Source organism: Thermogemmatispora aurantia (genome assembly GCF_008974285.1).
GTDB lineage: Bacteria > Chloroflexota > Ktedonobacteria > Ktedonobacterales > Ktedonobacteraceae > Thermogemmatispora > Thermogemmatispora aurantia.
Genome location: NZ_BKZV01000009.1, coordinates 113,718 through 168,482, shown reverse-complemented (window position 1 = coordinate 168,482; position 54,765 = coordinate 113,718). Strand labels below are relative to the sequence as shown.

Annotated in this window: 42 protein-coding genes and 1 rRNA gene (1 of these 43 cut by a window edge); 28 read left to right on the top strand and 15 right to left on the bottom strand. The window is 62.4% G+C overall.

What is annotated here, in order from left to right:
- A 23S ribosomal RNA gene (locus tag KTAU_RS21825) occupies positions 1-156 on the bottom strand; the annotation flags it as partial.
- Between the two features lie 754 nt (positions 157-910).
- On the opposite strand from KTAU_RS21825, the gene KTAU_RS20655 reads away from it, so the two are divergent.
- The 5 genes from KTAU_RS20655 (at position 911) to pgsA (ending at position 7,466) form a co-directional block, all read left to right on the top strand.
- Positions 911-1,909 carry an LTA synthase family protein gene (locus tag KTAU_RS20655; protein WP_151730125.1) on the top strand — a complete coding sequence of 333 codons (999 nt, stop codon included), beginning with the start codon at positions 911-913 and terminating at the stop codon, positions 1,907-1,909.
- Between the two features lie 249 nt (positions 1,910-2,158).
- Positions 2,159-2,458 (top strand): hypothetical protein, encoded by a 300-nt coding sequence (locus tag KTAU_RS20650; RefSeq protein ID WP_052890537.1) that lies wholly within the window; start codon positions 2,159-2,161, stop codon positions 2,456-2,458.
- A gap of 1,131 nt (positions 2,459-3,589) precedes the next feature.
- Positions 3,590-4,903, top strand: coding sequence for an NYN domain-containing protein (locus KTAU_RS20645; RefSeq protein WP_151730124.1), 1,314 nt, complete (start codon positions 3,590-3,592; stop codon positions 4,901-4,903).
- A gap of 216 nt (positions 4,904-5,119) precedes the next feature.
- Entirely contained in the window at positions 5,120-6,187 is a 1,068-nt protein-coding gene (locus KTAU_RS20640) for a M42 family metallopeptidase (protein WP_170293466.1), read from the top strand.
- A gap of 655 nt (positions 6,188-6,842) precedes the next feature.
- Positions 6,843-7,466 (top strand): CDP-diacylglycerol--glycerol-3-phosphate 3-phosphatidyltransferase, encoded by a 624-nt coding sequence (gene pgsA, locus KTAU_RS20635; RefSeq protein WP_151730122.1) that lies wholly within the window; start codon positions 6,843-6,845, stop codon positions 7,464-7,466.
- A 120-nt stretch (positions 7,467-7,586) separates the two neighbouring features.
- Here pgsA and plsY read toward each other — a convergent pair whose 3' ends face one another.
- Together plsY and KTAU_RS20625 are read right to left on the bottom strand one after the other, a co-directional pair.
- Positions 7,587-8,288, bottom strand: coding sequence for a glycerol-3-phosphate 1-O-acyltransferase PlsY (gene plsY, locus KTAU_RS20630; protein WP_151730121.1), 702 nt, complete (start codon positions 8,286-8,288; stop codon positions 7,587-7,589).
- 438 nt (positions 8,289-8,726) lie between these two features.
- Complete coding sequence (locus tag KTAU_RS20625; RefSeq protein ID WP_170293465.1) at positions 8,727-9,599, bottom strand: 4-phosphopantoate--beta-alanine ligase; 873 nt, start codon at positions 9,597-9,599, stop codon at positions 8,727-8,729.
- A gap of 324 nt (positions 9,600-9,923) precedes the next feature.
- Here KTAU_RS20625 and KTAU_RS20620 point away from each other — a divergent pair, with 324 nt between their 5' ends.
- The gene (locus tag KTAU_RS20620; RefSeq protein ID WP_151730119.1) at positions 9,924-11,177 is read left to right on the top strand and encodes an alpha/beta fold hydrolase; all 1,254 of its coding nucleotides are present in this window, start codon (positions 9,924-9,926) and stop codon (positions 11,175-11,177) included.
- Positions 11,178-12,168: 991 nt separating this feature from the next.
- Entirely contained in the window at positions 12,169-12,690 is a 522-nt protein-coding gene (gene greA / locus KTAU_RS20615) for a transcription elongation factor GreA (RefSeq protein WP_151730118.1), read from the top strand.
- A 225-nt stretch (positions 12,691-12,915) separates the two neighbouring features.
- On the opposite strand, the gene KTAU_RS20610 is transcribed toward greA, so the two are convergent.
- Positions 12,916-14,043: an aminopeptidase gene (locus tag KTAU_RS20610; protein ID WP_151730117.1), complete on the bottom strand. Its 1,128-nt coding sequence runs from the start codon at positions 14,041-14,043 to the stop codon at positions 12,916-12,918.
- Between the two features lie 24 nt (positions 14,044-14,067).
- Entirely contained in the window at positions 14,068-15,426 is a 1,359-nt protein-coding gene (locus KTAU_RS20605; RefSeq protein ID WP_170293464.1) for an MFS transporter, read from the bottom strand.
- Positions 15,427-16,178: 752 nt separating this feature from the next.
- On the opposite strand from KTAU_RS20605, the gene KTAU_RS20600 reads away from it, so the two are divergent.
- Both KTAU_RS20600 and KTAU_RS20595 read left to right on the top strand, forming a co-directional pair.
- On the top strand, positions 16,179-17,198 hold the full coding sequence (locus KTAU_RS20600; protein ID WP_151730115.1) for a ribose-phosphate diphosphokinase: 1,020 nt from the start codon (positions 16,179-16,181) through the stop codon (positions 17,196-17,198).
- A 99-nt stretch (positions 17,199-17,297) separates the two neighbouring features.
- Positions 17,298-18,041 (top strand): hypothetical protein, encoded by a 744-nt coding sequence (locus KTAU_RS20595; RefSeq protein ID WP_151730114.1) that lies wholly within the window; start codon positions 17,298-17,300, stop codon positions 18,039-18,041.
- A gap of 239 nt (positions 18,042-18,280) precedes the next feature.
- Here the strand turns inward: KTAU_RS20595 and KTAU_RS20590 are convergent, their stop codons facing one another.
- The 3 genes from KTAU_RS20590 to KTAU_RS20580 form a co-directional block, all read right to left on the bottom strand.
- Complete coding sequence (locus tag KTAU_RS20590; protein ID WP_151730113.1) at positions 18,281-19,609, bottom strand: magnesium transporter; 1,329 nt, start codon at positions 19,607-19,609, stop codon at positions 18,281-18,283.
- 7 nt (positions 19,610-19,616) lie between these two features.
- Positions 19,617-21,326, bottom strand: a complete 1,710-nt coding sequence (gene pyrG / locus KTAU_RS20585; RefSeq protein WP_151730112.1) for a CTP synthase — start codon at positions 21,324-21,326, stop codon at positions 19,617-19,619.
- 293 nt (positions 21,327-21,619) lie between these two features.
- Entirely contained in the window at positions 21,620-22,315 is a 696-nt protein-coding gene (locus tag KTAU_RS20580) for an MBL fold metallo-hydrolase (RefSeq protein ID WP_228026567.1), read from the bottom strand.
- Positions 22,316-22,843: 528 nt separating this feature from the next.
- Here KTAU_RS20580 and KTAU_RS20575 point away from each other — a divergent pair.
- The 10 genes from KTAU_RS20575 to KTAU_RS20530 all read left to right on the top strand — a co-directional run bounded on the left by KTAU_RS20575 (position 22,844) and on the right by KTAU_RS20530 (position 35,826).
- Positions 22,844-23,416 (top strand): hypothetical protein, encoded by a 573-nt coding sequence (locus tag KTAU_RS20575; RefSeq protein ID WP_151730111.1) that lies wholly within the window; start codon positions 22,844-22,846, stop codon positions 23,414-23,416.
- Between the two features lie 194 nt (positions 23,417-23,610).
- The gene (gene secG, locus KTAU_RS20570; RefSeq protein WP_228026566.1) at positions 23,611-23,856 is read left to right on the top strand and encodes a preprotein translocase subunit SecG; all 246 of its coding nucleotides are present in this window, start codon (positions 23,611-23,613) and stop codon (positions 23,854-23,856) included.
- Positions 23,857-24,299: 443 nt separating this feature from the next.
- Positions 24,300-25,562 carry a serine/threonine-protein kinase gene (locus KTAU_RS20565; RefSeq protein ID WP_151730110.1) on the top strand — a complete coding sequence of 421 codons (1,263 nt, stop codon included), beginning with the start codon at positions 24,300-24,302 and terminating at the stop codon, positions 25,560-25,562.
- Positions 25,563-26,096: 534 nt separating this feature from the next.
- Positions 26,097-27,353: an MFS transporter gene (locus KTAU_RS20560; protein ID WP_151730109.1), complete on the top strand. Its 1,257-nt coding sequence runs from the start codon at positions 26,097-26,099 to the stop codon at positions 27,351-27,353.
- 369 nt (positions 27,354-27,722) lie between these two features.
- Positions 27,723-29,786, top strand: coding sequence for a serine/threonine-protein kinase (locus tag KTAU_RS20555; protein WP_151730108.1), 2,064 nt, complete (start codon positions 27,723-27,725; stop codon positions 29,784-29,786).
- A 490-nt stretch (positions 29,787-30,276) separates the two neighbouring features.
- Positions 30,277-30,558, top strand: coding sequence for a hypothetical protein (locus KTAU_RS20550; protein WP_151730107.1), 282 nt, complete (start codon positions 30,277-30,279; stop codon positions 30,556-30,558).
- 100 nt (positions 30,559-30,658) lie between these two features.
- A complete protein-coding gene (locus KTAU_RS20545; protein ID WP_151730106.1) occupies positions 30,659-32,902 on the top strand; it encodes a serine/threonine-protein kinase in 2,244 nt (747 codons plus the stop codon).
- Positions 32,903-33,051: 149 nt separating this feature from the next.
- Positions 33,052-34,425, top strand: a complete 1,374-nt coding sequence (locus tag KTAU_RS20540; RefSeq protein WP_170293463.1) for a serine/threonine-protein kinase — start codon at positions 33,052-33,054, stop codon at positions 34,423-34,425.
- Between the two features lie 236 nt (positions 34,426-34,661).
- Entirely contained in the window at positions 34,662-35,147 is a 486-nt protein-coding gene (locus KTAU_RS22275; RefSeq protein ID WP_151730104.1) for a winged helix-turn-helix transcriptional regulator, read from the top strand.
- Between the two features lie 175 nt (positions 35,148-35,322).
- A complete protein-coding gene (locus KTAU_RS20530; RefSeq protein WP_151730103.1) occupies positions 35,323-35,826 on the top strand; it encodes an HIT family protein in 504 nt (167 codons plus the stop codon).
- A gap of 65 nt (positions 35,827-35,891) precedes the next feature.
- On the opposite strand, the gene KTAU_RS22245 is transcribed toward KTAU_RS20530, so the two are convergent.
- Both KTAU_RS22245 and KTAU_RS20525 read right to left on the bottom strand, forming a co-directional pair.
- Positions 35,892-36,023, bottom strand: coding sequence for a hypothetical protein (locus tag KTAU_RS22245; protein WP_265576363.1), 132 nt, complete (start codon positions 36,021-36,023; stop codon positions 35,892-35,894).
- A 1-nt stretch (position 36,024) separates the two neighbouring features.
- Positions 36,025-37,776 (bottom strand): WD40 repeat domain-containing serine/threonine protein kinase, encoded by a 1,752-nt coding sequence (locus KTAU_RS20525; RefSeq protein WP_170293462.1) that lies wholly within the window; start codon positions 37,774-37,776, stop codon positions 36,025-36,027.
- Between the two features lie 410 nt (positions 37,777-38,186).
- Here KTAU_RS20525 and KTAU_RS20520 point away from each other — a divergent pair, with 410 nt between their 5' ends.
- On the top strand, positions 38,187-42,209 hold the full coding sequence (locus KTAU_RS20520) for an Eco57I restriction-modification methylase domain-containing protein (protein WP_151730101.1): 4,023 nt from the start codon (positions 38,187-38,189) through the stop codon (positions 42,207-42,209).
- A 29-nt stretch (positions 42,210-42,238) separates the two neighbouring features.
- On the opposite strand, the gene KTAU_RS20515 is transcribed toward KTAU_RS20520, so the two are convergent.
- Positions 42,239-42,475 carry a helix-turn-helix domain-containing protein gene (locus KTAU_RS20515; RefSeq protein ID WP_228026569.1) on the bottom strand — a complete coding sequence of 79 codons (237 nt, stop codon included), beginning with the start codon at positions 42,473-42,475 and terminating at the stop codon, positions 42,239-42,241.
- A 578-nt stretch (positions 42,476-43,053) separates the two neighbouring features.
- Here KTAU_RS20515 and KTAU_RS20510 point away from each other — a divergent pair.
- Positions 43,054-43,791 (top strand): hypothetical protein, encoded by a 738-nt coding sequence (locus tag KTAU_RS20510; protein WP_151730099.1) that lies wholly within the window; start codon positions 43,054-43,056, stop codon positions 43,789-43,791.
- A 419-nt stretch (positions 43,792-44,210) separates the two neighbouring features.
- Here the strand turns inward: KTAU_RS20510 and hemH are convergent, their stop codons facing one another.
- The 4 genes from hemH to KTAU_RS20490 form a co-directional block, all read right to left on the bottom strand.
- Positions 44,211-45,188, bottom strand: a complete 978-nt coding sequence (gene hemH / locus KTAU_RS20505; protein ID WP_151730098.1) for a ferrochelatase — start codon at positions 45,186-45,188, stop codon at positions 44,211-44,213.
- 218 nt (positions 45,189-45,406) lie between these two features.
- Positions 45,407-46,510: a uroporphyrinogen decarboxylase gene (gene hemE, locus KTAU_RS20500; protein ID WP_151730097.1), complete on the bottom strand. Its 1,104-nt coding sequence runs from the start codon at positions 46,508-46,510 to the stop codon at positions 45,407-45,409.
- 180 nt (positions 46,511-46,690) lie between these two features.
- Positions 46,691-47,479, bottom strand: coding sequence for a class I SAM-dependent methyltransferase (locus tag KTAU_RS20495; protein ID WP_170293460.1), 789 nt, complete (start codon positions 47,477-47,479; stop codon positions 46,691-46,693).
- Between the two features lie 31 nt (positions 47,480-47,510).
- Positions 47,511-48,650 (bottom strand): dipeptidase, encoded by a 1,140-nt coding sequence (locus KTAU_RS20490; RefSeq protein ID WP_151730095.1) that lies wholly within the window; start codon positions 48,648-48,650, stop codon positions 47,511-47,513.
- A gap of 417 nt (positions 48,651-49,067) precedes the next feature.
- Here KTAU_RS20490 and KTAU_RS20485 point away from each other — a divergent pair, with 417 nt between their 5' ends.
- The 7 genes from KTAU_RS20485 to KTAU_RS20455 all read left to right on the top strand — a co-directional run.
- Positions 49,068-50,003, top strand: coding sequence for a metal ABC transporter solute-binding protein, Zn/Mn family (locus tag KTAU_RS20485; RefSeq protein ID WP_151730094.1), 936 nt, complete (start codon positions 49,068-49,070; stop codon positions 50,001-50,003).
- 198 nt (positions 50,004-50,201) lie between these two features.
- The gene (locus tag KTAU_RS20480; protein WP_228026565.1) at positions 50,202-51,068 is read left to right on the top strand and encodes a metal ABC transporter ATP-binding protein; all 867 of its coding nucleotides are present in this window, start codon (positions 50,202-50,204) and stop codon (positions 51,066-51,068) included.
- Positions 51,069-51,107: 39 nt separating this feature from the next.
- On the top strand, positions 51,108-51,980 hold the full coding sequence (locus tag KTAU_RS20475; RefSeq protein WP_151730093.1) for a metal ABC transporter permease: 873 nt from the start codon (positions 51,108-51,110) through the stop codon (positions 51,978-51,980).
- 38 nt (positions 51,981-52,018) lie between these two features.
- A complete protein-coding gene (locus tag KTAU_RS20470) occupies positions 52,019-52,909 on the top strand; it encodes a metal ABC transporter permease (RefSeq protein WP_151730092.1) in 891 nt (296 codons plus the stop codon).
- A gap of 85 nt (positions 52,910-52,994) precedes the next feature.
- Complete coding sequence (locus KTAU_RS20465; protein ID WP_151730091.1) at positions 52,995-53,360, top strand: translation initiation factor; 366 nt, start codon at positions 52,995-52,997, stop codon at positions 53,358-53,360.
- A gap of 338 nt (positions 53,361-53,698) precedes the next feature.
- Positions 53,699-54,148 (top strand): hypothetical protein, encoded by a 450-nt coding sequence (locus tag KTAU_RS20460; RefSeq protein ID WP_151730090.1) that lies wholly within the window; start codon positions 53,699-53,701, stop codon positions 54,146-54,148.
- Positions 54,149-54,381: 233 nt separating this feature from the next.
- On the top strand, positions 54,382-54,765 hold the 5' portion of the coding sequence (locus KTAU_RS20455; protein ID WP_151730089.1) for a translin family protein. The gene runs 270 nt beyond the window's last position; the window shows 384 of its 654 coding nt (coding positions 1-384); the start codon lies at positions 54,382-54,384; its stop codon lies off the right edge, out of view.

The window sequence follows — 54,765 nt, the reverse complement described above, 5'->3', positions numbered from 1 at the left end:
CGCCGATCTCCGGCCATCACGCCGGAGGGGTTGCCCCATTCGGATACTCAGGGATCATCGCTTGCCAGCAGCTCCCCCTGAACGTTTCGCCGCTCGCCGCGTCCTTCTTCGGCCTTCAGCGCCTAGGCATCCCCCGCGCACGCTTCTCGCTTGTGCGTCATCCTATGACACCGCAGCACAACGTTCTATGTTAGCTCTGTCGCGTTGCACTCGGCCTGCAGACATGCTGTCTGCTTTTCAGGCTCTCAGCAAAATTGAAGCAAGTATCACTAACGCGATTCAGTTGTCAAGGTGCATCATTAGCGTGGCGCTTGAGCCAGCGCCGCAGTCATCCCGCGTGGGCCGGCGACTTGTCCAGCCTGCTTATAACAGGGCAGGCGAGTGACCGGTCAAGCGAGGGTGACCGCACATCTGAGCGGACACTGCGATCTCAGCTGTCTTCTGCAGAGAGAGCATCCGCTGCCAGCCAGCCGGCTAGTTCCCTGGCTCAACCACTGGGGCCGTGCGGCTGGGCCGCAGTACTTGCGGCGTCTTTAAGTATTCCACACCAGGCGACTCTTGTCAAGAGGGTACTGGGACCAGATCGTCTGACTGGGTCACCGGAAGCGGAAGGGCTATTGTATTGGCTTGCGCATCCGCCCGAATGCCGGACGATGCTTTGATCCCTGATCCTCCCTCATCCAGTCGTCACCAGGCCGACTTGTTGAAGCCGGGCCGCGGTGCGGTGCCTGCATACTATGACACAGGGGGAGGGGGTTTGTCAATACCTCAGCTTTTGAGCTTCGGGGAAGAAATGAAAATTAGCCAGAATCTCCCAGAGAGGATTGACGGATTTCTTTGCGCTGACGTACGCTTTGCTACGTGATAGTACGAGGGGTCACCATATCATTGCGGAAGGGGAGTCTCTTTGATGAAATATTTTTTCTGGATAGCATTCGCCGTATTCCTGGCGGCCTCTATTCCACATGTTGCTTACTTCTTTGCATCGTTTGAGCCATCATCGGGTCCAGAGGGGATCTGGTGGTGGGGTGTAAGCTATGCTATAGCGATCAGCATTGACGTTACCATTTATCTGCTGTCCTGGACGGCCTTTCAGCGTTATCGGCGCTATCGGACCCCTAAGGCAGTCTGGCAGCATTGGCTTCTCATTATTATCTGCACAGGCTTCTCATGGGCGGTAAACTGGGCCTATGCCAAGCAGTTTCACAGCCCACAGATGCTGAGCGCGGCGGAGCACGCAGCGCCCTGGCTGACCAACGTTTTCCCCTTCATGGCCAGTGCCTTCCCGCTGCTGGGCATCGTCTATACTATGATGGCTGAGACCATCAGCGAGACGGAGGCGGAGGAGAAGAAGGCGCGGCAGCAGCAGCTGACGGCGCTCTCCGAGCTTGCCAAACAGGTTCAACTCCCCATGTCAACCCTGCGCCGCGCTCTGACGACCGGCTCGCGGCTGAACCCCGCCAGCCTGCTGCCGATTGTCAATCAGGAGCGCACAACCGAGGTGGCCCCAGTTGCCAGCGCCGCAGGCAATGGGACAGTGCGCGAAAGCAGTCAAGATCTCTCGCGTCCGATCACCGGCCAGATTGTGGCAGTGGGCAACGAAGGCCCCCATGGCGAGCAGAACACCAACCCAGCTATGCTGGCCGCCTCGGCTGAGGGCAACCCCGATAAGCTCCAAATGACGATCGAGGTCTTGAAGTCGAACCCCTCCATCACCGATGAGGCTCTGGCCCAGTACCTCGCCCTGAAACGCCCTGCCAGTGCTCGTTTTTGGCGCCTGAAGGCTCTGGAGATCCTCAATGCCAATGGGAACGGAGCTGGACAGGCCAATCATCTCAAGAACTCAGTCAGCGATACAGGCGTCTGGGCTACACGCGAAGTTGCCAATGGCTCGCTTGGCCGACGTTAGCTCTCCCTGGCTACCGCATAGTCAAAGGAGAGAGCTGCCCGGCTCCCATCCCCTCCCTTGGCTTACCACCAGGCAGCCAGGGAGCCGGGCGCCTCTCCGCTCACTACCTTGACGTCCGTTGCAACGATATGATAGACTAACCAAGAGCAGTGGAGAAACTTTCTGACCTGTCTTGATGTATACAGTGACAGCGCCGTCAATCTGTGCGCTACAGGTTTCCCATATTGCCACTATCTTAGGGAGGGATCAATGCCGACCACTTTCAGCTACGCGCGTATCCTCTACGCCGTAGGCCAGGTGCTGGACCAGATCGGGGTGAAAAGCATCGCTCTCCGCGAGGAGGAGGATGGCCTCTTCGTCGAGGGCTATAATAGCAACGGTCAGCTCCAGGTCCAGCTGCGTTACGATATCCCCGGCCTCTACGAACTGCTAACGCGCGTAGAAGAGCAAGAGAATGGGCGGGAGCTGCCGCAAACAGCAGAGGTGGAGGGGCTGTTGCGCCGCTTCTTGACAGAACATGACCGCGAGTTGGTTGGTATTTCTCGCTAGTATCTGAATAGCGTTCACCGGAGGAACCGGGGAGTGTCCCCGGTTCTTGTGTATCAAGGAAGCTCACCGGCTGGCAGTACTGGCACGCAACGCCCTCGTCGCTCGCGGTTTTCCACGCCCGGGCCTACCCCGGTTAATCTGTCCGGGCGGGTCGGCAGAGCACACAAGAGCCGCCGAGCAGGAGATGCTACGCTGTACCATAGATAGCCGGCCTGGAGCAAATGGCCTGGCTGCCGCCTGTACCCCGCACCTAGCCCGCTCTATCAGGCACAGAGGCTGGTCGAGAAAAGAGGCTGCGGTCAGCTCGCTAAGCGAGAAGAAGGATACCAATCTGCCTCGCCCGCACAGCGGCCTGTAAGCCGCCGAGCTGCCTAGAGCCGAGAGGGGATCTCGACCACAGGGTTAGCGAGCTGGTTTTGTGCACGCTTGTTTTCACCTGACCTCTCGGCTGCTATTATTGATGGGCAGGTCAGCGTCTGCTCGTTTGCCAGCAGCTTGGATACCACCGTGCCAGGCGCAGGCTAAAAGCAGAAGAGACAGAGATTCGGAGTCGGCCAACACGACCGACCGCTTGCTGCTTTCCCATTCCGGTGATGGGCGGAGACGAACAGCACGCGGTTCGCAGGGCAAGCCAAGTCTCTCCCGCCTCGATCAGAGTCTGGGAAGAGCATCCTGTTTTGCCCGCTCCGGCCCTTGACCGCGCTATCAGGCTGGCTCTTAACAGGCAGCCGCTCGCTCAGTGGTGGGGCGGCCCTCAACATCAGCCACCGCCGCTGCTTGATTGCTCTCGCCTGATCCGGTGGAAGTGGCGAGCAGAGCGGCTCTCTAGCAAAGAGGTGCGGCCAACCAACAGGAGCGAGAACACTGACCAACGCAGGTCGATCAGATCGAGGTGATCGCATGCCAACGATGCCTTAGTATTTGCTCTTCACCCTCTGATAAGCTGTCCGGTAGCTATCTTAATGAGAGACTATATCATAAGTAGTTCTGAAAAGTAAAGCGCAGACCACTCGACTTCGCCAATAAAGTATGATATGCTCATAGTTGTAGGATTGCATAGCAGGCAATCCGAGCACCTGAACAATCAGCAATCCTGGTCTGCGCGGTTTCTCCCCATGAGAGGAGAAGATTGTGCCAGAAGAGATCGCTTTATTCATTGACTTTGAGAACATTCGCTACAGTATGCTGAATATCCAGCGGCGAGAGCCTGATCCGCAGGAGCTGATTGCCGTCGCCCGCCGTTATGGAACTGTCATGGTGGCCCGCGCTTATGCGGACTGGTCGCGTCAGCCGGAGCTGTTCAAGGGCAGCCTGACTGCGGCGATGATTGACCGCGTAGATTGCCCGGCCAAGCAGCGTGACCGTATCCGCATTGGGACGATTCATTATCCTCCAGGGAATCCCTCAACAGGCGCGCTCGGAGTGCCAGGCTACGCTTCTGAAGGTCCGTATCAGCGCCAGTGGTCTGCGGGAGGCACTACCCACAGTGGCTATACAGGCCCCTTCCCCGCAGTGCAGCCCAACCAAGAGAACGGCTGGTCCGGCTATCAGCAGGATCAAGGGCCGCGCCAGGATACGGAGATCCGCTCTCCCGGTGAGGAGGATACCGCTTATCAACAGGTACCTCGCCAGGGCCTCCCCTATAGTTACCCCCACGGCCAGCCCCCCAGCGGCCCCCTCTCCCACCATCATGGCGGCTCTGGGTCTGGTCCTCTGGGATATTCCCATCAGCAGCATAGCGGCGGTACTGGCCACTTGCCTGCCATTGGGCCCGGCACCAACGCGATCGTGCAAAGTACGATCGTCCAGAGTACCGTCGATCTGAATATGCTGATGGATATCATCGAGACGGTCTTCGACCGCCCCTCGATCTCTACTTTTGTCCTGATGACGGGCGATAAGGATTTTACCCGCATCTGCGCTCGCCTGAAGTTACGTCTAAATAAAACGGTGATTGTTGTTGGGATACCGGGAACCGTCAGCCGGGATCTGATTAGCAGCGCCAACCAGTTTGTTCCTCTGGTCCCGGGCATCGCTTCGGCCTCGTCGACGAATACTGGCAGTGGCTATGTCCCTGCTGTCTCATCGGGCAGCACGGGTCACATGCCTGCCGTGCACCCGGGGACGAACCCCCACATGCCGGCAGTGAATCCGCAACCGCCGATCGATGTGCTGGACCCGCAATTCTTGCAGTTCCTCGATTACATCGATCGCAACTGGTCCTGGCGCACAGTCATGGGTGTGGCGAATTTCATCGGCGATCCGCTGAATCCGAAGAACCGCTTCCGCGGTCGCCTGACACGCGAATCGGCGCGCGAGTTGCTTCATACCTGCATCCAGCGAGGTATCTTGCTGGTCCAGACCGATGCCAGCGGAGCCGAGGATCTCCGCCTTAACCGCTCCCACCCCGAGGTGGAAGAGGTGCTGAAGCAGTTCGTGCGTTGACATCAAGCAGGGAAGAAAAGGTCAGGGAGGTCCGTGTTGCTGTGCTGAGCGCTGCCCTCTCGCCACTAACCCGCGCCCTCGTCGCGCGGTCTATTCGCTTCGCCCAAGGTCCAGGCGCCTGGTAGCTGTAAAGCGCCAGGCGCTTTCATTTCTGTTCTGTGTGTTCTCTTCTGCTTTTGCCGTTTTTCACTGCTGTTTGCAATGGAGTCTGCTTGTATGGAAGAAGAGTCTCACCTCTCTCTGCTCGAAGAGCTGATTGAGCGTCCCAGTCCCTCGGGTTTTGAACAACCCGTTCAGGAGGTGGTGCGCCGCGAGTGCGCCCGCTATGCTGATCAGGTGACCACCGACGGGCATGGGAATGTGATCGCAGCCTTGCGCCCCGAAGGCCGCCCTCGCCTGATGCTGACGGCCCACTGTGACGAGCTGGGCCTGATGGTGCGTTATATCGATGAGCAGGGCTTTCTGTATTTCGCCCCGATCGGAAGCTTCGATCCAGCAACGCTGCCCGGCGAACGGGTGCTGCTCCATACGGCTTCAGGCCCCGTCCCTGGCGTCATCGGGGTGAAGCCGATTCATCTGCAAGAGGAAGAGGAGCGAGGCAAGGCCCCCTCCCTGAAACAGCTCTGGATCGATATCGGGGCAAGCAGTAAGAAGGAGGCCGAGGAAATCGCCCCTCCTGGGACAGTGGCCACTCGAGCGGCTCGACTCCAACCGCTGCGTGGTCGGCTGGTAACGGCGCGCGGTCTGGACGATAAGGCCGGCCTCTATGCGGTGTTAGAGACACTGCGCCAGGTCTCTGCGCAGCGCGAGCAGCTGCAGGCCGCCCTCTACGTGGTTTCGGCAGTGCAGGAGGAAATTGGCTTCCGCGGCGTACGTACCAGCGCTTACAAAGTGCAGCCGGAGCTGGCTATCGTGGTCGATGTGATGCCAACAGCTGATCATCCCCAGACTTCCAAGCAGGAGATTGGAGATGTCCGGCTCGGAGCCGGTCCAGCGCTGACGATCGGAGCCCACGTGAATCCACGCGTCTATGAGCTATTGGTGCAGGCGGCCCGCGAGGCTGGGCTGCGCTATCAACTCGATCCTACTCCAGGCCGAACGTCGACCGACGTGGATCTGCTCCAGGTGAGCCGTAGCGGGGTAGCAACAGGTCTGGTCAACATTCCTTGTCGCTATCTGCATACAGGCTCCGAGGTCGTCTCTCTGGAGGATGTCGAGGCAACGGCGACCCTGCTGACTCGTTTTGCTCTGGCATTGAATGCCGAGGTCAACCTGATTCCGTAGCGTTCCTGATGTGACGTCCAGTCTGGCTCTCTGTCTAGCGGGCAGATGGAAGCATCAAGCATCCTGGTCAAGCGGGTCAATTGACAAAAGGACGTCCATAGGGGAAGTCAAGGGCAAGGGACACTTCCGCCCTCTCCCTGGCTGGTGGTTGGCTGACAAGCAAGTCAGGTCAGGGCTTGGCTTGGCCTGACGCTTCCTGGTCTAGCCGGGACCAGCCTGGCTGCAGCACCCTTCAGTGTGCGCTTAGCTCATTGGCCAAGGCGCTCGGCTGAGGGCGCACAATATCTCCTAATATAGCTATCTAGCTGCTATGCCCGCACAAAGCTGTTAACGTAGACCCGGGTCAGCACATGCTGCTCGCTCGTCCGGCGGTCTCCTCAAGAGGCGCCTGCTCCTGCTACCTTACCTGGGTACTCGCCTCGCTAGCAGGGAGACGGCGGCGGGGCACACACAAAGGAAGGATGCAGAGGATGGAAGCCAGGCGCCCGGCGAACTGGCCCAGGCTGGCGTTGCTTACCCCTGTGGTCAGGGCCACGGCGACGCCAGCACTCCCCGTTTGCTTGCAAGCAGAGGCAGTCGTGAGCTGCGCTCTACCCAAGCGTCAGCACTTTGCTTATAATGTGAGTACCCAACGCCGTAAGGAGACCGCTGGATTATGCAGCATGTTCCCAATCTACTGAGCCTCAGCCGGATTGCCAGCACTTTGCTCATCTTCATCCTGGTGCTGCTCAATCAGCACTGGGCTTTTTTCGTGGCCACAGTTTTCTTTGTGCTGGCTTCCATCACTGACCTGCTCGACGGTTACCTGGCGCGCCGCTATCATCTGGTCTCATCGCTAGGCGTTTTCCTCGATCTGACAGCTGACAAGGTTTTTGTTTCAAGCATCCTCATCGCCCTGGTGCAGATCGGGCTGGTGCCAGCCTGGATCGTCGTGATCATTGTCGCCCGCGAATTTCTGGTCACAGGTCTGCGCTCCATGGCCGCAGCCCAAGGTACTGTGATCGCTGCAGGACGCTGGGGAAAGCAAAAAACCTTTATCACTTTGCTCGCCATCGGCGGTATCCTCCTGGCCCACGGACTGGGCGATCCTCGCCTGGCGCTCTTTCCCACTCCCGTGTTGACGCTCTCGCCTGTGGCCTGGAGTCCGAGCAGCCTGCTCCATTTGCTGGCAGATATCGCTCTTGTGTTGGCCACCTTCTGGACAATCATGTCAGGAGTAGAGTACGTGCTGCGCGCCTTGCCGCTCCTGCAGGGTAAAAAGGATCACCTGAGCGCCTAGTGCGGAGCCTTCTCTGCGCCGCAGCTCACAGCACAGCATGGACCGAACTGGCTGGGATCGCTGCCAGAGACTCAGGCCTCCGGCCTTCCTTCAGCGTCGCTCGCTGACTTGCCCGTTAGCTCAGCGAGAGGAAGCCGCCCCACCGGGCGAGGCCACCACCTCCTTCTGCCCGAGCTTGCGCTCTTTCCCGGCCAGAAGCCGTTCAATGTTGTCAGAGTGGAAGATGATCACGAGCAGAGGGGCCACAATCATGAAAAGCATGGCCGGCACCGGAAGCCAGCCGAGAAGGCCGAAGACAACGCCACAGATCATGACCGTGACACAGCCCACCAGGGAGCCAAGGGAGACATAGCGGGAGAGAGCAATAGTGCTAATGGTAAAGACCGCCCCGATGCCAAAGATAAGGAAGGAGACAGGGGGAGCAACGAAAAGCAATGAGCCGGCCCCAGTGAGGACGCCTCTGCCACCCTGGAAGCCAATAAAGATGGGGTGGCGATGGCCAATCAGTGCCGCTAATCCAGCCAGCAGGGGCCCCCAGCCCAGCACATAAAAGAAGGGCACATAGACGGCCAACAGCATCGGCAAAATACCTTTGGACAGGTCGAGAATCATGACAATGATGGCCGGCCCCAGTCCGAGGACGCGGTTGACATTGGTCGCCCCCGTCTTGTGGCTGCCATAGTTCCGAATATCAAAGTCACGTCCGCGCAGGATCTTGCCCATCCAGTAGCCTGGCGGCAGCGACCCCCAGAGATAGCCGATGATGGCCACGAGCACTAGCCTGAGCGCGATAAAAATGGGTTGATCAGCGGTAAGCGGCATAGGAGCCTCCTTCGTTGACTCGGTGAAGTCGGAGCTAGCTAGCACCTGTTGACGGCGCGTCGTAGCGCGCCCTTATTATAGGCCACAATGTCCGCCGGATTCCAGCCAGCCCGCTCCGCTAGAAGCCCTTTCTGCTCTCCTCTCGCGCTCTTGCGCGCATCTACTCGCTTACTCCTTTTCTGGGACGTCTCTCGCGGAGAACAAGCCAGCACCACATGGCCAGGCGAGCGCAAGGGTCCCAGGTTCCTACCTCAGGAGATTCCAGGCCCAGACCGGATCGGACCGTAGCCCGGCGGAGCAGACCAGAATCGCTCCTACAGCCCCCCACATGGCGCTCTGGCCTGGACTGGCCTGGATAGGAGGGGCCGGGCCCCGCAGGAGGATGACTTTCTTGATTTCATCCTGGCAAGAGACAGCAGCACAAGACCGCAGTTGACCCTAGCCGGCGGCTGGCCGCTCCTGCGACCAGAGCAGACTATCAAGGAGACGGACGCCGCCGATACGGACCGCAGCCAGAAGGAGCGCTCGGTCCTCAATCCCAGCCAGAGCCGCCAGTGAATCTGGATCGCACAGCGCGACATACTCCAGCGTCGCCAGAGGCTCCGCCTTGATCACCTGCTCCATCGCCTGAGTGACCGCCTCTGGTCGCCGCTCGCCAGCAAGCAACAATCCCAAACCGGTTAATAAGGAGCTGTAGACGACACGAGCAACAAGGCGCTCATCCGCAGTTAACAGAGAATAATTTTCACTATACGCCAGCCCCCCGGCGTCTCGTTGCTCAGGCAGGACAGAGATATTCACGTCGATATTGAGGTCGCGCACCAGGCGACGCATGAGTGCAACCGTATACACCTCGTTGCGCAATACGTAGGCGATATCTGGACGGACGAGCAGCAGCAGCTTGCAAGCAGTGGTGGCCATGGCCTGCAAACGCTGTGGATAGAGCCGAGCCTCGAGGCACTCGGCCAACACCCCAGCAGGAGTAACATAGGTGGCAAAGTCCGCCGGATACATGGCCTCGCGTTCCGGAGCAAAGACCACATCAACCCCCAGCCGCTCCAGCAGCCGCAGCTTATGCTCGCTGCCCCCTTGCTCGTGCGCATGGCGTGCCAGCTCTTCGGGCGAGGTGAACTGGAGAGGATCGGCAAAGAAGCTGACGACACAGATCTCACATTCCCGCCTGGCTGCCTCGATGAGAGCCAGATGCCCCGGGTGCAGACTGCCCTGCGTTGGAACGAGGGCTACGGTTCCTCCAGACAGCCAGCCACGCGCCGTCTCAGTCATCTCCCACAGTTCATGAATCACGCGCATACTTTCTCCCTGGGCTGTGCCCATTTGTATAAAAATGTATCTCTATTATTCATTATGTGCGCGTATTGTAGTTGCTCGGTGGTGCGGCGTCAACTCACCTACCATGCTATACTACTCAGCGAAGAAGGCCGCCTTCACCTTCCACGCATCCTCGGGCCCTGGCGCGCTCTTGGGTTGGCCATCATTGCCCGTCAGCGCCGTAGCCACTCGCTTCGCTATGCAGCCGGTGATGCTCTGACGAGGGTCTCCCGCCGGCGCTCCGTGAAGTAGCGCCTCCTCGTCTCTCATGCTATACTACTCAGCGAGGAGGTCTGCGTCTCACCCATGAAGAACGCTTTGCCCCGCCTGAAATGGCTGCTGCGCCTGAGCGCCTTCGCCAGCCTGCTAGCGGGCCTGGGGGCAGCCCTGACCATTATCTGGCACCGCCTCCTGACACCACAGCTGCTAGAGAGCGCGCTGCCGGGTCAGGCACGGCTCTACCGCTGGCGACACGGCTACATTTTCTACAAGCTGGCCGGTCCCGAGCAAGGGCCGCCGCTAGTGCTCTGGCACGCGCCCGGGCTGGCAGCCTCTGCCTATGAGCTGCGCGAGCTGGCGGCCTTCCTGGGAGAACACTATCGGGTCTACGCTCCTGACCTGCTGGGTTTTGGCCTCTCTGATCGGCCTGCCCTCCCCTATAATGGCCCGCTCTATGTTGAGCTGCTGAGCGATTTCCTGCGCGAGGTAGTCGGGCAGCCAGCGCTACTCATCGCTCAGGGGATCAGCTGCCAGCACGCACTGGACGTGGCCAGGCGCGAGCCTGAGTTGTGCCGCGGCCTGGTCATGCTCTGGCCAGAGCATGAGGCGGAATGCTGGCGGGAACGCTTCCCCTGGCTCAGATCGCTGCTTGCTTTCCTAGCTCGCACTCCGCTGCTGGGGTCGCTCACCTATTGCTTGCTGACGACGCGGCTCGCCTTACGTGCTCTCTCGGCGCCGGGGCAGAGACAGAGCGATCTGGACTATAGCTATGCCACGACCCACCAGTTCGGCGCGGAACACGCCGTACGAGCCTGGCTGGCTGATCGGCTCCGTCTAGAGACGGACAGCGCCCGGCCCCCGGCGAACTCTTTCCCCTGCCCCGTCTTGCTCGTGCAGGCCGACTCGGAGGGGAGCAAGGCCCACGGCTGGCCCGGGCTTCAGGACCCGGTGGCGGTCGAGCAGCTTTGGATCGAGACCCGGGACTGCACAGTCGATCGCCAGGTCGCGGCGTTGATTAGCGCTCGCCTGAGCAGCTGGCCGGCTCTCGCGACGCAGACAGAGGAGGTCCCCACAGCGGCCTCTGACACCGGCGAGGCTCAAGAGGCGTTCCAGACTATCGAGAGCGAGCCGGCGCAGTCCGCACCCGCATCTGTGGTGGCGCAGACCCAGCACCAGTTAGCAGCCGAGTCAGAGCCTGCTCTTGAAGCGTATTGCGTCAGATGCAGGCAGAAAAGTCCGATGCTCGCTGTATCAGAAACAACCCTGAAGAACGGGCGCCCGGCCCTGCAAGGTACCTGTGCGCGCTGCGGCGCACGTATGTATCGCATCGTTCGTCGCTGATCAGCCCAGGCCGCGGAGCGAAGCGCAGACTGGTAGAGGTAGACCGCCCGTCGCCTTTGAAGGAAGAGCCTTCGCCCCGCCGCGGGTGTGCGGAACAGAATCAGCCCTGTTCGTCGTTTTAACCTTAAGAAGGGAGGCCACAGCAGCGAGGGAAGGAAGCCAGGCGAGAAGCCGGATAGCGGTCACCTCATGGGTCATGTGCCGGCCTGGTGCGCTGTTGCGTTGCCTTGGGCTGGAGCGTACCAGGACGAACAGACCCTGGCCTGGCCAGCATAACACCATAGCAAAAATGGCTACCTGATTTGACTTGACGTCCGGTTTTTGAGACCGTATAATCTCTGTCATGTGTTGCGCACCTGGCGTAGCGCCTGCTGCGCGCTGAGCAGCTCTTGAGGGAACCCTGACGGATAACCACGTGGCAGTATTGCCCCAAACTCTGCACGGATGCATGCGCAGTGGATCATGATCGCCGAGTCGCGCCCAAGTAAAGCGTGGCCCAGCGATCACTTGCAACAGAAGCATGCCTGTTCTCTTCCCCGGTTTTAGCAACCCACCGGGGCTGTCTGGTGGGAGGGGCTACGGATTCGCCTTCTGACACTCCCAGCCCCAGGCAGCCATCCACGCCGTGGCACCTGGCAATGGCCAGGGCCAGACAAGGGCAAGAAAAGCAGGCATCCGGGACACCCCGGGCCTCCCGGCCCAAGCACGCTGCGTTGCACCGAGCAACCGGCCATAGTGAGGGGTGAGCCGCCAGGATGCCATTCCATCAAAGGGACCGAAAGGCCGCCCAGTCGCGCCCAGAGCAGGCGAGGCACCCGTCGAGCCGCAGCGGTCCTCAGCCTGACTGTGAGGACCAGCCAGAGAAGCGTTCAAACGGACCGGACCGATGACAAGCTAGAGCTAGCGATCGCGAAGATCTGGGAGAGGCAACCGCGAACGAATCACGCTTCGATCACGAGCCTTAAGACCAGAGAGGAGTAGGAGTCTACATATGAGTATTGGTGGACAGAGCGATGTAACACCCGAGCGCAAGGTCTACTTTCTAACCCCTGAAGGATATCGCAAGAAGAAAGAGCGCCTGGAATACCTGCGCACGGTCAAGCGCCAGGAGGTCGCTGACTTTATTCACGACGCCAAGGAAGCCGGCGACATCAGCGAAAGCGGCGCCTACGAGGAGGCCAAGCGCCAGCAGGCTGCGGTAGAAGGCGAGATTCTGGAGCTGGAGAAGTTGCTGGCCTCTTCCGAGATCATGACTGCCGATATGCACAGCGATCTCCAGGGTCCTCCGGTCGTGCGTATCGGTATGCAGGTAGAGGTTGAGACAGAGAGCGGCGCAACACGCACATTCAAGATCGTAGAGACCTACGAAGCCGATCCCAAGTCCGGTTTGATCTCCGACCAGTCTCCGGTCGGCAAGGCTCTGCTCGGCCATAAGGCGGGCGACGTCGTGAGTGTTTCGACGCCGGGTGGCGTGACAACTTACAAGATTCTATCGGTGCGCCCAATGCTCTGAGCAAGAGGGCGTCAGCAGCCTGGCCGCTGCAGCAGCCCAGGCTTACGCCCTTCTAGCGAACAGGGAGAGCACAGCAGGGTGGCTCCGCCGCCTCGCGCTGCAGGCTCGCACGCGAGAGCCGGCGTCGATTGCCACCCTGCCTGTTTTGTTCGCCCGGCGAGCTCTTCGTCACAGCGTCAGTGGACCCGGAAGGAAGCTGGCCAGGCCGGCTAGCAGCCGTGCCGATTAGACCACAAAGTGGCCATCCTTGTAGAAGAGCAGGCCATCGACACGAATCTCACTCTCCTGGCGCATATCACATACCAGGTCCCAGTGGATAGCCGACTGATTGCCGCCGCCCGTCTCGGGATAGGAGGCCCCCAGCGCCAGGTGGATGGTCCCCCCAAATTTCTCATCAAAGAGCGGATGCTTGGTAATGCGCTGAACGCGGTAGTTATTGCCAATAGCGAATTCTCCCAGCCGGCGCGCCCCCTCATCGATGGCCAGCATGCGATCCAGATACAGCTGACCGTGGGCCGCCTGGGCCTCAACCACGACACCGTTTTCCAGGCGGAGGCGCACATCTTCGACCGACACTCCCTGCGCGCTGCAGGGAAAACGGAAGCGAATCCAACCGTTGGCCGAGGTCTCTAGCGGACTGGTGAAGATCTCCCCGCCGGGCAGATTGTAGCGGCCATCGTCGCTGACAAAGCGTCGTCCCTTATAGGAGAGGGTCAGCTCGACGTCCGGCCCACGCAGCTCCACGTTGGCTTCCTCACGCGTGCTGAGCCACTCCACCAGGCGCTCTTGCTGCTGGTGCAGCTCCGCCCAGCGCGCCACCGGGTCCTCATCATCCAGAAAGCAGGCACTGTAGAGGAAATCCTCGAAATCGCTCAGGGACATGCCCGTGTTCTGAGCATAGGCGGGCGTCGGGAACATGGTCGCAGCCCAACGCAGCGACTGCGGATCATGGCGCTGACCAGGTTGGGTGCGCTTCATCAGGATCTCACGCATTTCTCTGCTAGCTTGCTGTGCGAGCGCCAGACGAGCCGGATCGACGCCGCTCAGCTCCGCGGTGTTTTCCTCTGACTCGATATCGAGGAGGGCTTCATACTCCTCCCAGATCAAACGCAGCAACGGCGACACAAAGGTCAGCTGCTCTTCGCTGGCCTCTTTGAGGATGATTTCAGAGAGACCTGGCAACTGCAAGAGAGGGGAAACATGGGCCCCGGCACGCACCGCTTCCCGCACAACTTCGCGGATGAGAGGCGCCGCCAGGGGAGTGGCGAGAATCGCCAGACGATCTCCCCGGCGCAATTCCAGGGAATGGTGGACGAGAACGCGCGCCATGCGCTGCACACGTGGGTCGGACATAGTCTTCCTTTGCCTCCCTCAACATCAGGCCTGCGCCGGCTGCTCGGGGCCCGCCTCTGTCGAGGCCGGCGAGGCTGCAACAGGCTCGATTCTGGCTGGCAACCCGAACCAGCCGATAAGACCGGCCAGCACCGTCAGCCAGCCTCCCACAATAAACAGAATATACACCGGAATGAATTGAGCAAGATAGCCCCCGAGGGCGATCGAGAGCACACTGGCAATAAACATGCTGGTCTGGATAACAGCCTCGACACGCCCGATGAGCGTGCGCGGCGAGCTGATGAGGACCAGCGCCATATAGCCGACTTCGATGCCGCCCTGGAGCAGGCCCGTGAGGCAGTAGAAGAATAAGGCCAGGGGGAACCAGACCTGAAAGCCGAAGACGACAATGCCCAGGCCCGTCAGAAAGACACTGCCAGTCAGCAAGGAGCGCGGCGAGAGCTTCTTGCTCAAGACCCCCGCGATGAGGGAGCCAATGAGGAGACCAACGCCACTGCCGGTGGCCATCGGCCCATAGAGTTCAGGACTGACATGGAGACGCTGGCTGATGAAGACGATGTCCAGGGCATTGAGGGCACCCACCCCAAACCAGTTGATCACCAGCAGGAGCATCACCACGCCCAGGACCCGTGAGCCGAGGACAAAGCGGAAGCCGTCCACTAGCTCGGTCAGCACCGCGCGCACGGCCCCAGTACGACCCTCGCCAGCCGCCGCCTCGGCCCGACGCTGCGCGCCCGGCTGCAGGGCCTGAGCCGAGACGTGCATGGCCAGGATACAGAGGGCCGAGACCAGAAAGGAAAGGGCATTCAGAATGGTCCCAAGGTAGGGACCAACCAGAAAGTAGAGACCCGCTCCCAGACTCGGACCAGCAACGACGGCGAAGGCAAAGCTGGACTGCAGAATCGAGGCCGCCCGTGGCTGGTCCTGCTCGGCCAGAATGACTTGCATGACCCCCGAGCGGGCCGGGGAGAAGAAGCGGCCCAGGCTGCCAATCAGGAAGACCGCCAGATAGATGGCCGGCAAGCGTAGCGCTGGCGGCACCAACAGGGGCCACAGGGCAATAAAACAGCGCAGCAGGTCGGAAACGATCATGATCCGACGGCGATTCCAGCGATCGACAAAGACGCCGGCAATCGGCCCCACCAGCACATAAGGGAGATATTGCGCTGCCCAGATGCCACTCACCGAGGCAGCATTGGGCACCAGCGTATAGGCCCAGATCTGCAAGGTTGTACTGTAAATGAAATCTCCCAGATAGGAGATGATCTGGCCACCGGTCAAAAAGAGAAAATTACGATTGCGCAGCAGGCCCACGGGAGGAGCCTCTCCCGCCGACTGCGCGGCTGTCCGGGGGGTAGCAGGTTGCTGCGAATCCAACGACATGCAGAACTTCCTTTCTCTGTCGCAGTAAACGGCCAAGTGCATCCAGTGCATCCAGGACAAGCGAAGCCAAACGAAGCGAAACCAGAGCATGACCCACGCCCCAGGCTACTGTTGCCATGCAGCGTCCAGCAGGGCAAGCGAGCAGACGAGCAGGCACATGGATGGTCTACCCTGGCCCAAAAGCTGGGTCTGAGATGAAAGCGAGAACCTGGGAAGGTGGCACCCCAGCCAGGCGGACAGGCAGACAGACAGGCAGACAGCCGCAGACAATGGCATCCCCCAGCCAGGCCAGCTCAGGCTCATGCTGCTGCGCTCCGCTCGGTTTTGCAGCTCTACCAGCCGGCATCCGGTCTTTGCCGAACGGGCCGTCTCAGGAGCAGGCTCATGGCAGCATCTTCCCTGGAGCCTGCTCCTTTTCTTAGCTGAACAACAGCCGCAAAGCGACAATCATGTAGATCTGGCAGAGCCTTTTAGCTATCTACCAGTTGCAATACTCAGGCATTGACCTATTCTTATTGATCGATACCAGCAATCATGCAAAAAGATAATGGACAGATGGCCATGTTGTCAAGGCATTTATCGCAAGATCATCAGCTTGCTGGTCTGGCAAGAATAGTCCACGATCTCTGCAATTCGGGAGGAAAAAGAAGGCTGGCTGATAGCTATCGAGACATGCTACAATAGAGGGGTAACCACTGCGGGGATTGCCAGCCACAGTGGTTCTGTGGCTTCTAAGAGGGGGGAAACCATTCATGACAGAGAGCGCAGCGGCAGCGAGAAGGCCGAATCGGAGCGGCCCGCCGATTGATGTGGACATCTACAGCGGCTCAGCGACCCCGGAGCTGGCGCAAGCGGTGGCAAGCTGTCTGGGGCGCCCCCTGGGGCGGCGGGAGCTGCACCGCTTTGCCGATGGCGAATGTCATGTGCAGATCCAGGAGAGCGTCCGCGGCAGGGACATCTATATCGTGCAATCGACCTGCTACCCAGTCAACGAGCACCTGATGGAACTGCTCGTGATGATTGACGCCTTCCGCCGCGCCTCGGCGGCGCGCGTCACGGCGATCATCCCCTACTATGGCTACGCCCGTCAGGAGAAGAAAACCACGGGGCGCGAGCCGATTACCGCCAAGCTTGTGGCCAACCTGCTATCGACCGCCGGGGCCGATCGCGTTGTATCTGTTGACCTGCACTCGCCAGCCATCCAGGGCTTCTTTGACATTGGCATGGACCATCTCACGGCCATTCCGCTGCTGGGCGAGTACCTGCGCCAGCACATGGACCTGAGCGATGCCGTGGTCGTGACGCCGGACACTGGGCGGGTGAAGGTGGCCGACGTCTACGCCAACATGCTCAATATTCCGCTAGTCGTGATGCACAAGCGACGCGGAGGAAACCATGCCCAGGACGTTGAAGTGCGCGCCATCGTCGGCGAGGTGGCCAACAAGCGACCCATCATTGTGGACGACATCATCTCGACTGGGGGGACCATCGTCACCTGCACCCAGGCCCTGCTGGAGGCCGGAGCCAAACCGGACATCACTGTGGTGGCGACCCATGCCGTCCTGACCCCGCCGGCGGAGGAGCGGCTCTGCATGCCAGAGATCACGCGCGTGGTCACTACCGATACGATCCCCCTGGGCAACAAGACCCTCGGCGGCAAGGTCGTGGTGATCTCCGTCGCCTCCCTGCTGGCGGAAACAATCGAGCGCCTGCACGAGGGACGCTCGATCAGTGCCCTCTTCCGCGACTGGCGTGAGAGCTATCCTGTCTAATATTGACACATCCTATCGGGAACGCTCATAATATAGAGGCATCTTATCATGGGTGCCACGGGCATACTTGCCCCAACCAGGGGCAGCAAGGAGCGTTTCATGCTAACCTTTGAAGATGTGACCGGTTTCTTCCTGAAGGCGGCTGCGGAGGTCGGGCTTACGGCACATCCCGAATACTGGATCAACTCCCGCACCATGGAACGTGAATTTGCCTGCACCTGTCACATCGGAAGCTGCGAGCAGGTCGAAAACTCCAGCATCTGCACCGTCTCCTTTAGCTGGGGTAGTCTGGATACCGCGCTTTCCCTCGAAGGGCCCAGGGGAGTCTGCGATTTCTTCCACGAGCCTCATGCCGATTGTCCGCACCTGCGCACGCGCGAGATTCCTGCGCTGGTGCTGGACCTCTCCTACTCACTCTCCCTCAAAGGCACCACCTTCTCGGAAGAGTCGCTCCTCTCTCTGACCCAGATGCTCAGGCTGCGCGCCAGTGAGCACAGCAGCCGCACGATCGAGACCCGGCCCGGCGTCACGCTGACTCTCCAGGACCATCGTCTCGCCCCGGAGTCACTGACGCTCCAGCAGCGCGTGGAACTCCCGATCTGGCACCCAGAGGGTCTGCGTGGCCTGCACGAGAGTTCTCCTTACCAGTACAGCGGGGGTCAGACACTCAGTCCAGACTGGAGTCATCGCTACAGTTACGAGGAGGAGGAAGAAGGCGAGGCGGAGATTGTGGCCGATGATCCGCATCCCGAAGAATGGCTGCCTCGGGTCATGGTAGATGTCTGCCAGGACATTGTTCATGTGCTTGAAGCCTTAAGCGCGGTCTGCTCTCTTCCCGACTAGGCAAGGGGGAGAGCAGATCGCCTGCTCCATCTCATCTGCCCTCGCGGCCAGGATCGCTCGGGGTTGGTTTCCTCTTTTTCGTTCGTTCCGCCTTCCAATCAGTGGAGGCTTCTTTCCCCTCTCTTCCATCTGGAGAGCTGGCTTATCTGCCGCTGCACTCCCTGACCCTCGTTCCTCCTGTACTCCTTCCTTCCTTCCTTCCTTCCTCAACAAGGCGGCTCAGCTCAATCGAGGTTCAATTAATAGCGGCGCACTGGTCGTCGGCGCCGCTCTGGCGGCAGCAGGACGTCGATAGCATCGTCAATGGTGACAATTCCCTGGAGAGCACCCTCGTCGTTGACCACCGGGACGGCGAAGAGATTGTATTTGGCGATAATCTCGGCTACGTTGAGCGCATCAGCTTCGGGCCGCACCGTGACCAGGTCGCGATGCATTAGCTCTTGCAGCGTCTGCTCCGGCGAGGCCACCAGCAGATTCCAGATCGAGACGACGCCGAGCAGGTGCGGCTCATCGCGCTCCTCGTCATCGACGACGTAGATATAGACGGCGTGGCCGCCCTGGTCCAGAATATGACGACGCAGGGCTTCCAGGGCCTCGGCGCTGCTGCGGCTGCCGCTCAGGGCCAGGTAGTCGGTGGTCATCAGGCCGCCGGCAGAGTTTTCGGCGTACTCTAGCAGCTCACGGACGTCCTCCGATTCCTCGGGCGTCAGCAGGCGCAATAGCTCCTGGGCCCGCTCTTCTGGCAAGCGAGCCAGGAGATCGGCGACTTCGTCCGGCTCCATGGCGCGCAGGATGGCGGCGGCCCGCGCGGCACTGAGCTTCTCCAGGATATAGGTTTGACGTTCGGTGTCTACCTCCTGGAGAATGTCAGCGGCGGTTTCGTCGTCGAGGCCCTCCAGCAAGCGCGCACCCTGGGCTGGCGTGAGCTGGTGAATGATATCGGCGATGTCGGCGGGGCGCAGCTCGGCCAGGGGACCGCTCGGCGGGCGCCTCAGCTCCTCATGCCCTTGCCCTTCCGGCCTGCCTGCTCCCCCCCTTCCTTTCCCTTCCAGGCCCTCCTCTGGGGTCGGCTCCCCCTCGCGCAGCAGCTCCAGCCGTTCCCAGGGAATGAGGCTGCCCGGCGCCTCGCGCCCCCTGGCTCCTAACAGCCAGGCAGGCATCAGGCGCCGCAGCAACCCCCAGGTACTGGTATCGATCCCCACAACGCGCCAGTCCGGCTCTAAACAGACATCGTTGACGCGCACCGGGCGCCGCTGCTCCAGATCAACCGCCTGCTTGTCGAGCACCTCGTGCGCCAGGCTGATCTCGTTCTCGACCGCCGCAGGCGGCGGTAGCTCGGGCAGGGCCATGCGTAGGACCAGCGTGTGATCACGTACCTGGACCGCCAGCGGCGTGACACGCCAGAGGTGCCCATCCTGACCTTCTACCAGCAGAGCACTGGCATAGGTGGGGCCACCTGGCTCTTCGCGCGCCTGCGCGGGAGCCACCAGCACATCGGTGAGTTTTCCAACGCGCGTACCTTGCGCGTCCTCTACAGGTGCCCCGAGTAGATGACTCAAATATAACATCTTGCCTTTATTTCGACATTTCGAGTCGCGAATCCGAAGCGACGCCCTCGGGGGTGCGCGTGATGCCGACGCGGGCCACGCTCTCGCCTGGCTCCGCGCTGCTCGCGCTCATGCCAGCGTGCCGCTTGCAGGCGGCGATGAAGTCGCGGAAGAGCGGATGGGGGCGGTTCGGGCGGCTCTTAAACTCTGGGTGGAACTGTGAAGCGACAAACCAGGGATGATCGGCCAGTTCGATGATTTCGACCAGGCTATTGTCGGCGGAGCGACCGCTGATGACCAGGCCGTGAGCTTCCATGCGCTTGCGGTACTCATTGTTGAACTCGTAGCGGTGGCGATGGCGCTCGAAGACAATGGCCTCACCGTAAGCCTGGTAGGCGCGTGTGCCGGGGATCAGGCAACAGACCCAGTTGCCCAGGCGCATGGTGCCGCCTTTTTCCGAGATATGGCGCTGGGTCGGCATCAGGTCGATGACGGGATGGGGGGAATGCGGATCGAACTCCGAGCTGTTGGCGCCTTCGAGGCCGAGGACGTTGCGCGCGAATTCGATGACGCTGACCTGCATGCCCAGACAGAGGCCCAGGTAGGGTGTATGAGTACGGCGCGCATAGCCGGCGGCCTTGATCTTGCCCTCGACCCCGCGGGGGCCGAAGCCGCCGGGCACGATGATGCCGTGAACATCTTCGAGGGCCTCGGTATAGGCCTCGCCCATCTTTTCCAAGGCCTCCGAATTGATCCACTTGATCTGGACATCGACGTCATGGTACCAGCCGGCATGACGCAGCGCCTCGGCCACCGAGAGATAGGCATCGTGCAGCTCGACGTACTTGCCTACCAGGCCGACGGTGAGAGCCGGGCGCGGCTTCTTGATCTTCTCCACCAGGGCGCGCCACTCCTCCATCCGTGGCGGATGGGCAGGCAGCGAGAGGGCCTGCACCAGGTAGTCGCCGAGGCCAGCCTCTTCCAGGATCAAGGGGATCTCATAGATGGTCTCGACCGTTAACAGGGGGACAACGGCGCGGGTTTCGACGTTGCAGAAGAGGGCAATTTTCTCGCGCAGCTCCTCGCTGACGGGATAGTCCGAACGGCAGAGAATGACATCGGGCTGAATTCCGACGCGCAGCAGCTCCTTGACGCTGTGCTGCGTAGGTTTGGTCTTCAGCTCACGAGTCGCGCCCAGATAGGGCAGCAGGGTCACGTGCAGGTAGAGCACATTGGCTCGCCCCACATCCTTGCGCATCTGGCGGATGGCCTCCAAAAATGGCTCGCCCTCGATATCGCCGACCGTGCCACCCACCTCGACAATGACGACATCGGCGTCCGAGCGGCGCGCTACATTATGGATGCGCTCTTTGATCTCATTGGTAATATGGGGAATCACCTGAATCGTGCCCCCCAGGTACTCGCCACGCCGCTCCTTGCTGATGACGGTGGCGTAGACCTGGCCGGTGGTGACGTTGTTGGCCTGGTAAGCTGGTTCATCGGTAAAGCGTTCATAGTGGCCCAGATCGAGGTCGGTCTCTGCTCCATCGTCTGTGACAAAGACCTCGCCATGCTGATAGGGGGACATGGTGCCGGGGTCAACGTTGATGTAGGGGTCGAGCTTCATGATGGAGACGGAGATGCCCCGATTCTTAAGCAGACGCCCGATGGAGGCAACGCTAATACCCTTGCCCACAGACGATGCCACACCGCCGGTCACAAAGATAAATTTTGACATAAGAACTCCTCCTCGTGTGGAGCCTTCACCATCGCGTATGAGACCGTCTTCATTCGCTCAGTCAGTCAGTCACTTACTCACAGGCCGCCTGGCGCCAGCACGCACTGCTGTCGACGCGCGGCGCGCGCTTTCAACGAAGCACTGCACTGCCTGGCCAGATCAGAGAATACCCGACGCCACGCTCGCCAGCCCGCCACCTCAACCAGCATGCTCGTTCGCTGGCCAGGAGCCATCTCCAGGGAGAGGAGCCGCTCTGCGGCTCTGGGAGCCAGCCTTCACGCAGGCGCTTCCGTTCAGCTCAGACTGCGGCAGGAGAGGATCACGACCTGCGTCTCTGTTGGCAGGTTGCTTTGTGAGATCACGAGCCTGGGCTGGGGATTGATCGTCTCCACGCCCATCTCGCGGCAAAAGGTCACTAGCGCGTCAGGCAGCGACTGCGAGCCGTCGGCTGCCAGAGGATAGTAGTGCATGGGAATGACGATGCGCGGCACCACCTGGCTGATCACTTCAGCCGCCTGCGAGGCGTTGAGGGTGTGCTCGCCACCAATGGGCACCAGCAGGATGTCAGCATCGGCGACCTCCTCAAGCTGCTCTTCCTGCAGGGTATGGCCCAGATCGCCAAGATGACAGACGACGATGCCATCTATGTGAATGACATAGATGGTATTGCGTCCTCGTTCGCGCCCCCGCTGATTGTCATGATAGGAGGCAACGCCAGTGATCAGCACGTCGCTGATCTCGTACTCGCCCGGCCCGCGCACAATACGGGGATTCCCCTGCACAGCGCGGACGTAGTTGTGATTGGGATGCTCGTGACTGATGGTGACAATCGAGGCGCTGACCTTACCCAGGCGCAGAGGCTCCTTCTGCTGCGGGGCGACTTCCGTCTGGGGAGCGAACGGGTCCGTGATGAGCGTGACTTGTTTTCCTCGCAACTGAAAACAGGAGTGGCCGAGCCAGGAAATCTCCATTGCAAAATGTGAGGACACCCGGAGGTGTCCGCTCCCGCGAAATTCAAGAAGAGGGCAGCCGTCAGTCACGCGCTCATGCCTGGCAGACTCCCCTCGTGTTGCCTTACTGGTCGACTGTTCGAAATGGAAAACATAAGTTCGGGCGGGGACTGCAGTCCTCGCCCGGATTACATTGTACCACAGGGATAGGTCTTCTACAAGGGAGCCTCTTACCAACCAGGCTTTTTTGCTTAGTCCGCTCGGGCCTGCGCCGGCCTGCGCCGGCCTGCTCGCTCATTCCTCCGCGGCACTCGCCGCACTCCTGCAGCTGAAGCCTGGCGCTTCAGGGCCGGCTTGCTTGACGGGGCCTGCGCCCGCGGTTTATACTGCTGCGATAAGCACGCTTCTTCCTTCCGCTCAGCTGCTGCTCTGCAAACCTGCTCGTAACGTAAGCTTGCAGCCCAGTATGGCCATATGGCGCAAGACCTGGGCGGCGGCCCCAAAGGCGGCTACGGACAGGCAGAGGTCTGCGCTATGGCTCGTGCGAAGTATGGATGAGATGATCTTATGCGCCTGGAGGAACATGTAGCCTTTTCAACGGCGGCGGCCCTGGTGGCTCTGCCGTGGCTGAAAGAGGAGATCTGGCTGCCCTATGCGGCCAGTATTCTGATCGATGTCGACCACTATCTGGAGTTTGTGGCAGCTCGCCGGCGCCTGAGTCCGCGCGAAGCACTGCGCTATCTGCGCACTCCTCAGCGCCAGCGTGGCCCTCTGCCGAAACCACTGCACCAACCGTGGACGTTGACCGCCCTGGCGGCGCTGGCAGCCCTCACTCGCCAGCGCTGGCTGTGGCTGGTGCTGGCCGGTATGCTCTTCCATGTGGGCCTGGATGCCTGCAATAATCAGCTGGTGCGCCACATTCAGGGACAGCTCCAGCAGGAGGCCGCCGGACGCTGCCCACGCTGCGCTCGCGAGACGACCAGGCTGGAACTGCATGCCCGTCGCCCGCTGCGAACTCTGCTGGCTCGCTACCGACGGGCCAATTATGTGGTGCTGTGCCCGGAGTGCCATCGCCTGGCTCATCAGCGGCAGACACCGATCACGACTTCCAAGACCGCCCGTCTGGCCCCGGCCCGGTAGGGATAAGGGAGGGACCAGGCGGTGCACTGCGGCCAGGCCAGCTCTCATCTCGCCTGGCCTGGGGGCCTGATAGAGAGAGAAGCCGGCTCGCTTCTGCTTCCTGGCCCCCGTCTCGACGGCGCGAGGCTTCTGTGATATAATCGCCTCGAAGGTTTTGGCCAATGGATGGCCTGCGATGAAAGCGAGGGTGGACCTTGAATACGTTGCAAGCCTGGGCCCCGGCTCTCCGGGTGATTCAGATTATTCTGTCTGTGGCTGTGATTCTCTTTATCTTGCTACAGGCGCGTAGCGCCGGCCTGGGCAGCATCTTCGGCGGAACCAGCGCCGGCTCGGTCTTTAAGACACGCCGCGGCGTGGAGCGCCTGATCTTTAATTTGACGGTGGTCTTTGTGGTGCTCTTCGCACTGGTCTCGGTGGTAATGATGCTGCTGCCCGCCTAGATCGGTCGCCTCGGCTAGATAGGGGCGCATGGGGAGGCCGCTCTGCATCCGCGCACGCTCAACAAGGCTGCTCCGCGCCCCGCCCGGTACTCCCGGCTCCAGTCCTGCCTGCCGCTCTACCTACTACACCCACATGGGCCGCAGTCTGGGTTCCCTCAGCTATTTTTTGCGCTCTTCTCACCCCCACTCTGCTGGATTCTCCTCCCCTGGGCTGGGTGGGCTTGCTCCCTCCCCACCTGTAACGCCCAAGCTACGGCTGTGTTTTTCTTGAGCTATAAATAAGCATAAACGAATTTATAGATGTAGCGCTATCCAGAATCTCTGGAATCGGCAGCGATTCGCTGCACTTCTCAGGCTGCTTGTTTCCGTGTGAGCACATTGACATGTTCCATGAGCGCTATCTACAATCATAGCAGGCAAGCAAGGAGCAGGAGGCGAGCAAGATGGAGCAATCGCTGAGTTTCTCGACTGAGGCGGACCAGGGCGGGAACGCCTCCAGTGGCGGTAAGCCTGGAGCGAGGGGGCAATGGCTACCGCTGGCGGCCCCCCGTGAACTGGGCCATTACCGCCTGGCGCGTCTGTTGGGCCGTGGGGGCTTTGCTGAGGTCTATCTGGGTGAGCATCGCTATCTGGGGACCGAAGTGGCCATTAAGTTGCTGCAGACTCAGCTGGAGCCAGAGGTGCTGCAGCGCTTCTGCGCGGAGGCGCGCATCGCGGCTCGTCTGCACCACCCGCATATCGTGAGGATCTTCGATTTCGTGTTGCTAGAGGAGCAAGGAACGGCTTTTCTGGTGATGGAGTATGCGCCAGGGGGAACTTTGCGCCAGCGCCATCCCCGTGGCAGCCGCTTGCATCCGGCGACGATCCTGCTCTATTTGCAGCAGATCGGGGCCGCCTTGGACTACGCCCATCGGCAGCAGTGCATTCATTGCGATATTAAGCCGGAGAATATGTTGATTGGGCGCGACGGCTCGCTGCTGTTGAGCGATTTCGGTATTGCTGCTTTGAGTGGCCAGCATCAGAGGGGCTGGCAGCAGAAGGAGGCCATTGCGGGGACGCTGGCCTATATGGCGCCGGAACAGCTGGCTGGTCAGCCGCAGTTCGCCAGTGATCAGTATGCGCTGGGGGTGGTAGTCTATGAATGGCTGTGCGGGGAGTGCCCTTTCCGCGGTTCGCCCGCTGAGATGCTGGCTCAGCATGTGCACATGCCACCGCCGCCGTTGCGTCAGCGCGTGCCGACGCTGCCGCCGGGACTGGTGGCCGTGGTGGAGCGGGCGCTGGCCAAGCAGCCGGAGGCGCGCTTCGCGACGGTGCTGGAGTTCGTGCGAGCTTATGAGCAGGCCCTGGGCCGGGCTTTGCGTCCCCGCATCCTTCCCCAGCCAGCACAGCGACAGGTCGAGCGCCCGACGCGACGGGCCTTGATGGTGGGGATGACCAGCCTGGCAGCCAGCGGCTTGCTCGGCGGCGGTCTGACCTGGCTGGCTTTTTCGCCTCAGCTCCGCCCCAGTCGCCCGGTGCTGCCCGGCTGCCCGCTCCCGCTGAGTCAGCCAACAGGGCACCCGCTTGAGGTGCCAGCACAGGCGACGCCGCTCACTCCCCCACCTCAGAAGCATGAGGGTCAGGACCAGCTTCCTTCTTCTTCTTCTCTGCTGCCCCGAGCGCTGCCCTCCCCACGCTCACGGTCGTCTGCGCCGTCTCGCCTCTGAACGTCCCGCGTGCTTTGACAGGCCGACTGCGCCTGTGTTACTATTCACGACCGTGATGGCTAGATCTCTTTGCTCTGCTGCCAGCGTTGAGCTGCGCACGGCTTCGCTGCGCAGCGACGCTATTCGCCCGACCTATATCGCGCATGCTCCAGCCGCATAGGCCTGGCGCAGCTTATGCGGCAGAAGAGAGGAGCAGCGCCACCACCAGGGTAAGCAAGTAAGCAGGACAGCGTTCTGCTGATGGGTGCTCTTTGGGCAGCGCGTCGTCTGCACTTGCTGGCGCGCGGCAGAGGCAGCCAGTTGCTACGATCGGCGCTGTAAAGCACAGCCCTCCTCTTTCGCTCTTCTCCTCTGACTGCTCTCCTCGAAGCCTCTCTACTTTGCCCAGGTTTTCATTGCCGTTCAGGACCGGCGAGGCGAGGGTCCTCTCCTGCTGGCTGCCGCGCCAGGCCGCTTCCTTTCAGGTGAGCGTCCATTGTGGAGGCAATGGCTTGTAAGAGTAGGTGATGTAGAAAGGAAAGGAATGCCTGAATCATGGAGAAGCAGATCGAATGCCAGAAACAGGAAGCACTGCCCGCAAGACCTCTGGCGCGCGGCGCCCGCCTGCGGCTCTTATTGGCCTATGATGGCTATAATCTGGCCACGAATGCGACGTTGAGTAGCGCGGTCTGGATGATCTATCTGGCGCGCCACGGCTATAGCCCGCTGGTCATTGGCTTGCTGGAGATGACTCTGCATGTGACGAAGCTGTGTGCAGAGATTCCAACGGGGATCTACGCGGATTTGCTGGGACGACGTCGCAGCCTTTTTGTATACTGTAGCCTGTCAGCAGCAGCAATGCTCTTTTTATCGCTTCCGCTCTGGCCATCGATCGCCTTGAGCTTTGTGCTCTGGGGCCTGGCCTTTGCTTTCCGCGGCGGCGCCGAGGAGGCGCTGCTCTGGGGTCTGGCGCGACGCCTGGTCGCTCATGAGGGGCAGCAACAGGGCTACTATAGTCGCCTGATCAGCCGCATGTATTTGCTGGCCCTGGTGGCGGAGGCAGCCAGCACGAGCGTCGGCGGGCTGCTCGGCCAGGTGCAGGAGGCGCTGCCGTTCCTGGTTCAAGCCGCCCTGGCCGTGCTCGCCATGCTGCCCCTGCTGGCGTTGCCTGAGGAGCGCGGGACCAGCGAGCGACAGCCGCTACGGCATCTGCTGCAGGGATTGCGCGCGGTGCGAAGCGACAGGGTGCTGGTCGGTCTGCTTTTGCTGGCGGGCCTGGTCGAGGGCTGCGGGCTGACCATTTATTACTATCATCAGCTCTATCTGAGCAGCCTGGGGCTGACGCTGGCGCAGGTGGGCCTGGTGATCGCCGCCAGCCAGGTGATCAGCTTCGGCTGTACGGCCCTGGCCCCCACGCTGTTGGCCCATATGAGAGGCAGCCATCTGCTGGCCGGGCTGCTGCTGGCGCTGGCCGGCGGGCTGCTGTTGATGAGTCTGCCGCTGGTGCCGCTGAGCCTGGTCGGCTTCTTGATGCTCTTCCAGGGGGCGTATGCTCTCTGGCAGCCAGTGGTGAGTACCTGGCTCAACGAGCGCAGCCCCGAGGCCCAGCGGGCTACGGTGCTTTCTCTGCAGACGGGCCTCTTTAGTGCGGCGATGGTGACGCTCTTTCCGCTCTTCGGGCTGGGACTAGGAGCAATGAGCTATCGCTCGCTCTATCGCGCGCTCGCGCTTCTGGCGGGCTGCGGCTTGTTGATGGCCAGCCTGCGCTTCCTCTGGAGCCGCCGGAGCCGCCGGCGAGGTAGCCAGCGCTAGCCAGGGCGAGGAGCACGGGGTGAGGCAGCCAGTGAACAGCCCGCGCGCCGCGCTGGTCCAGCTACGGGGACGCCGGGCGGCACTGGCTTGCCGTTTTTTTATGCACAACTCACAAATTTTTAGCTACTCGTCAGCAGCTATCTTGTACGACATGAGGTTACCGACACGTGGCCGCGCTAGAACTGAGCAGCAGGCACTTTCAGAGTCTTACGAGTACTTGACGAGCTTTCTCCTCTCTCCTACAATAAGTATGCTGGTAGATTGGTAGCCAGCAGCCAACCAGGGTCAGCATCTCGCTAGACAGGCCGCGTAAGATGGGGACGTCCGCCCAACACAGGGCTTGCAAGCACAGGCAAGAGAACAGGCACGATGGTTGATCATTCGGGGAGACAGCTCGATAATTATTTCCTCCTCCGCTTGCTTGGGCAAGGTAACTATGGCCAGGTCTACCTGGGCGAGCATACTCAGCGCAAGCATCTGGTGGCGGTGAAGGTGCTACACACCGGTCTAAACTATGAGGCGCTGCGCCATCTGGTCAATGAGGCCCGCCTCTTCCGCCTGCGGCATCCGCACATTGTAGCGGTCCAGGATTTCGGTGTCGAGCAGGCGCTCGGGGTGCCTTTCATTGTGATGGATTACGCTCCCAACGGTACCCTGCGCCAGCGCCATCCCCAGGGAGCGCGTGTGCCACTGGAGCTGGTGTTGCACTATGTGCATCAGCTCGCCGACGCTCTGCAGTACGCCCACGATGAAAATGTGATTCACCGCGATCTGAAGCCGGAAAATATGCTGCTGGACCAGGAGGACCGCCTCCTGCTGACCGATTTCGGGATCTCGGTGATCGTGCAGACGCCTCCGGGTCAGACCCCTCTGGAGCAGCAGAACGCCGGCATCGCCGGGACGCCCCATTATATGGCCCCGGAGCAGTTTATGGGACGCACTAGCCGCGCGAGCGATCAGTATGCGCTGGCGGTGATCGTCTATGAGTGGCTCTGCGGCGATCCTCCTTTCGATGGAACTTTCTATGAGCTGTACGCTCAGCATTCTCAGGTTCCTCCTCCTTCCCTGTTGGAGCGCGTGCCAGACCTCTCGCCCGAGATCGAGTATGTCATTATGCGCGCGCTTTCAAAGGACCCCAAGGGCCGCTTCGCCAGTGTGAGCGAGTTCGCTCATGAGCTGGAACGCGCCGCCCGCTCCCTGCTGGTGCTCAATTATGTGCCGCGCATTCAGCCGCGCAGCCGCCAGGAGTGCTTTGACGATGGGGTGGCTTTCTATTTTCAGGGCCGCTATAGGGAGGCGGCTGAGGCTTTCTCTGAGGCAATCGCCCTGGACCCTTCCTACGCCGATGCCTATGTGAACCGCGGTAGCTGCTATTTGCAGCTCCAGGAGCCTGAGAAGGCCATCGCCGATTTCGACCACGCCCTGGAGTTGAATCCGCAGCAGGCTATCGCCTATAACGGACGCGGTTACGCCCGCTGCGCTCTGGGCGATGATCGCCAGGCCATCGCCGATTTCGACCGCGCTCTGGAGCTGGACCCGACGTATCTGGAGGCCTATTTTAACCGGGGCCGCGCTTACCGCCGCCTCCAGGAGTATGAGAAGGCCATCGCTGACTATAGCCGTGTGCTGCAGCTCGACCCTTCCCATGTCGATGCCTATAATAATCGCGGCAATGCCTATTGCTGCCTGGGCAATTTCGAGCAGGCTATCGCCGATTTCAGCCAGGCCATCCGCCTCAATCCCGAGTATACGCTGGCCTATAATAACCGCGGCAATGCCTACGACGCGCTGGGCAAGTATGAAATGGCTCTCGTCGATCTGACACGCGCTATCGAGCTGGACGCTTTCTATGCCAACGCCTATAATAATCGCGGAACAGTATATCGCAATATGCAAGAGTATGAGCAGGCGCTGGAGGATTATCAGCACGCGTTGGAGCTTCAGCCCGATTATGCGCTGGTTTACTATAATCGCGGCCTGACGTACTATGAGCTGCAGGACTACGAGCAGGCCATCCAGGATTTCGAGCGCGCTCTGGAGCTTGATCCGGGCTATGTGGAGGCCTATATCAGGCGCGGCATGGCCTACGATGCTTTGCAGGAGTACGAGAGGGCTATTGCGGATTTCAACCGGGCGGTGGAGCTGGCTCCGTGCCTGGCACGGACCTATGTCTACCGCGGCCTGGCTTACGCTGGCCTGGGCAACTACCGCCGCGCGATTTTGGACTACGATCGCGCTCTGGAGCTGCGCCCCGACGATCCCGAGAGCTATCGCCACCGGGGTGTGGCTTATTTCCGCCTGGGAGACTATCAGCGGGCAATCCTGGACTACGATCGCGCCCTGCAATTGGACCCGAGCAATCGGCTGGTGCGCGCCAGCCGCGAGGAGGCCCTCTATCGGCTGCGCCAGGAGCGGCGGCGTGAGGCCCGCTGAATCCCTTCTTGCTCGTGCTCCCGCGCTCTGGCCGGCCAGATAGTCCAGTCCGCTGGCTTCCAGGCCCTCCGTTCGCTCAGTCATCGGGTCGGCCCCTGGCTTCCTTCTCCCCCGCTCTCTGGCTCGGAGACCAGGCCCGCGCGCGCACCAGCCAGCTCGCCTGGCGGCGCGCTGATGATGGCCTCCAGGGACGGTCGTGGCTCTTAGGCGTCTCACACGTTTCATATGCAGGCTAACCGGGAGAGCACAGGGCTGCGGGGAGGCCAGCGGCCAGCGCTAATGGCTCTGCAGCGCAGCCTGTCCGGCGTCAGCGCCCGCCGACAGAGGACGCTTGTTGTTCTGCGCTGCGGACAGTGGCTATCTTTCTATGCAGTGAGTAGTGGACGGCGAAGGCGGTGCAGTTTTGTATTGTATAAGGTAATGGGGCAGCAGATGATGAGTCGCTTTGACAGGCGTCAAGGCAGCGGTTCAGCAATGATGAGGAGAAGATATGCTAGAGCTGCCACCCGAGGAGCTGCGCGGGCTGGACAGTCGCCGCAGCGTCAGCGAGTTCGGCGTCGGCGCGGCCTCTCTGCGGCCCGGCCTCCGCTCCTGCGAGCAGGGCGCTCTGCGGCGGGACCTGGCCGCTCTCAGCTTCCCCAACGCCGCGGCCTTTTCCAGCCCTGGTATGCGCTTTCTTGAGCCGGGCATAGCGGGGAAGGCTAGGCGCGAGGGTTCTTCTTGCAGCGATCCAGTGGCTTTCTCTATACTATCGGCTATACCACTATCCTGATGGGGAATGCGCCCGGGCTGGCCAGGATCTGCGGTCGGCAGTAGCGCCAGCGAGGGTATCAGCGTAGGCAGCGTAGGAGAGAGGAAAGGAGAGGCCAGCGATGCAGGATCTGACAGGAGCAGAGTTTGAGGGCTATCGGTTGTTGGGCCTGCTCGGTAGGGGCAGCCTGGGCCAGGTCTATCTGGCTCGCAGGACGAGTGAGGAGGCCGAGGGGAGAGCCTCGCCGCCGCTGGCCCTCAAGACGCTCAACAGCCTCTCGCTCAGCGAGGCGGCGCTGCCGGCCTGGCTCGCCGCCCTGCGGGCTTTGAGCCAGCTGCACCATGAGCAGCTGCTGCCACTGTTGGATTACGGCTACGACGGCGCGCGGCGGCTGCCCTTTGTGGTTATGCCCTATGTCACCGCCGGCTCTCTGCGCGCGCGCCATCCTCACGGCTCACGCCTGCCCCTGCTTACGGTGGTGCACTACGCGACGCAGCTCGCCTCGGCGCTGCAGGCTGCCCACGAGGCCGGCTGGCTGCATGCTAATCTGAAGCCGGAGAACGTGCTGCTCGCCGACGATGAGCGGCTCTTGCTGAGTGAGGTGGGCCTCTGGCCACTACGGCAGCGTTTTACCAGGGAGACCGCTGCCTCGCGCGCGGGCGAGCTGACGGCCTCTCCCTATCAGGCTCCCGAGCAGCAGGCTGGTCAGCCTGTGGCGGCCAGTGATCAGTATGCCCTGGCGGCTCTTTGCTACGAGTGGCTGACGGGCGCTCCACCGCGGCGCCTGGAGGAGAGCGGAGCGCTTCAGCCACTGCGGGCAAGCGCGCCGGAGCTGAGTACGGCGGTTGAGCAGGTGCTGATGCAGGCTCTGGAGGCTGACCCTGCTCAGCGCTTCCCTTCCGTGCAGGCTTTTGCCGCGGCCCTCAGCGGGGCGGCCTCGGCGCTGGAGGTGGCCGTGCCCAATGAGCGCGAGCTGGTCCAGGTCTGGGTTCAGGAGGGCAACGAGCACGCGCGCTACGGCAGATGGCAGGAGGCGCTGACTGCCTTCAGCGAAGCCCTGCGTCTCGATCCGCGCAACGTCTACGCCTACAATCGGCGCGGTCAGATCTACGCTGAGCTGGGACGCACTGAGGAGGCTCTGGCCGATTTCAATACCGCTATCCGTCTGGCGCCCGGCGATCCGACGGCTTACCATCATCGCGGCTTCCTGGCGCTGCAACAAGACCGGCTGGAGCAGGCGCTGGAGGACTATACGACGGTACTGCGCCTGGAGCCGGGACGGGCGGTGAGCTATAACAATCGCGGGCGCATCTATCTGGAGCTGGGCCGTCCCAGCGAGGCCCTGGCCGATCTCAATGAGGCCATCCGCCTCGATCCCAGCTATGCCCCAGCCTACTTTAACCGTGGCAACGCTTACGAGGAGCTGGGAGAGCCAGAGCGGGCCATCGCCGACTATACGGAAGCGCTGCGCCTCGATCCGTCGCATGCTCCGGCCTATTTCCATCGCGGTGCGCTCTACCAACAACAGGGCGATCTTGAGCGGGCGCTGGCTGATCTGAACGAGGCTATCCACCTCGACCCCAGCGATGCCGCCGCCTATCTGGCTCGCGGCGAGATCTATGCGGCCCTGGGCCAGGCTGATAAGGCGCTGGCCGATTTCGAGCAGGCCCTGCGCTTTGATCCCCACAATGCCGAGGCCTATCTGCAGCGCGGCCTGCTACGGCGGCGCCAGGGAGAGGAGGCGCAGGCCCTGGCCGATCTGAGCGAGGCGCTTCGTCTGGCGCCGACCGCTCCTCTGGCCTATCGCGAGCGCGCCAGCCTGTATGAGGAGTGGGGCGACTTTGATCGGGCGCTGGCCGATCTTGATGAGGCCATCCGCCTGGCTCCCGCTGAGGCCCTCAGCTATGTCCAGCGCGGCAATCTGCGCCGGCAACGGGGGGAGATCGCGGAGGCCCTGGCCGATTTCGAGCAGGCCCTGCGCCTCGATCCCGCTCTGGTCGTGGCTTACCTCTATCGGGCCGTGCTCTACGCAGAGCTGGGCGAGCTGGAGCCAGCGCTGGCCGATCTCGATGAGGCCATCCGCCTGGCCCCCGAGACTGCCGAGGCCCACTATTACCGCGGTCTGCTCTACGCCGATCTGGGCCAGCTCCAGGAGGCCATCGCCGACCTGAGTGAGGCCATTCGCCTCCGTCCCGATGATGCCGCCTTCTATCGGGAACGGGCCCGCTTCTACGAATTACAGGGGAGACCTCAGTACGCCCTGGCCGATTTGGAACGCGCCCGACGCTCTGCGCCGGAGGACGAGGAGATCTGGCAGGCCCTGCAGCGGGTGCGCCGGCTCTTGCGCTCCTCAGATGAGGGCTGAGCCTCCTGCCGCTATGTGTCCTGACTCGTCTGGTATAGGATCATATCTCCTGGTGATGGTGGAAGACTGCGGATCAGCGCCGCCTGGCGCATTCGATGATTCATGCGTTGGTTACAAGCCGCATTGAAGTCCTGGAAAGGAGCAGCTCAATGCTTCTGGATCTCTCTGGCCAGCGCCTCGATCGCTACCATCTGCTCCGCCTCCTCGGTTCCGGCTCCTTCGGCCAGGTCTACCTGGCCGAAGATCACAGCCAGACCCCGCCCGCTCAGGTGGCCCTCAAGCTCCTGACCTCCTTCCGGCTCAACGCTCAGGACCTGCAGGCTTTCCTCAACGAGGCCCGCACTTCCCTGCGCCTGCGCCATCCCCACATCGTCCCCCTGCTCGACCTCGGCCTCGATCCTCAGCGCTCCCTCCCCTTCCTCGTCATGGCCTACGCTCCCGGCGGCTCCCTCCGCCTGCGCCATCCCCGCGGCTCCCGCCTGCCTCTGTCCACCGTCCTCACCTATGTCGCGCAGATCACTTCTGCTCTCCAATATGCCCACGACGCCGGCATCATCCACCGCGACCTCAAGCCCGATAATCTCCTGCTCGACGCCCACGACCGCCTCCTGCTCAGCGACTTCGGTATCGCTCTGCTGGCTTCCAGCTTTGCCACCTCCCTCTCCAGCACTACCGGGGTCGCCGGCACCCCTACCTACATGGCCCCCGAGCAGTTCCTGGGCCACCCACAGCGCGCCAGCGATCAGTACGCTCTCGCCGTCATCATCTATGAGTGGCTCTGTGGAGAACCGCCCTTCCGCGGTACCTTTGTCGAGTTGGCCGGTCAGCATCTGCAGGCAGCGCCCCCACCTCTGCGCCCACGCGCGCCCGAGGTTGATCCTGCTGTGGAGCAGGTGCTCTTGCACGCTCTGGCCAAACAGCCTGACGAACGCTTCCCTTCTGTCACAGCCTTCACTGCCGCTCTGCTGCGGGCTGTCGGCACCAGCCTCTCGACCACGCTCGACGCTCACCAGCAAAGCCTGGCTCTCCTTCAGCAGGCAGAGCAATCCCTTGTCCAGGGCAACCGACAGCAAGCCCTCGCCATCTACAACGAGGCCATCCGCCTCAATCCCAGCAGCGCCGTCGCGTATAACAACCGCGGCACCCTGCGCCCGCATTTCAAGCAACTCCAGGAGGCCCTCGCCGATTTCAGCGAGGCCATCCGCCTCAAGCCTGACCTGGCCGCTGCCTACTTCAACCGCGGCCTCCTCTCCTCGCTGCTCGGCCACTACGAGCAGGCCATTGCCGATTTCAATGCCGCTCTCCGCCTCAAGCCCCAGTGGGCCGGCGCTTACTACTACCGCGCCCTTCTGCAGGCGCAGCTCGGCCAGCTTCAGCAAGCGCGCTCTGATTATGAACAGGCCAGCCATCTCGACCCCGAGTTCGCCGAGGCTTTCTACAGCAGCTTCTTCGAGCAGCTGCTCAGGCAACGGACACAGGCTTTGCCGCAGATGCTTCCCTGGCAACTCGTCGGGCCGGAATAACTGGGAGAGTCGGCTCCGCTGGAGCAGTCCGCGCCCCCCAGAGCGGCCCACCCACGCTCCTTCAGTTGCTACTCAGCAGCCCGGCCTTGCCTCAGCAGGAAGACAATGTTATACTGTTAGGTGCGGAGAGTATGACCTTTGTGACGCTGGATCGCCGCCAGAGTGCCGACAGCAAGAAGATGAGGCTGCCCACTGCGAGCTGGCCGGCGAGAAGAGTAAAAACGTATACGAGAAGCATGGCCAAACCACACGAGTCGGCGCCCTCAGCGTCGTCCTCAACCTCTTCACGATCTCAGCAACAGCAGCAACAGCAGCAGAAGCAGAGTAGCCGGCTCTGCCCCCGCTACGAGCACGCAATGCAGATCCTCGGCAAGCGCTGGACTGGCCTGCTGATTGCTTCGTTGCTTGACGGCCCGCGCCGCTTCTGCGAGCTGACCGCCACCGTCGGCGGCCTCTCGGACCGCGTGCTCTCCGAACGCCTGCGCGAGTTGGAGCAGGAGGGCCTCGTTGAGCGCGTCGTCTATCCGCAGATTCCGGTGCGCGTTGAATACCAGCTGACAGAGAAGGGCCGCGCGCTGCAGCCGGTGATCGATGCCATCCACGCCTGGGCCGAGCAGTGGATCGAGTTGCCGTGTCCCACATCTTCGTCCGCGCCTGCAGCGGCGGAGACGGCGGCAACCTCTGCCTGCGGCGAGGGGGAGCACTGCGAGGGCAATGCCTGACCTCGCCCCGCTCGCGCCCACCCCATGACTTGAGCTCCCGACAGATAGATTGACCTTCCTCTTTTCCTCCTGCTATACTCGTCTTCGCCCAGGCAAGCCGGTGCAACTCATGTGCCGCCTGCACTGCCCTTGCCCTGCTCTTTCTTATCCCGATTCAGCAAGGAGATCTGCGCGCATGGAAAATTTATGGGCTCCCTGGCGCATGGCCTATATCACGCCCAAGGACCAACAGGCGAAGTCCGATGAGTGCATCTTTTGTAGCAAGCCCGCCGCCCACGACGACGCTCGCAACCATATCGTCTACCGCGGCGAGCGCTGCTTTATGATGCTCAATCTCTATCCGTACAATAACGGCCACTTGATGATCGCTCCTTACCGCCACGTGCCCAGCATCACGGAGCTGGAGGCGGAGACGCTCGGCGAGCTGATGGCTCAGGCACAGCTGGCTCTGCGCGCGCTGCGCAAGCTGATGGCCCCCGATGGCTTCAATCTGGGGATCAATGAGGGGAAGGTGGCCGGCGCCGGCTTCGCCGAACATATGCATTTGCATGTGGTGCCGCGCTGGCTCGGCGATACGAATTTTATGCCAGTGATCGCCGATGTGAAGGTGATCCCGGAACATCTCGATAATGTCTATCGCCAGCTTAAGGAGACGATCGAGACGCTGCTGCACAGTTGAGCCTGGGGGGAACGATGGCCGTGTCGGGAGCGACTGGCATGCGGTGGAAGACGAGCGACACGAGATCAGTGGGCAGCGACAACAATACGGCCCTGGCGCTCGCTGCTCCAGGGCATCAAAGGCCGCTTGAGAGGAATGCCATTGGTATACGCTTCGGCAAGCCAGGTAAAGCGCCCAGGCCTACGCAGTCCCGCCACCCTACGGGGCGCTCCACACCTGCACCGTCCCATCACGAGACCCCGAGGCCAGCCGCTTCCCATCCGGCGCCCATGCCACCGCTGTCACCACGTCGCTATGCCCCCGATACGTCAGCAGCCGCTTCCCTGTGTCCGCCTCCCACACCTGCACCGTCCCATCTTCACCCCCCGAGGCCAGTCGCTTCCCATCCGGCGCCCACGCCACTGACCATACACCATTGCTATGCCCCTCATACGTCAGCAGTTGCTTCCCCGTGTCCGCCTCCCATACCTGCACCGTCTCATCATCAGACCCCGAGGCCAGCCGCCTCCCATCCAGCGCCCACGCCACTGACCATACAATATCGCTATGCTCTTGATACGTCAGCAGTTGCTTCCCCGTGTCCGCCTCCCACACCTGCACTGTCTCATCAGTAGACCCCGAGGCCAGTCGCTTCCCATCCGGCGCCCACGCCACCGCGTTCACCCACTCGCTATGCTCTTGATACGTCAGCAGTTGCTTCCCCGTGTCCGCCTCCCACACCTGCACCGTCCCATCTTCACCCCCCGAAGCCAGCCGCCTCCCATCCGGCGCCCACGCCACTGACAGTACTATACCGCTATGCTCTTGATACGTCAGCAGTTGCTTCCCCGTGTCCGCCTCCCACACCCGCACCGTCCCATCAGCAGACCCCGAGGCCAGTCGCTTCCCATCCGGCGCCCACGCCACCGCGTTCACCCACCCACTATGCTCCCGATACGTCAGCAAGGTCTGCCCAGGAGAAAAGCTCTCCTGCTCCGACCAGCTCCTCCAGGCCAGCCAGCTCAGCCCTCCCACCAGCGGTAGGCTCACCCCCGCCAGCAGCCAGCGCCGCGCGATCTTCCTGCCCCCCATGCTCGGAACCCCCGGCCCTACCGGCTCCGTCTGCTCGACCATCGCGATCACCCTTCTCTTTTCCTCCCTCCTCACCGCCTCCTCCAGCGCCTCCGCCCACTCCTTCACCGTCCCATATCGCTGCTCCGGCTCCCTCGCCAGCGCCTTCCTCACCACCTCCTCCAGCTCCTCTCCTACCTCGACCCCCCGCTCCCGCAAGCCCGGCGGCTCCCGCCCCACCTTCTGCGCCAGCACTTCCTTCCAGCTCCCCCGAAACGGCGGCTCCCCACTCAGCCACTCGTACACACATACCCCCAGCGCATACTGATCGCTCTTCGGCCCTACCCTCCCCTCCACCTGCTCCGGCGCCAGATAGGGCACCGTCCCCACCAGCTCCTCTCTCGTCGTCCCCCGCGTACTCTGCACCAGCAGCGCCACCCCAAAGTCGCCCAGCAGCACCTCGCCTTGCTCCCCCACCAGCATGTTCTCCGGCTTCACATCCCGATGCACTACCTTCCTCTCATGCGCATACTGTAAGGCCTCTGCCACCTGCTTCACATACGCCACCACTTGCCCCAGCTCCACCCACGTCCCCCGCGGATGCCGCTGGCGTAGCGTTCCCCCCGGCGCATAGTCCAGCACCAGAAATGGCCGTCCCTCCTCAAAGCCAAACTCGAGCAGCCTCACAATGTGCGGGTGCCTCAGCTCTGCAATCAACTGCGCCTCCCGCTTGAATTGCTCCACCTCCTCCCATCTCTCCAGGCTGCCCCGGATCAGCTTCACTGCCGCCACGGTACCCAGGTACACATGACGGCCCAGATACACCTCCGCAAAGCCCCCCCGCCCCACCAGCTGCACCAGTTCGTAGTTGCCCAATCGCCGGCCTGGCCATCCGGCCATCTCGGCTCTCCTTTCTCTCGAATAAACAACCCGTCTGCTCGTCTGCCTCTGCCCCGCCGTTGCTCGCCGGCTGTGGCGGTGACACCAGGAGCCAGGATCGGCTCCCATCGCTACCGCTTTTATAGATGATCATCTCTTCCCTGTCAAGGAAGGTTTCCTCGCGCATTGCGAGATGTGCCTATGGGAGATGAGTTCTCCTCTGGAAGAAGCCCGAGAGCGCTCTGCCCCCGGAGCAGCGCTGACAACTGCTCCAGGTCCGCTGGTCCCGTTGCGCGAGCGCCACCAGACGGCGCCGGCTTCTTGCCTCCGCGCTTCTGTTGTGCTATAGTAACGTACTAAGCTGTAAGCCTGCGCTGGTCGGCGTTGCGGCCTCTCCGTCGCCAGTTCTGAGCAAGAGGGGGTCTGGTCAGGTGCCCGAGACAAGGCAGTTGCCGCTGATCGCTCGCCATAATAATCAACGCCTCTTTTCCGACTATTTCCTCGATGAGGTGCTTCCTACTCAGTCCGAGTGGCAGGCGCTGATCCCCAGGGCCCAGCGCGTGCAGGAGGAGCTGCGCCGCCTCTACGAGCGCTTCCGCCCTTTGCAGAAGACGGCCAATGAGGCTCAGACGGAACATGAGTGGATTCAGCCGGTGCTGGAGACGCTGGGCCACGTCTTTACGGTGCAGCCGTCGCTGCAGGTGCCCGGCGGCACGCAGAAACCCGATTATGTCTTCTTCGCTTCGGAGGCGGAGCGCGTGGCCTGCCAGGGCCTCCCTCTCGATGAACATGCCTCCGAGCGCGGGGCGCTGGCCGTCGGCGATGCCAAGCATTGGGACCGCCCCCTCGATCAGATGGCCCGCTCAGCTTCAGAGGCTTTCTCGAATAAAAATCCTTCCTGGCAGATCTTCTTTTATTTGCTCCACAGCGGCCTGAGTTGGGGGCTGCTGACCAATGGCCGCAAGTGGCGACTCTATCACCGCTCAACCGCCCACAAGCTGGATGTCTTCTACGAGGTCGATCTGCCCGAGCTGCTGGAGAACGCCGACCCTGCGCAGTTCCTCTATTTCTATGCCTTCTTCCGACCCGCGGCTTTCCATCCCGCCGATCCGCTCTCGTTGGATCGCTTGCTGACGGCCAGCGGCGAGTCAGTCCAGCGCGTGCGCGAGAATCTGCGCGAGCAGGTCTACGATGCGCTGCGCCTGATCGCTCAGGGCCTCTTCCAGTTCCCGCGCAATGAGCTGGCTCCTACCCCAGAGAATCGCCGCCTGGTCTATGAGCATGCGCTGATCCTGCTCTATCGCCTGCTCTTTCTGTTCTATGCGGAGGCCCGCCAGTTGCTGCCGATGGAGAGCGGGACGATCTATAGTAAGCGCTTCAGCCTGCGGAAGCTGGCAGAGCAGGTTTCGCGCTTGCTGCAGGAGAAGACGGCGCTACCAAACGTGGCCCTGGTCTGGGCCCATTTGAGGACGCTCTTCGAGAGCCTGCATGCGGGCAATCGCTTGATGGGGGTCAGTGTCTTCGATGGCGGCCTCTTTGATCCGCAGAAGGCGCCGTTCCTGGAGCAGTTTGCGGTCGGCGATGAGGCCCTCTGTCAGGCCCTGGAGCTGCTGGCCTATGCGCCCGATCCGCACGATCGCAGCCGCAAGGTGCCGATCGATTACCGCGATCTGTCGGAGCGCCACCTGGGGACGATCTATGAGGGGCTGCTGGAGTATACGCTCTATGTGGCGGAGGAGCCGATGGCCGAGCTGCAGGCGACGAGCGAGGTGGTGCCGCTCTCTCAGGTTAATGGCCGCGCCGTCGCCCGCCGCTATGAGCCGGGCGAGGTCTATCTGGTGACCGATAGCGGCCAGCGGAAGCTGACGGGCAGCTACTATACGCCGGATTTTGTGGTCAAGTATATGGTGGAGCGCACGCTGCAGCCGGTCCTCGCTGAGGCGCTGCGCGGGGCACGCTCGCAGGAGGAGCGCATTGCGCGGGTGCTGGGGATCAATGTGCTTGATCCGGCGATGGGCAGCGGCCACTTTCTGGTGGAGGCGCTGGAGTTTCTGGCGCGCTCGCTGGTGGAGCTGGGGGCTGTGCCAGAGGAGAGGACGGGCGAGACGGATGTGGTCTATTGGAAGCGGCGCGTGGTGCAGCAGTGCCTCTATGGGGTGGATGCCAATCCGTTGGCGGTGGAGCTGGCGAAGCTGTCGCTCTGGCTGGCGACGGCGGCCCGCGAGTATCCGCTGAGCTTTCTGGATCACCATCTGCGCCCGGGCAATGCGCTGGTGGGGTCGTGGCTGGCCGAGGCGGCGGCGGGACGCCATCCGCTGGCCGGACGCTCGACGACGGCGGCGGAGACAGGGCCTGGCTCCAATGGGCGCCGGGGCCGCGCTCGCGCTGGCAATGCCCGGGGCGCGTCGGCTCCGACGGCGCAGGGGCGGGCACGCGCGGACGGCGGCGATGGGACGGGATCGAATGGGGAGGTGCCGGAGGAGACGCCGGCACCGCTGCAGTTGGTGCTGCTGGAAGATGCGACCTTCCGCGACGATCTGGGGGCGGCCCTGCAGTGGGTGAGCGAGATCGAGGGGACGGAAGGGCGCTCGCTGGCCGAGGTGCGCCGCCAGGAGGAGGCTTACGCGCGCTTGCATAGCCATTTTACGGCGAAGTATCAGGGGGTGCTGGATCTGGCGACGGCCCTCTTCTATGGGGTGGAGGTCGAAGAAGGCTGGTGGGGCTGGGTGACGGCCTACGCGGTGGGGAAGCCGGAGGCCTCCCTCTATGAGCGGCAGGCTCTGCGCTTGCTGGATGCGGCGGAGGCCCTGCGCCGACAGCGCCTCTTCTTCCATTGGGAGCTGGAGTTTCCCGAGGTCTTTTTCTCCCCCGATGGTCGCCCGCTCGGCGAACGGGCCGGCTTTGATGTGGTGATCGGCAATCCGCCCTATGTGCGCCAGGAGAAGCTGGCCGAGGATAAGCCGTTCTTTCAGGAGCATTACGCCGTCTACCACGGGCAGGCCGATCTCTTTGTCTATTTCTTTGAGCAGGGCCTGCGCCTGCTGCGCCCGGGGGGCCGCCTGGCTTATATCAGTAGCAATAGCTGGCTGCGGGCCAATTATGCGACGGCCCTGCGCCATCTCCTGCGGACGCAGATGACGGTCGAGGAGCTGATCGATCTGGGCAATACGCGCATCTTCGCCGATGCCCCGGACCTCAGCCCGGCCATCCAGATCGTGCGCAAGGCGCCGCCGACGCCGGACAGCCAGGCCCAGGTGGCGGTCTTCTCGCGCAGCGAGGGGATCAGGGACTTCGCCCGCCGCCTGGAGGAGCGGCGCTTTGCGGTGACGATCGGCGATCAGCCCGATAGCGGCTGGCAACTGCGCAGCGATGCCTCGCGCCGCCTCTTCGGGCGCCTGCTGGCCCAGGGGCGCCCGCTCAAGGAGGTGGTGGCCGGACGTATCTACTATGGTATTAAGACGGGGCTGAACGAGGCTTTCATTGTGGATACGGCGACGCGCGAGCGCCTGCTGCAGGCCGACCCGGACAGCGCGGCCCTCCTCAAGCCGCTGGTGCGCGGCGAGGATCTGCGCCCCTGGTATCAGGAGGATGAGGGCCGCTGGCTGATCTGCCTCCCCAGTGGCTGGACGCGCGCGACCTTCCCCAGGGCCGAGGAGGGCGAGGCTGTGGCCTGGCAGGAGTTTGCCGGACGCTATCCGCACCTGGCCGCCCACCTGGAGCCGTTTGCTGAGGCCGCCCGGAAACGACACGATAAAGGTCAATTCTGGTGGGAGCTGCGCCCCTGCGATTACTATGATGCGTTCGAGACCACGAAAATCTTCTGGCCTGACATCTGCCGGCAACCACGCTTTAGCTGGGGAGAAGCGGGACTCTACACCACTAACACAGGCTATTTTATTCCTTCAGACAGATATGATCTTTTGGGTATCCTTAATTCGCGCTTTATCTGGTTCATTATCATAAATACCTCGCAACCTCTGGCAGAGCGCCGTGGCGCCCTGCTGTACCGCCTCTTCACCCAATACATGGAGCATCTGCCCATTCCCGAGCTGAGCGAGGAGCAGCGGCAGAGAATCGGCACCCTGGCCCGCCAGCTCACCGAGGTCGCGCGGCGGCGCTATAGCCTGCGGCGCCGCACCACTCAGCGCATCATCAGGGACCTGGGCGCCGGCCAGCAGAAGCTGAGCGAGCGCCTCAGCGAGTGGTGGACGCTCTCGTTCGACGCCTTCCGCGAAGAGCTGCGCCGCAGCTTCAAGCGCGACATCCCCCTCAAAGAGCGCGACGACTGGGAGGCCCTGCTCTCCGAGCGTCGCCAGGAGATCGAACAGCTCACCGCCGAGATCGTCCGCCTGGAAACGGCCCTCAACCAGGCCGTCTACGACCTCTTCGCCCTCGACGAGACAGAGCGCACCCTGATCGATGAGGAAACCGCCTACCGCTACGGCGAGTGGTGAGAAAAGCTGGTCAGATGACCAGGCAGCCTTCAAGCATCTTGTTTCTCGCGAGTGCTGCCGTTGCCTTTTTCCTTCGGGCCTCTGCTGCGACGGCTACGCGGTTGCCAAATCTGCCGCTGTGTCTCAATGTAGTGATCCAGGTCTTTCTTCGTAAAGCGATACTCTTGGGCGCCTACAGGCACCACAGGAATAAGGCCCTTCTTTACCCAATCGCGGATGGTGCGCACACTCACACGCATGTAATCGGCAGCCTCTTTTGCAGTCATTAACCCTTCGCACATGTGTGTGACCCTCTATCTCTTGAGACAGTAAGAATGCGGGCTGAGAAAGTCCCTCGTATCCACGGGTGATTTTACAGGCAATGCAGAGAGCCTCTCATCATGACAGGCAGACAGCGTGTGTTCCGAAATAATACAGGGAACCCTCAGCTCAAGCCCCAGGATTGGGGCATCTTCTCCCTTACCATATCCCTTCTCATAGCTAGCTAAGGCCCTGTTCGTCCCTTATGGACCCCGTGACTACATGCACGGACATGCATTATCATTCCGCTCTCTGCACTCTTGTGCACTCTCTATATCTCACTAAGTATAGGCCACGAAGCCGCTTTAAAACAAGCGTTACCGTTTGCTTGCCTATTCCTTTCTAATCATTTCTCTTCATTCCTAGTTATCCCTAAGCATTGCAAAAATCTCAAAGATGTTCTATACTAAGAGCTGGAACTGGAAACAGTGAGCAGCCCGCAAGGGGCGGCGAGTGACAGGCGAGGCAAGGCGAGGCGAAGCAAGCCGGGCCAGGCCAGGCCAGGTCGAGAGAAGGAGAAGAAGAGAAAGGAGAAGCTATAGAGATGGGAAGTGAAGTCGCAGAGCTGCGCAAGCGGCTGGAAGATGAGTACATCGCCGGGCGGCGGGCGCTCTACGCGCCGGCGAGCGGCTGGTCGAAGCATGCCTTCATCGAGGCGCGGATGCGCAACATGGAGCGTTGTCACCAGCGGCTCTGCGAACTGGTGGGGCCGGAGCAGGCGCTGAAGCTCGTCTTTGAGGTCTTTGAGCGCGGCGAGAGCCTGCTACCGGAGCGGGCAGCCAGTCAGAGTCAGGGAGCAGCGCCGGCGGAGGCGTTGTCAGTGACAGAGGTAGCTCCGTCCTGGACGGAGGCCGGCCTCCTGGAGCAGGAGCAGGCTGGTACCGGGTTGGTGGTGAGCGACGGCGCCGGTGGAGATACGGAGCCGCTGCCGGCGCTGCAGGCGAGCGGCGCCTCCGGCGAGGATGAGCCGGAAGGGTCGAAGACGCTCTGGCTGCTGGCCAGCAGCGCCGGAGCCACCTCGGACCTGCTCTATCTCTTCTATGCCACCGATGAAGAAGAGGCGCAGGCCCTGGCCCAGGAGTGGCTGCGCCAGTTAGCTCCGTGGGTCAAATTGCGGGCCTTGCAGCCTTTGCCCACGGGCCTGACCCTCGTTCATGGCCACTATCGCGGCCTCATCCATGTCCGTCCCGACGGCAGCCTGGTCGAGGGCCAGTATTTCCTGGCGGCGGAGAGCATGGCCAGTCAGGAGAGCGAGCCAGCGGGTCAGGCCGCCAGCTCCTAGCAGATTGTTCATTCCTTTCCTTTTCGATTCCGCGGGTGATCTCGTCCCTGGACCTCTCTATCCCTTGAGCAGGGGGGCGATGGGAAGCGGCTACGCACCAGCCGTCTCATCCCATCGCCCTTCCTGCCCTCTCTCAGCGGCCCATCATCAGCAGATGCTGCTCCCCGCCAGCCACGCGGATCTCCGCCCTATCAGCACAGCAAGGGCGAGCCGCCAGAGGAGGCGGGGCTGCAAACGCCAGCAACGAGCCTCTGGGCGCTTGAACGACAAGACAGCCAGCCGGAGCCGGGTCAAGCCGGAGCGCCACGCCAGCAAAGCGTCAGGCCAGCCGGCCAGCAATCAGGCCAGCCCGACGCAGTCGCCCAGCCTGGTCCCGATCCGACGACCCGGCGCAGCCAGAACAGCCACACCGACTCGACTCAGCCCACCCGAGACGTCGAGGGCCGCTCAGCCAGCGCCGCCTGCAATGTCTCCTCTACCACCGACGCCAGCGCCGCAATAAAGTGTGGCTCTACATTCAGAGACTCGATACGCGCAAACTGCAGCCCGGCCTGCTCAGCCTGCTCCCGCGCCCCCACATCGATATCGTAGAGGATCTCCAGATGATCGGCCAGAAACTGCACCGGCGCCATCAAAACATGCGTATGGCCCGCCGCCTTCAGCTCCGGCATCACATCGGCAAAATCCGGCTTCAGCCACTCCTCCGGCGTATGGCCGGCGCTCTGGTAGCAGAAGAGCCAGCGCTCCGCAGGCAGTCCCACCCGCTCGGCCACCGCCGCCGCCGTCTCCTTGAGGGCCGCAATGTAGCCCGGCTCCCCATCCACCACGCGCTTCGGCATACTATGGGCCGTAAAGAGCACCGGCACCCGCGCCCGCACCTCCGGCGGGAAGCGATCCAGCGCCTGGCGCACCCGCCCCGCCAGCGCCTCGATAAAATCGGGCTGCAGATGCCAGTCCTCAGCCACCTTCACCAGCAGATCGGAGCGCCCCAGGCGCGCCGCCGCCTCTGTGAGCGCCTTAATATAGCCCCCCATGATAATCGGCGAATACTGCGGCGACATAATCAGGCCGATCAGCGCCTGAGCCTCTGCCGCCGCCTCGGGCACCACCTCGGCCACAAACGGCGGCGAGAAGCGCATCCCCGCCACCACCTGGAAGCGCGGCCCCGCCGGATGACGCCGATTCAGCTCCTCCTCCAGGGCCGCCGCCTGCTGCTGCGTAATGCGAATCAGCGGCGAGCCCCCGATCAGCTCGTAGCGGCGCCGAAACTCCTCAACCAGCTCCGGCTCGGGCCTGCGCCCTCCACGCACATTCGTCATATAGGTCTCAACATCATCGAGAGTGGCCGGCGAACCATAGGTCATCAAGACCACGCCGACACGCTTGACGCTCTCCATCGCAGTCTATCCCTCACTCTTCTCTTGAGATCAGTCTCAGCTCTCTCATCACCCAGTGCCGGCCCCAGACAGTCAGGAGCCTTGAGCGTCCACTGGCCGCAGCGCTCACTCACCTGCCAACTGCCGACCGCGAAACCAGGAGCGTGGCCAGTGGGAAGTGAGCCGCTGCACGTCTGCCCCCAGGCAGCAGCGTCCGGGTCGGCCAGGTCAGGTCGTCGTCAGCGGCGACGCGTCTCCTCATGCACGAAATCGACGAGCCGGCGCAGTACAGAGGGATCGGCCTCCGCCGGCACACCATGCCCCAGATTAAAAATGTGACCAGGCCGGCCAGCGGCCCGACGCAGCACGTCGCGCGCCCCCTCTTCAAGAATCTCCCAGGGCGCCAGGAGCAGCACCGGATCAAGATTGCCCTGGATACCACGCTCGTAGCCAATGCGCTCCCAGGCCGCATCAAGATTGACCCGCCAGTCCACGCTGATCACATCGCCCCCCGCCTCGGCCAGCAGCTCCAAGAGCGCGGCGTTGCCCGTCCCGAAATGAATGCTCGGCGTCCCCGTCTCCCTGACCGCCGCAAAGATGCGCTGGCTGTACGGGAGCACATAGCGTCGATAGGCCTCTGGCCCAAGCGCGCCCACCCAGCTATCGAAGAGCTGAACCGCCGTCACCCCGGCGCGGATCTGCCCGAGCAGGTAGCGTGTCACCACCTCGGTCAGCTTCTCCATCAAGGCATGCCAGAGAGCCGGCTGCCCATACATCACCGCCTTGGCCTGGGTATAGTCGCGCGACGGGCGCCCCTCGATCAAATAACAGGCCAGCGTAAAGGGCGCTCCCGAGAAGCCGATCACCGCCTTCTTCCCCTCCAGCTCGCGCCGCACCAGGCGCACCGCCTCCAGGACAAAGGGCGTGGCCTCCTCCGGCTCGCGCACCTGCAGGGCCGCCACATCGCTCAGCGTCCGAATCGGATGATGAATAATGGGGCCAATCTCCGGCTGGATCTCCAGCGAGACCCCCATGCCCTCCATCGGCAGCATAATGTCGGCATAGAGGACCGCCGCATCAACCCCGAGCTGCTCGACCGGCATCAGCGTCACCTGGGCACATAGCTCGGGCGTCTTGGCCATCGTGAGGATATCGTAGCGCTTGCGCAGCTCACGGTACTCGGCGAGGCAGCGCCCGGCCTGACGCATAAACCAGACCGGGGTCGCGTCCGGCTGCTCTCTGCGACAGGCCGCCAGGAAGCGAGCCAGCCCCGTCGAGGCCGCCGGCCCCGCTGCCGGCCCCGCGCCTTCCACCTGCGAGTAATGCTCTTGTTCGGTCTGCATAGAACGCTATCCTGAAAAAAGGAGTCCTTTCTTGTGAGGATGAGGCGAGGAGGTCCTTGCCTCTGCGCCATGTCATATGATAGCGTGGAAGGCAGGGCGGTGGCAAATTTTGCAAAAATCTCTACCGCTTTCTACCAGATTGTGAGATTTTTGTAACTCCTCCCTCTGGAGAAAGGCAGCTCAGCCCGCGGAGTCGCAGGGGCGGCCCCAGGTGATCGTAGCGACCACCTCGAAGCTCAGCACACCATCCCGCGCAAAGGGCGTCAGCAGCTCCCGCATCTCCCGCTCAAAGTCAGCCCGCTGCTCGCTATCCAGCCCCGCCAGTGAACTGTAGGCATACTGAGCAGCAATATGATCCTCGATCGTCTGCTGCATCAACAGCGGGGCCGTCTGGCGCTCGCCAAGCAGACGAAATAGCCCGTGCTGCTCCATCTCAGCCACCAGAGGCCGCTCCGGCCTGGACGGCTGACTGGCGAAACGCCGGCGGATCTGCTGATACTCCTGCTGCCAGGGCAAAGACTGCCGCACATTGAGAATAGCCAGCAGGCCCCGCGGCGTCAGCACCCGCGCCAGACGAGGCAGGACCTGGCCCCAATCCATCCAATGGAGGCACATGCCCGCCGTCACCAGCGCATAGGGCGGCCTCAAAGTCACATCTTCCGCCCGCCCATGAATCCAGTGAATCGTCGGCGCAGTGCCGCCCGGCAACTCTCTGGCCCGCTCCAACATCGCCAGCGAGACATCGACCGCATCGACGCGCTCCACCGTGGCCAGGGCTGCCAGCGGGCGAGCGATATTCCCAATGCCGCAGCCCAGATCAAGCACCACGCGCGGCTCATCCACCATCAACTCGTTGAGGATGACAAAGGTCTCCGGCGGATAAGGAGGGCGCAAATGGTAGTACCTGACCAGGCCCCAATCTTGAAAGCGCCTCAGACGCTCTTCATCTGGCACGAACGGATGACCCATCAAAGTCTCTCCTGTATCAGATCCATCAGCATTACCCTTTATCAGCGGGCTGCAACTGAGGATCAGCAGCCCGTGGCAAGACGCGCTCCAGCAAGCGCAGCCAGTTGCCGCCCATAATGCGCACAACATCCTCCTGGGCATAGCCAGCCGCCGCCAGGGCCTCCGCCAGGCGAGGAAAATCGGCCACCGTCTCCAGCTCCTCCGGCGTCTCATCGCGCCCAAAGCCACCATCGAGATCGCTGCCGATCCCCACATGGTTGGCACTGCCCGTCAACTGACAGACATGATCGATATGCTCCACCACGCGGCGCAGCGAGACCGCAAAAGGCTGGCTGCGCTTCCAGTGCGCGTAGAGGAACGGATTGATCGGCGCAATGCCAATGACGCCGCCGCGCTCCGCAATAGCGCGAATCATGGCATCGCTGAGATGGCGCGGGCTATCGACCAAAGCGCGGCAGTTGCTATGGCTGGCAATGACCGTCCCGCCAAAATGCTCCAGGGCCTGCCAGAAGCTCTCTTCGGCCAGATGGCTGGTATCGAGCACCAGCCCGACGCGCTGCATGTGGTGCAAGAGGCGGCGCCCTTCCGGCGTCAAAGGGCCAGGACGCCCATTGCCGCCGCAGTAGCGCGAGCCATGCGCCCAGGCCAGACCCAACACACGCAGACCCGCCGCAAACCAGTCCTCCGCCTCCTCGGGCCGGCGCACCGCATCGGCCCCCTCCATCAACGGCACAATACCAAAGGGACGCTGCGGATCAGCCCCATTACTCTGCGACCAGGCCCCAATGAAGCGCTCCAGATCCTCCTGAGTGAGCAGCAACCAGACACCGGCCTCCTGCGCTAGCCGGCGATAGTAGTCCAGTTGCTCACGCGCCACCCGCCAGGCTCCATCTGGATCACGATAGCTCTGGGTGAGCCGATAGCGCGGATTGACGCCTTTACCCACCCCCACCAGGGGATAGGCGAAGAGGGTACCGAAGACAATAGCGACGCCGCCACGACGCAGCTCCGGCAAGCCCACCATGCAGATGCCCCCCTGGGCATCCTCGCGACAGTAATCGGGGTGCTCGCGTGCCTCCAGCGCCCGCGTCTCGGCCACCGACCGCCGCAGATCACGCCCCCACTCCAGAGCATTGTAGGCAATGTCTTGATGCGCATCAACAATGAACATGACTCGCTTTCGCTTCCTCTCCAATGTAGCAACCTGGCCGAGCAGTCCAGCCCCTGCGCGCCTCTCGCCAGACAGACCCCCGCTCCCCCGTCAGGAGCAGCGCCCAGGGCAGGGCCGGGCCGGACAGGACAGGATCGCTCTCGGCCACGGCCTCATGATACGCTACACCAGCCGGCGCTGTCGAGAAGCAAGCCTGGCCCCCAGCAGAGCAAGGCCGCCCTGGCGCTGGCACTGGCGCTGGCGCAGCAGCTCTCGCCCACCTGCTCCGCCGCCTCTCCCGCCACAGCGCCCGCTTGTTGAGACATTATCTCATTGACAGCGATCTCTTCATTGTGGTATGCTCCTCAGTAAGAGAGATACTGTATCAATAACGCCGCAAGCTCGCCGAGGGCTTGTGGTGAGGGAGGAGCGAGCGGCATGCATCAGACCAGAAGCCGTGCGGCGCGCTTTCTGCTGGCCGTAGGACTATTTCTACTCATCAGCCTGTTGGGGAGCGCCTGCAGCGCAGGCACCCTCAGCGGCAGCAGCGGGGACAGCGCGGGCAAGCTCGCCGTCGTAGCGGCGGAGAACTTCTACGGGGATATTGCGCGCCAGCTTGGCGGTGATCATGTCACCGTCACCAGCATTCTCAGCGATCCCAATATCGACCCGCATGAATACGAAAGCAACGTTCAGAACGCCGTAGCCGTGGCACAGGCCAGGCTTGTCATTGCCAACGGTGGTGGCTACGACAGCTGGATTGATCACCTGCTGGCGGCAGCCCCTCAAGAGGGGCGCATCGTCCTCAAGGGGTACGAGCTGGCCCCTGTCAAGCTGGAGGACAACGAACACGTCTGGTACAGTCCTGCCGACATCGCCGCCATCGCGCGCGCCATCGGCCAGGCCCTGCAGAAACTTGACCCGGCCCACGCCAGCGCCTACCAGCACAACCTGCAGCAGTTCCTCAGCTCGCTAGAGCAGATCACCAACAAGCTCGCCGAGATCAAAGCGCGCTACGCTGGCACCCCAGTTGGGCTAACCGAAACCCTTTTTCTCTATCAGACCACCCTCATGGGGCTGAACGTGCTCACCCCCTTCGACTTCCAGAAAGCCATCGCCGAGGGCAACGATCCCCCGGCCAGCAGCGTGGCCGCTGTCGAGAACCAGATCCAGCAGCATCGCATCAAAGTTCTCATTTATAATGAGCAGACCGCCACAGCCATCACCGCGAAGCTGCGCAGCGAAGCCCTGGCCCATCAGATTCCAGTCATCCCAGTGAGCGAGACCATGCCGCCGGGCAAAACGTATCAGACATGGATGCTGGACCAGCTCAATGCCCTGGAGACAGCTCTGCAAAAGGCCCAGGCAGCTTGAGCGAGAGCGGCAGAAGAGACCGGACCTCAGCGAGCAAGTCAGCCTGAGCCGGGCCAGTCGAGGCGGCCTGGCTCAGGGCTGGCGCGCGGGGGCAAGCGAGCGAACAAGCAATCAAGTAAGCAAGCAGAGGATCAGACAAGGCAGTACAGTACAGTACGAACAGTACGCACAGCACAGGACAGAAAAGGAGCACGCACAGTGAGCACCAAGCACGACCAGCGCCTCAGTCCTCCCGGAGCGGCGCCTCAAGCTTCCTCCTTGGGGGGCCGGGGTCAGGAGGCCTCGCCAATCTCAGAGCCAGTCATCGAGCTAGAGGGAGTCAGCGTCTGCCTGGGAGGCCGGACCATCCTGCAGGAAGTCACATTCACCATCAACCCGGGCGAATTCATTGCCGTACTGGGACCAAACGGAGCCGGCAAGAGCACCCTCCTCAAGGTGCTGCTCGGGCTGATCCGGCCCAGCGCAGGCACTGTGCGCCTCTTTGGGCAGGCGCCGCGCCGCGGCAACCGGCTGATCGGCTATGCCCCCCAGCACCGCACGCTGGAGGGGGCCCTCAGTTTGCGCGCGCGCGATCTCGTCGGCTTCGGCCTCGATGGCCATCGCTGGGGACCGGGCTGGTTCCCCGCCGGCGGACGCCGGCGCCAGGCCATCATTGAGGCGGCCCTGGCCGAGGTCGATGCCCTGGCGCTGGCCGACATGCCCGTTGCCCACCTGTCGGGCGGCGAGCAGCAGCGCCTGCTCATCGCCCAGGCCCTGCTCAGTCAGCCGCGCCTGCTCCTGCTCGACGAACCGCTCTCCAACCTCGACCTCAGCCACGAGCAGGAGATCATCGCCCTCATCGCCCGGCTCTGTCGCACGCACGGCATGACCGTCTTGCTCGTCTCTCACGACGTCAATCCCCTGCTACCGGTCATCGACCGCGTCCTCTATCTGGCGCGCGGGCATGCCGCCATTGGCAAACCGGAGCAGGTCATTACCAGCGCCACCCTGAGCGCCCTCTACGGCGCCCCCGTCGAAGTCGTCGAGGCCCTGGGACGGCTCTTTGTCGTCGGCGTCGATATTTAATATGTAACCCAGAGGCTGGAAGAAAGGAGCGGAGGCGCCATGATCAGCCTGTTGAGTTATCCCTTTATCCAAAATGCTTTTCTGGCCGGGACCTGCATCGCCATCGTAGCCGCTGTCACCGGCTACTTCCTACTGCTGCGTGGCCTGACCTTTGCCGGTCATGCCCTGCCCAACATTGGCTTCGCGGGCGCCGCCGGCGCCGTCCTGCTCGGCCTTGACCCGCTCTTCGGCCTGCTAGCCTTCACCATCGGGGCCGCCATCGGCATTGGCCTTCTCGGGCGCAACCTGCGCGAGCGTGATCTGGCCATCGGCATCCTCATGACCTTCGCCCTCGCCCTGGGCCTGCTCTTCCTCTCTCTCTACAGCGGCTATGCCGAGCGCGTCTACAGCATCCTCTTCGGCACCATCCTCGGCATCAGCCGTCTCGACGTCCTGCTCAGTTTTGGCGTAAGCCTGCTGATCCTGGTCAGCATCCTGCTCCTCTTTCGACCCCTCCTCTTCAGCAGCTACGATCCCGAGGTCGCCGAGGCGCGTGGCGTCCCCGTGCGTCTGCTAGCCGTCGCCTTCCTCGTGCTGGTGGCCCTGACCATTGCCATCGCCGTTCAGATTGTCGGCGCCCTGCTCGTCTTCACCCTGCTTGTCGGGCCGGCGGCCACCGCCGGGCGACTGGCCCTGCGCCCGGGGGCGGTCATCCTGCTGGCTATCGCCCTGGGACTGCTCTACACCTGGCTGGGCATCCTGCTGGCCGTCCTCAGCGGCACCATTCCGGTCAGCTTCTTCATCGCCTTCCTCTCCTTCATTGTCTATCTCCCCGTGCGCCTCATCGCCCCGCGCTGGCAGCGACGGCCACAGCAGCCAGGCTTACTACCAGCCGCCGGCGCGGGCCTCTCACAGCAGGCCAGCGCGCGGTAAAGTAAAGCTCTATCGTCCAAGAGAGGAGCATCCGGAACATGAACATTAGCACGCTCTGGCAGCACGAATTTATCCAGAACGCCTTCCTCGCCGGCGGCTGCGTCGCCATTGCCGCCGCCCTGGTTGGCTATTTTGTCGTCCTTCGCGCCCAAACCTTCGCCGGTGAGGCCCTGACAGACATCGGCTTCACCGGGGCCACTGGGGCCGCCCTGCTTGGCCTCAGTCCCCTGCCCGGCATGGTGACCCTCAGCCTGCTGGCGGCCTTCATCATCGGCCTGCTCGGCGAGCGCCTGCGCGGACGCGACATCGAGATCGGTATGGTGCTCTCCTTCGCCCTGGGCCTGGGCGTCCTCTTTCTCAGCCTCTACGCCTCCAGCAGCGGTAGCCATGCCAGCGCCGGCATCGGCATTCTCTTCGGCTCCATCCTCAGCGTCAGTCGTGGAGATGTCTGGCTCAGCCTGGCCTGTGCCCTCGGTTGCAGCCTGGCCCTGCTCATCCTCTACCGACCGCTGCTCTTTGCCTCCATCGATCCCGAGGTTGCCGCGGCGCGTGGCGTCCCCGTACGTCTGCTCTCCGTCCTGTTCCTGTTGCTCCTCGCGCTGGCCACCGCCATCTCCGTCCTCGTCATCGGCGTCCTGCTCGTCTTTGCCCTCCTGGTCGCCCCAGCCGCCGCCGCCGCGCGCCTCAGTCCCTCGCCGGCCAGTGCTCTCCTGTTGGCCGTCCTTCTGGGCCTGGGCAGCACCTGGGGCGGACTGCTCATCGCCTTCCTGGGGCCTGGGCAGCACCTGCCCGCCAGCTTCTGCATCGCCACTCTGGCCACGCTCTGCTACGCTGGTGCCACCCTCATCGCCCACTGGCGTCAACGTCGCTCGCCACAGGTGCCGGCCCAGCCCGCTCACCCCTGCAAAGGACGACGCACCGCCGCCTGACCCTGACCGACGCAGCAGTACCGCCAGCCAGCCAGCCAGTCAGGAAAGAAGAGAAGAGAAGAGAAGAAAGGAAGCGAAGACAGCCATGCCAGATCGTCTCGTCTACAGCACCGATGGTGGACGCGTTACCCATTGTCCCGTCTGCCATCAGCCCTATCGCCATTGCCGTTGCGAGAGCGGAGGCCAGCCGGCCCCGACCAGCGCACCCGGCGGGGGAAGCGTTCGGGTCAGCCGCGAGCGCGCCCAGCGTGGCGGCAAAACGGTCACCGTGATCCGCGGCCTGCCTCTCAGCCAGACCGAACTGGAGGCGCTCGCCCGCAACCTCAAGCGTCTCTGCGGAGCGGGAGGCACCGTCAAAGAGGGGACCATTGAAATTCAGGGCGACCACTGCGATAAGATCCTGGCGCACCTGCAACAGCTCGGCTACCGCGCCAGGCGGGCCGGCGGCTAAGCTCCCCGCCCCCGTCCCGCACGGGGAGAGCATTCCCAGAGCATTCCCAGCTCACGGCCTCTCTCCCTCCCCGTATCGCCAGCCCGCCGGTCCGCCAGCCAGCCAGCCAGGACTGGCGTCAAAAGACCAGGCAGTGCTTCACCCTTCCAGAGAGCAGTGTGTCTGAGTGAGCGAGTTCCGTTTTTGGCTACGTCTGAGAGAAAAAGAGAGTAAGCAAGGCGGCCTGTGCCAGAAGACAGAGACAGCAGAGAGCAGACAGCCAGGCCGCCGCGCCCAAGGACGCCAGAGCGCGCCATTGCCGAACGAGTATGCTGCAAAGAGGAAGGGGAAGCGCAACCATGAACATTCACGAACAGCTGGAGAGTTTGCTGGCTAACCTAGGAGTGACTATGGAACAGCAGCAACCGGAGCCTTACGAAGAGCACGAAGGAGCGGAGAACGAGGTGCCCGAAGTCTCCATCTTCCAGGCATCGCGCGATCACTATGGCGTCTTCTACCGCCTGGACATCATCGAGCACGAGCCGCAGCTGCGCATCACCATCCCCGTCGAATACGGGGCCTTGAAGATGGAAGTCTATCTGGTGCGCCTGAGCGAGCGGACGGGCATCAACACCTGGTTCCGCAGCCTTGCCAGCTACCGTGGCAGCGCTCCCTTTGAGCGCAACCGCGAGGCCAGCCTGCAGCACCTCCTCTATGCCGTAGCCGAGATCATGAAGCAACTCTTCTGGGCCGGCGACCTGGACCAGATGCGATTTCCACCGGAGATCGAGGTAACGCGCCTGGTCTAGCCCAGCTGCTCCCTCAAGGCGGGCAGTCCGCGCCCGCCCTCCCCGGTCCAGAGCAGAGAAGCGCAGAGAGAGAGCGAGCGCCGTAGCCTGAGACAGCAAAAAATCCCACTCGTCCCGCCTTTGTTGCCAGGCGAGTGGGATTTTTTGCTGTCTGCAACCCTAAGAAGATGCCAGGCATATTGATCTATGGTACACTGGCAATATTCGAAAAGAGGTCAGCAAAGGGACACGCCATGATCGAGAACCTTGAGAGCCTTGGTCAGGAAGCGCTCGACTATCTCAACCAGAAAAACACCGCGCGTGAGCAAGCGCTGCCGCGTGCACGCACCTTGATCCGCTATTGCGCCAACAGCATTCGAGCGGCCCACCGGCGGGACTTCACCGCTGCCGAGGAGCTACTTGCCAGGGCAGCGGAGCTGCTTGCCCAGATCGGGGCAGACTTGCGTGAGCAGCCAGATGTCTTCTACGCCGGCTTCGTGCAGGACGCCCAGAAAGAATATGCCGAGGCGGCAGCCTTTCTGGCCCTGGTCCAGGGGAGAGCCTTGCCCCACCCGCAGAGCCTTCATATCGATTGGGCGCCCTATCTCAATGGCCTGGGGGAGGCCGTCGGCGAGCTG

Bases quoted from the DNA above. Each gene is read 5' to 3' on its own strand.
- KTAU_RS20655 (WP_151730125.1), top strand. From the start codon at position 911: ATGAAATATTTTTTCTGGATAGCATTCGCCGTATTCCTGGCGGCCTCT.
- KTAU_RS20650 (WP_052890537.1), top strand. From the start codon at position 2,159: ATGCCGACCACTTTCAGCTACGCGCGTATCCTCTACGCCGTAGGCCAG.
- KTAU_RS20640 (WP_170293466.1), top strand. From the start codon at position 5,120: ATGGAAGAAGAGTCTCACCTCTCTCTGCTCGAAGAGCTGATTGAGCGT.
- pgsA (WP_151730122.1), top strand. From the start codon at position 6,843: ATGCAGCATGTTCCCAATCTACTGAGCCTCAGCCGGATTGCCAGCACT.
- plsY (WP_151730121.1), bottom strand. From the start codon at position 8,288: ATGCCGCTTACCGCTGATCAACCCATTTTTATCGCGCTCAGGCTAGTG.
- KTAU_RS20625 (WP_170293465.1), bottom strand. From the start codon at position 9,599: ATGCGCGTGATTCATGAACTGTGGGAGATGACTGAGACGGCGCGTGGC.
- KTAU_RS20620 (WP_151730119.1), top strand. From the start codon at position 9,924: ATGAAGAACGCTTTGCCCCGCCTGAAATGGCTGCTGCGCCTGAGCGCC.
- greA (WP_151730118.1), top strand. From the start codon at position 12,169: ATGAGTATTGGTGGACAGAGCGATGTAACACCCGAGCGCAAGGTCTAC.
- KTAU_RS20610 (WP_151730117.1), bottom strand. From the start codon at position 14,043: ATGTCCGACCCACGTGTGCAGCGCATGGCGCGCGTTCTCGTCCACCAT.
- KTAU_RS20605 (WP_170293464.1), bottom strand. From the start codon at position 15,426: ATGTCGTTGGATTCGCAGCAACCTGCTACCCCCCGGACAGCCGCGCAG.
- KTAU_RS20600 (WP_151730115.1), top strand. From the start codon at position 16,179: ATGACAGAGAGCGCAGCGGCAGCGAGAAGGCCGAATCGGAGCGGCCCG.
- KTAU_RS20595 (WP_151730114.1), top strand. From the start codon at position 17,298: ATGCTAACCTTTGAAGATGTGACCGGTTTCTTCCTGAAGGCGGCTGCG.
- KTAU_RS20590 (WP_151730113.1), bottom strand. From the start codon at position 19,609: ATGTTATATTTGAGTCATCTACTCGGGGCACCTGTAGAGGACGCGCAA.
- pyrG (WP_151730112.1), bottom strand. From the start codon at position 21,326: ATGTCAAAATTTATCTTTGTGACCGGCGGTGTGGCATCGTCTGTGGGC.
- KTAU_RS20575 (WP_151730111.1), top strand. From the start codon at position 22,844: ATGCGCCTGGAGGAACATGTAGCCTTTTCAACGGCGGCGGCCCTGGTG.
- KTAU_RS20565 (WP_151730110.1), top strand. From the start codon at position 24,300: ATGGAGCAATCGCTGAGTTTCTCGACTGAGGCGGACCAGGGCGGGAAC.
- KTAU_RS20560 (WP_151730109.1), top strand. From the start codon at position 26,097: ATGGAGAAGCAGATCGAATGCCAGAAACAGGAAGCACTGCCCGCAAGA.
- KTAU_RS20555 (WP_151730108.1), top strand. From the start codon at position 27,723: ATGGTTGATCATTCGGGGAGACAGCTCGATAATTATTTCCTCCTCCGC.
- KTAU_RS20550 (WP_151730107.1), top strand. From the start codon at position 30,277: ATGCTAGAGCTGCCACCCGAGGAGCTGCGCGGGCTGGACAGTCGCCGC.
- KTAU_RS20545 (WP_151730106.1), top strand. From the start codon at position 30,659: ATGCAGGATCTGACAGGAGCAGAGTTTGAGGGCTATCGGTTGTTGGGC.
- KTAU_RS20540 (WP_170293463.1), top strand. From the start codon at position 33,052: ATGCTTCTGGATCTCTCTGGCCAGCGCCTCGATCGCTACCATCTGCTC.
- KTAU_RS22275 (WP_151730104.1), top strand. From the start codon at position 34,662: ATGGCCAAACCACACGAGTCGGCGCCCTCAGCGTCGTCCTCAACCTCT.
- KTAU_RS20530 (WP_151730103.1), top strand. From the start codon at position 35,323: ATGGAAAATTTATGGGCTCCCTGGCGCATGGCCTATATCACGCCCAAG.
- KTAU_RS20525 (WP_170293462.1), bottom strand. From the start codon at position 37,776: ATGGCCGGATGGCCAGGCCGGCGATTGGGCAACTACGAACTGGTGCAG.
- KTAU_RS20515 (WP_228026569.1), bottom strand. From the start codon at position 42,475: ATGACTGCAAAAGAGGCTGCCGATTACATGCGTGTGAGTGTGCGCACC.
- KTAU_RS20510 (WP_151730099.1), top strand. From the start codon at position 43,054: ATGGGAAGTGAAGTCGCAGAGCTGCGCAAGCGGCTGGAAGATGAGTAC.
- hemH (WP_151730098.1), bottom strand. From the start codon at position 45,188: ATGGAGAGCGTCAAGCGTGTCGGCGTGGTCTTGATGACCTATGGTTCG.
- hemE (WP_151730097.1), bottom strand. From the start codon at position 46,510: ATGCAGACCGAACAAGAGCATTACTCGCAGGTGGAAGGCGCGGGGCCG.
- KTAU_RS20495 (WP_170293460.1), bottom strand. From the start codon at position 47,479: ATGGGTCATCCGTTCGTGCCAGATGAAGAGCGTCTGAGGCGCTTTCAA.
- KTAU_RS20490 (WP_151730095.1), bottom strand. From the start codon at position 48,650: ATGTTCATTGTTGATGCGCATCAAGACATTGCCTACAATGCTCTGGAG.
- KTAU_RS20485 (WP_151730094.1), top strand. From the start codon at position 49,068: ATGCATCAGACCAGAAGCCGTGCGGCGCGCTTTCTGCTGGCCGTAGGA.
- KTAU_RS20475 (WP_151730093.1), top strand. From the start codon at position 51,108: ATGATCAGCCTGTTGAGTTATCCCTTTATCCAAAATGCTTTTCTGGCC.
- KTAU_RS20470 (WP_151730092.1), top strand. From the start codon at position 52,019: ATGAACATTAGCACGCTCTGGCAGCACGAATTTATCCAGAACGCCTTC.
- KTAU_RS20465 (WP_151730091.1), top strand. From the start codon at position 52,995: ATGCCAGATCGTCTCGTCTACAGCACCGATGGTGGACGCGTTACCCAT.
- KTAU_RS20460 (WP_151730090.1), top strand. From the start codon at position 53,699: ATGAACATTCACGAACAGCTGGAGAGTTTGCTGGCTAACCTAGGAGTG.